The sequence below is a fragment of the Polaromonas sp. P1_F2 genome, from assembly GCF_056405735.1.
The window spans coordinates 1-55,757 of record NZ_JBFUBN010000008.1; the positions used below are offsets into that span (position 1 = coordinate 1).

Here is a 55,757-nt window from a genome sequence, read left to right on the forward strand (position 1 = left end):
ACTGGTCTTAGCGGCTTCTCCAGCGAGTGCCCTGCAGATCGAAACATCGATACCCAGGTTGGAACGCTGCACATCAGCTTCTCCTCAATGTGCGGTGTTGCGCCCAATCTCAAGCCGTTGATCCTTCTCGCAGCCGCGCTGATCGCAATGGCAATCGTCGTTAGCTCTTTGAAGTCATAACTATGGATTTAACAAGTTGGCTTTACAACATGGTGTCGCCGCTGGTGGCCCGTGTCCTCGCAAGCATGGGCTTGAGCATGATCTCCATCAAGGGCGTGGATGTTGCCTTTGATCAGGTCAAGGGCTACATGCAAACGGCGGTGAACAGCTTTCCCGCCGACCTCTTGAAGCTCGGCGGGCTATTCGGCTTTGACCTGGGCTTTCAATGGATCCTCGGCGCGATGGCATTCAGCCTCACGATGTGGGCACTCAAATCCTCGTTCTCGTTCTTCGGGTCGTCGTCATGATTCTCATCATCACGGGCGCACCCGGTAGCTGCAAGTCCCTCTACACCGTCACGGAGTTGATGCACAAACGCTTCGCTGGGCGTGAGTTCCTCGTCAACGGCATTCCGGGCTTGTTGGTCCCGCATCAGCTGATCAGCGATGCGGACGTGGAACTCTGGCACAAAGGCGGGTGCCCGGTCGAACAGCCGACCACGTTTGATGAGGCCGGTAATGTTGTTCAGCCGCCTCCGCTGCCGTCTTTCGATGTCAAAAATAAAGTCATCTTCATTGATGAGATTCAGCGCCTGGCTCGGCCTCGTCCGGCCTCGCAAAAACCGCCAGACTGGATAGCAGCGCTCGAAGTCCACCGGCACCACGGCGTCGATATCGTCGTGATTACCCAGCATCCCCAGCTGATCGATGTGAACATTCGGCGGCTCTGCGGTCAGCACATTCATATGCGCCGCATGTGGGGCCGCGCGCGGGCCATTACCTACACCTGGGATCATTGCGGTTCACCGGAGAGCCCTAAGACTGCCCAGATCGGCACTTGGGGATACAAGAAGTGGGGATACAAGCTCTACAAAAGCGCTGAGGCGCACACCAAGTCCGGCATCAAAATGCCGCCCCTGGTCTACATGCTCGGCGCATGCCTTATCGCCTTGCCTATCTCGCTGTACTTCACCAGCAACAGGCTGTTAACGCGGTTCACCGGCTCTGATGCTACCGCCGCCTCTGCTGCGGCACCTGCAGGTAAGCCTGGCGCTACCGTGCTGGCCGGCGCTCAAGCACCAGGCGCAACAGTCGCCACGGCCGCGCCGCGTGTGCGCGACATGCACGACCCGGGCGACCGGCCTATGTACGACGAAAAGCGCGAGATAGTCGCCGTCCCTCGCGTGGCCGGGTGCCTTCGCACCGCAAAGCTCGGGTGCACTTGCTACACCCAGAACGCAACCCCGGTGCCCATGCCCAAGGACATGTGCGAGGACCGTCTAGCGGTGCCCAAATTCGACCCGTACGCGGCCATGTGGCCCACGGGCAGGGGTACGCCGTCTTTCCCGCTCTCCGCCGTTCCTGAGGCGCCCGCAGAACAGGCCCAGGTGTCCGGCACCGGCTACGGCCTGCGCGACGGCGCCGTGATCGCGGCTATGAACAACCCCAAGGGCAAAGCGAATGCGCCGGCTGCCCGCTAATTCACTTACTGATAGACCGGAAGTCCGGGGGAGCGAAGCGGATGGGGGATTTCCCCCATGGTGACTACGGCGTGTGCTATCGGGCGCTGTTTGATGCCGCCCGCATGGCCGCAGGCGCGGGCGGCGCGAAGCGCCGCTAGATTTATCCAATAAACACTTTGGTACATAGACCGGTTTCTCGGTCTCGGAAATAAAAAATCCCCGCGAAGGCTGGCAGGCCTCCCGGGGACATGACAAGTTAAAAAGGGGTTAACTCGTGCTGAGAATCATAGACGGCATCGCGTACCGGGGTCAACCCGGCAAGCAATTGAGGGTTACGGCTCACGACCTGGGCAATGGGCATCTTGAGGTCTCTGCGGTCAGGGTCACAGACTGGAAGGAGCTTGAGCTCGACGCCTTCGCCCTGCAGGACTATCTCGACATGCTGGCCGAAAAGGAGCTTGACCCCGAGGTGCAAGCAGAACGTGCGGCCCGCCGCCTCTCGATAGCGGCCAATCGGGCCAAAACCAAGGTCAGGAGGCTCTGCAAGGCTTTGGGGGTCACTACCCTACTTACCTTGACGTACCGCGCCAATGAGCGCGATTTAGCTCAGGTCAAAAAAGACTTGAAAGAGTTCAATCGTCGCATGCTGCGCGTGATGCCGAATTTCCGATTTGTCGCCGGCTTTGAGCGCCAAGATAGGGGCGCGTACCACGTTCACATGGGGACTGCCGGTATACCCGCTGTCTTCCTGCGGAAGAACGCTGCCGGCGTCCCCACGCGGGTTAAGTCGTTTGACGTCATAAGGGCCGTGTGGCGCTCTGTGACCAAGGAACGCGGGGGCAACATCGATGTGTCCCGGAAAAAGCGGCATAGCCTGTCTACGCCTGCCGCAATTGCCAAATATCTGTCTAAGTACATCACCAAGGAATTCACCGAGGGCGAGAAGCACTCAAACCGGTACACCTCCTATGGTGCGCCGCGCCTGGACAAGCCGCTGGACTTCGGTAAGTTCGATGGTGCGCGGGAGGCTGTCGAGTTCTGCTATTCGCTGCTGAGTGGCCATCTCGTGTTTGACCAGCATTTCAGCCGGTGGGGCGATTGGTTTTATTTACATGCTGAGCGGGGTAGGGGGTTGATAGATTTTTCTCCCACTACATAGGGAAGATTGATGCTGATTGGATATGCGCGTGTCTCGACAAGGGACCAAGAAACAGACCTGCAACTCGATGCGCTTGCGCGTGCCGGTGTCACGAAGATTTTTGAGGAGAAGGCCAGCTCCGTGGGGACACGGCCTCAATTGCGCCGTTGCCTTGCAGCTCTGTGCCCAGGGGACGTTTTCGTAATCTATAAGCTCGATAGAGTTGCACGGTCGTTGCCCGATCTGCTGTCTATCTTGGCGGATATAAAAGCGGCTGGTGCGCTGGTTAAAAGCCTTACCGAGCCGCTTGATACGACCACGGCCATGGGCTCATTTGTCATTCAGATTTTGGGCGCTGTTGCAGAGCTTGAGCGGGGCATTATTCGCGAACGTTCTATTGCGGGTCAGCGTGCCGCGCGGGACCGTGGTGTTTTGCCGGGGCGCCCTCGGTCTCTACCGCCCGATGGTGAAGCTGAGGCGGTGCGACTTTATCTTACGGGGCGATACACCATCGCTGGATTAGCTCAGCGATACGGTGTGTCTGATTCGGCTATTAAGCGTGCTTTGTATCGAGTTAAGAAACCCGGGCACTCGAGCTTGAAATAGACGCCAAGATGCCGTTACCGTTATATTCGGGTCGGAGGCGCGGGGCGCTGCAGAGCCGATTGTGGTTTTGGAGCGCGTTGCATAAACATGCTCTGGAAAATCGAGGACTCGCAGACATACTTATTGGGGTCTTTGCACCTTACCAATATGCGTCACTTCAAGTTGCGCGAACTTGCGGAGGCGGCGTTTAATCAGGCCGAAACTATTTTTTTTGAAGCTGATTTTGGAGTCCCGCCGGACCCTTTACTTAGGCATCTGCCGGAGGGGCAACACCTAAGCTCGTTAATTTCCCCGCCGCTATTTAAGCGGGCATCGTCTGTATGGGCGCGGCTTGGAAAGCCTGCGGGGGATCTTGAGAGGTTGATGCCATTCTTTGCCGGCATGGACCTAGGCCTTGGTTTGGCGTCGCAAGCTGGTTACCTGTCGAAATTTGGTGTTGAGACGCATGTATTGACTCGCGCTAAGGCTAACGGGAAGAGAATCGAGGTGCTTGAGAAAGTGAATGCTGGATTCGAAGCTATCGCCTCCGGTCCTTTGAGTGAGCACATTCAAGCTTTCGAACGGATCTTGGCGGCGCATGACTTTGAACTTCATCGTTTTGCCAAGATGGTCAAGGCTTGGGCTAGGGATGAAGATTGGTGGTTTGAGAAATATCTTAGGGAACTGCTGCAGACCGAGCCGGTGATTTGGAGTGGGTTAATAGATCAAAGAAATCTCGACTGGCTTCCGAAAATTCTTGCGGTTGCTCAAGCACCCAGGCCCTGTTTAATTGTTGTTGGGGCATTGCATATGTTCGGTCCTAGCGGAATTCCCGAGTTGCTCAAGCGCCAGGGTTTAGTAAGTGTTCGCATGCCCAAAGGTTTTAAGCCGTAACCTAGTGGGCGAAAAGTCCGTGCAGCCAAGTGGTCTTGCACCAGTGAATTGCACGGGCAATGCGGTTTGCGCCTTGCCATTCTTTGAAGTCCATATACAGAGCGAATCGTTCGCGAAGACTGTCAAGATCATCTCGGAACTGATTTTCTAGTCTCGTCGTATCGGCGACGGCTGTTGTCCATGAGTCGGAGTATTGTGCAGCGGTTGCTAGCGTACGATGTGCGTAGGCCATTGCGCCTGAGTCATATTTTATTTTCGTCATCCAGTCGCCTACTTCTTCTCCAAAGAGGAAGTACGCCTTGGGTATCGAGTTGGAGAAGGCTTGATAAGAATCCGTTCTCTGGTCGGCTGGTCTATCTGTGCAGTCAGAAATATATTTCCAAACTATCTCGTAGATTGCATAGCGCTGTTCGAATAAGTCGAGGTTTAGCTTCCCTCTCGCGACCTTGTATTGACGCCACGCTACTCCCGCCGCAATAACGCCGATTACTAGCGCTACAAATGCTGCGGGAATACCCTTAATTAGCTCCGGAATAATTGCGCTCCACGGTAGTTCTGATGCTGTGTGCAGGCTTTCCATAGTTCCCTCCGTGATGCAGGAGTATGGGGGAAGCCGCGCGATGATGGCATTTCAGGGTTAGTCGCGCAAAAAAACCGGCTTTTGCCGGTTTCGTTTATTTGTTTTGCCTGGTAGGGCCGGCGGTAACGAGTGCATCGAGGGTTCGAATGCCTCCGTTTCCGCCAGTATAAAAAGCCGCCTTCGGGCGGCTTTTTTGCGTTTGCCGCAAGCCACCCAAAACGGCTGGCCGTTTCAAATCACTCAAGACCCTGAGACCAAAGATGCCGCAAGCTGGCCCACCTTGGCCAGCGTGGCATCGCGCTGTGCGGCCGCTTGCTTCGTCTCTGCAAGGTAGGCCGTCACCAGCAAAGGCGCACGTCCACCTGGCGGCCATAGCAGGCCCACATCGTTGGTGGATCCTCGCGCGCCGGACCCGGTCTTGTCGCCGACGCGCCAGCCGGGCGGCAGCAGGGCGCGCAGGCGGCGATCACCGGTGGTGTTGCCTTGCAGCCATTGGATGATCAGCTGGCGCGACGTGTCCGACAGCGCCGAGCCCAGGGTGATGTTGCGCACGGTCTCCAGCATGGCCTCGGGCGTCGTTGTGTCGCGTGGGTCGCCGGGTATGGCTTCGTTGAGTTCGGGCTCCGTGCGGTCCAGCCGCGTCACGCTGTCGCCCAAGCTGCGCAGATAGGCCGTGAGCCCGGCCGGGCCGCCGAAGCTGGCCAGCATCAGGTTGGCGGCGGCGTTGTCGCTGACGATGATGGACGCCTCGCACAGCGCCGCCATCGGCAAGCCTTGCGGGCCTATGTGCAGCTGTGTGGTGGGCGAGTGGGGCAGGATGTCGCCGGCCGCGATGGGAATCCTGCGCGCCAGCTGCTCCTGGCCCGCATCCACGCGGTGCAGCACCAGGGCGGCCGCCAGCAGCTTGAAAGTGCTGCACAGGGGAAAGCGCTCGCCGGCGCGGTAGCCGTATCCGACGCCGCTGCCGGTGTCGAGGATGGAAACGCCCAGCCGGCCGCCGCTGGCCTGCTCGATGGCGGCCAGCCGCCGGGTCATGGCCGCCGGGGAGGCGTTGGCGGGGTGTGCATCTGCGCCCAATAATTTCTGGGTGTAACCAGACAGGCTTGCCGCGACCATAAACCCACCTAATGCGCCTGAAAATTGCCGTCTTTGCATGAATTTTCCTCTGAAAGTGATAAACAAGGCGGTGACGATAACAAGAGCCTGATGAGAGGGCAATCGGCAATAATCGAGGTCATCCATAAGTAAATCTGGGGCTAAAACGGCTATGCACCTTCCTCTCAATGCCTTGCGCGCCTTCGAGGTGTCGGCCCGGCACCTGAGCTTTACCCGCGCCGCCGACGAGCTGAACGTGACGCAGACCGCCATCAGCCAGCATGTGAAGAATCTCGAGGAGCGCATGGGCGTGCCGCTGTTTCGCCGCCTGCCGCGCGGGTTGGCTCTGACCGACGAGGGCCTGGCGCTGCTACCGGTGCTGGCGGAGTCCTTCGGCCGCATGGGCTCGGTGCTGGAGCAGTTCAAGGATGGGCAATTTCGCGAAGTGCTGACGGTGGGCGCCGTGGGCACCTTTGCCGTGGGCTGGCTGATTCCGCGCCTGCGCGACTTCCAGCGGGCCCACCCCTTCATCGACTTCCGCCTCTTTACCAACAACAACCGGGTTGACCTGGCCGGCGAGGGCCTGGACTACGCGATCCGCTTCGGCGACGGCGCCTGGCACGGCACCGAGGCCGAGCCCTTGCTGGCCTCGCCCTTGTCGGCCGTGTGCTCGCCCGCGATAGCCCAGGGCTTGCGCGATCCCGCCGACCTGGCCCGGGAACTGCTGCTGCGCTCCTACCGGGCCGATGAATGGGCGCGCTGGTTTACCGCGGCCGGTGCCGCCTGCCCGCTGGTCAGGGGTGTGGTGTTTGATTCGTCTCTCACCATGGCCGAGGCGGCGGCGCAGGGCGCCGGCGTGGCGCTGCTGCCGGTGAACATGTTCGCGCGCGAACTGCGCAGTGGGCGCCTGGTGCGGCCGTTCGCGGTGGAGATAGAAACCGGCGGCTACTGGCTGACCCGGCTCAAATCGCGGCGGGCCACGGCCGGCATGCGCATCTTCAGGGACTGGCTGCTGGCCGCGGCGGCCGAGGTGTGATCCGCCGGCGCGCCGGCCTCACCACCGTGTGGAGCCCGCGACCCGCTCGACTTCCTCGAGTGCGTAGCGGGTGAACTCCTCAATCTCGTTGGACTTGTCGAACACCGCATCGGCGCCTATGGCCAGGCAGCGTTCACGCACGGCGGGCGTGGCGTAGTTGGTAAGCACAATCACCTTTTGCCGCAGGTCCCTCTCGCGGCAATTCATCACCACGCCCAGGCCGCTGCCCTCGAGCAGGAACAGGTCCACGATGGCGAGGTCCCAGGAGGCCTTGTTGCCCTTGAGCCACTGAATGGCTTCGGTTTCGCTGCTGGCCCAGCCGACGATGCGCGCGCGCGCCAATTCCTCCAGCGATTCCGAGAGGCTGTCGCGGATGACGGGACTGTCTTCAACCAGGTAGATTCTGAGGCGCATGCAGCTGAGGTACGGGGATTTGAGGTCCGGGAGGATACGCTGCAGTGTACTGAGCGTGTGCCCATTCCCGACTTGGGAAAAACGTGGGCCCGTGATTTTGAAACAAAGCGTGAATAATGCCCACGCCGCGCCGCATGAGTGCTTTTACGGGCCGAAGCCGGTCGCAAAAGTCGCGTTCGCCATAATCCGCGGTGTTCCCCGCCGAAACAGACTACGGAATCCACCATGCGCCTGCGCCACATCGAAGTCTTCAACGCCGTCATGCTGACCGGCAGCGTGAGCGGGGCCGCGCGCCTGATCAACGTCACACAGCCGGCCGTGAGCCGCATCCTGCAGCACGCGGAACTGCAGCTGGGCTTCGCGCTGTTCCAGCGCAGCAAGGGCCGGCTGACGCCGACGTCCGAAGCGTTGACGCTATACCCGCACATCGAGCGCCTGTTCGCGCAGCTCGACGAAGTGCAGCGCCTGGCCGCCAACCTCAAGACCGGCGACAGCGCCAAAGAGTTGCGTATCCTGACGGTGCTGGCGCTGAGCTATGAAATCCTCCCGCACGCCATCAAGCTGTTTCGCGTCAAGCATGCGGACGTGGCCATCACGCTGCAGGCCCTGCATTCGCCGCAAATCGTCTCGGCACTCGCTTTGCAGGAGGCCGACGTCGGCTTTCTTTTCAGCCCGGTCGCGCATTCGGCGCTCGCGCAGGAACACCTGGCCGACGGCCGTATGGTGTGCGTGGCGCCCAAGGGCATGCTGGCTTCGCGCCTGGTCAAGCGCGGCAGCGTCACATTGGCCGATCTCAGCAAGTCGCCGGTGGTCGGGCTGGATGCGCTGGACCCGGTGGGCCGCAGCCTCAACCAGGCCTGCCGCGAGGCCGGCGTGGGCCTGCAGTTCCCCATCACGGTGCAGACCTACCACTCGGCGCTGGCGCTGGCCCACCACGGCTTGGGCATCGCCGTGATCGACACCTGCACCGCGGCCTCGGCCGATCCGTCGCGCGTGGATGTGCTCGAGCTGGAGCCCTTGATTCCCGTGCCCATCAAGGCATTGCTGCCGGCCGGCAAACCGGGCTCTGTGGCCGTCAGGGCGTTTGTGCGCTGCTTCCAGCAAGCCTTGACGCAGCGCGCCTGAGCGCCCTGGGTGATCAGTGCCCGATCATGCGGGCGATGCGCTGCGCGGAGCCGAAGGCTAGTGTGAAACCCAGCGCGCCGTGCCCAGTATTGAACAGCAGGTTGTCCGGCCCCTTGGCATGCCGGCCTATTACCGGCAGGCCGGTGGGCGTGGCCGGGCGCATGCCGGCCCACGGATTCAGTTCGTCGAAACGGCTGCAGGCCGGGAACACCGTCCGGGCCGAGGCTTGCAGCGAAGCGATCTGCGCCGGGTCTATGGCCGTATCGTAGCCCGAGAGTTCGGCCATGCCGGCCACGCGCAGGCGCGAACCTATGCGGGCGAACACCACCTTGCGCGCGCTGTCGGTCACGCTGACCGAGGGCGCAACATGTTCTTCGGGAGCAACGTCCACGGTGATGCTGTAGCCCTTGAGCGGGTAGACCGGCAGGCGCAGGCCCAGGTCGCGGGCCATCAGGGCCGAGTCGGCGCCCAGCGCCATGACGAAGCGCTCGGCTTCGATGTGGCCCTGCGGCGTGGCCACGGCCGCGATGGACTTGCCGCGCTGCACCAGTTGCTCGACCGGTGTGTCCAGCAAAAAACGCACACCCATCCGGCGCAGCGCCAGGAGCAGGGCGTCGCAGGTCTTCTGGCAGTCGGCGGCGCATTCGCCGGGCGTGTAAATGGCGCCGGCGATCTGCGCGTGGCGGCTTTTCAGTGCGGGCTCGATCTCCACGCAGCGGTCGGCGTTGACGGCTTCCTGTGTGCTGCCCAGTTCGCGCTGCAGCAGCATTTGGCGGCGGGCGGCCGCGAAGGCGTCCTCGCTGGAATACAGCACCAGCTTGCCGGTGGCGGAGAAATCGCAATCGAGTTTTTCCTCGGCCATCATGGCGTCGAAAGACTGGCGGCTCAGCGCCGCCAGCGACAGCAACTGGCCGGTGGTGTCGCGCGAGGTCTTGCTGTTGCACGCGGCCAGGAACTGCAGCCCCCAGAGCCACTGGCGCATGTCCAGGCGCGGGCGCAGCTTGAACGGCGAAGAGGGCGACAGCAGCAGCTTGGGCAACTGCCGCCAGATGGCCGGGTCGGCCAGCGGCTGGACATAGGAGTAGCTCAGCTGGGCGCCGTTGCCGCCACTGGCGCCGCTGCCGGGGCTGGCGCGGTCCACCACCGTGACCTCATGGCCGGCGCGGCGCAAGCTGTAGGCGGTCGCGAGTCCCACGATTCCCGCACCGAGCACGCACACATGCATAAAAACCTTTTTTGTTCCTTGGATGGGCGCCACTGTACGCAGCGCGCGCGGGTTTGAACAATGCTGAATTCGCCACCGGCCATGACCTGCGGTTATGCCCTGGGGGCTACGGCGGTGCGATTGGGTAAACCATGAGTTTTTGTCATGGGTTTGACGCGAAAATGAATGACACGTCTGGCGCGGCTGTTCCTACACTAGCGATGCCAGTTTCCCGAAACGACCCACTTACCGCCCCCGAAAGGACAAGCATGAAATTGACCCACCTCATGACCGCCGTGCTGCTGACAGCCGGCCTGGCCGCCACCGCAGGCGCGCAGACCGCCCCGACGCTGAAAAAGGTCGCCGACAGCAACAAGATCACGGTGTCCTACCGCGAGGCATCGGTGCCTTTCAGCTACCTGATCGGCTCCAAGACCTCCGTGGGCTTTTCCGCGGAACTGACCGAAGCCATCATTGACGACGTCCGCAAGAAGCTCAAGAAGCCCAACCTGGAAGTCGCCTATATGCCCGTGACGTCGCAGAACCGCATCCCGCTGCTGGTCAACGGCACCTACGACCTGGAGTGCGGCTCAACCACCAACAACACCGCGCGCGGCAAGGACGTGGCTTTTGCCATCAACCATTTCTACACCGGCACACGCCTGCTGGTCAAAAAATCGTCCGGCATCAAGAACTACGCCGACCTGGCCAAAAAGACGGTGGCCAGCACCACCGGCACCACCAACGCACAGGTGATCCGCAAGTACAGCGCCGACAAAAAGCTGGACATGCAGCTGATCCTGGGCAAGGACCATGACGACTCGCTGCTGCTTGTTGAAAGCGACCGCGCCGTGGCTTTTGCCATGGACGACATCCTGCTGTTCGGCCTGATGGCCAACTCCAAGAACCCGGCGTCGCTGGAAGTCGTTGGCGACTCGCTGCAGGTCGAGCCCTATGCCTGCATGCTGCGCAAGGACGATCCCGAGTTCAAGAAGCTGGTCGACGGCACCATCACCCGCCTGATGAAGTCCGGTGAATTCGCCAAGATGTACGCCAAGTGGTTCACCTCGCCGATCCCACCCAAGGGTGTGAACCTGAACCTGCCCATGAGCGAAGACCTCAAGGCCAACCTGAAAGCGTTGAGCGACAAGCCGGCGATGTAAGCCTGATGGCGGGGGCGCCGCGCGCCGCTTCCCGCCACTTTGCTTTCACAGCTGCCGCGCCCGGTCGGGCTGGCAGCCTCTCTTCCCCAATATGAATCCCGGGCCGGAGCCATGCGCTCCTGCGGATGGGTGCGTGCGTGAACAGGTGGGGATATTTGTGTTTTGGAGTTCAAGCCATGAGCAGCATTGAAAGGCGGGGCATGCATAAAACCCGCGTGGTCGGCATCCTGGGCGGCATGGGCCCGGCCGCGGGCGCGGATTTCGCGCGCCTGTTTGTCCAGGCCTGCGCGAACCACATGCGCGCGTTGGACATCCCGGTGTCGGACCAGGGCTTTCCCGAACACTGGCTGGCCCAGGTGCCGGTGCCCGATCGCAGCACGGCGCTGGAGTTACCCGGGCCGGGCGGCCACCAGCCGCTGGACCCGATGCTGCAGGCCATGGGCAAACTCGCGGCGCTGGGCGCCACCACGGTGGCCGTGGCCTGCAACACGGCCCATGCCTGGCACGGCCAGTTGCAGGAGCGCTTTCCGCAGCTTGAAGTGCTGCACGTGGCCCGCGAGGTCGCGCATACCCTGGCCGCGCGCGGTGTGCGGGAAGTGGGCCTGCTGGCTACCGAAGGCACTTACCGCGCGGGGCTCTACGACCAGGCGCTGCGCCAGGCGGGGCTTCAATGCCACATCCCTTCGGCGGACGAGCGCGAACAGCTGATGCGTGGCATCTACGACGGCGTGAAGGTGGGCAATATGGCCCTGGCGCGTGAATGCTTCACGGGCGTTGCCGGGGCGCTGGCCACGCGGCATGGGCTTTCCACGCTGATATTGGGCTGCACCGAAATACCGCTGGCGCTCAGCGTGGTGCCCGGCATGGAGGCGCTGGACCTGGTGGACCCGGCCGCGCTGCTGGCCCAGGCTCTGGCGCAACGCGCGTACGCTACGGCTTAATCAGCCGAGGCGCTCCAGCGGTTATTCCAGGCCTTGTCCAAGGTGCGGCGGTCGCGCTTGGTGGGGCGGCCGTGCTCCTGGGCGCCGGCCGGGTCGCCGGACAGACGGCGCAGCTCGGCCGCCTCGGCCTTCAGGCGCAGGCTTTCCTCGGTTTCTTCATAGAGCTGCTGGGCAACCGGGGCGGCGCCGCGCTGGTTGCTGATGCCACGCACCACCACTGTGCGGTTGATCGGCCCCTGCCGCAGCGACACGGTATCGCCGGACTTGACCTCGCGCGCGGGCTTGGCCTCGATACCGTTGACCTTGACCCGGCCCTTGTCGATTTCCTCGACTGCGAGCGCGCGGGTTTTGTAAAAGCGGGCCGCCCACAGCCATTTGTCGATGCGCAATTTATCCATTGGCGGCTATTTTGAACCAATACCCAACACCCCTGTCGGGCGCGTGGGCGCTTCAAGCCGTGGGCAGACGGACCACCGCGTCCAGCCCGGTCACCTGGCCATGCACGATCCGGTTTTCCAGGGTGATGCTGCCGTGCATGGTCTCGACGATCTCGCGGCAGATGGCCAGGCCCAGGCCGGAGCCGTGGCGCACGTCGCCCGCCGAAAACGGCTCGTAAAGCCGCGCCGACAATTCGGCCGACACGCCGGGCCCGCTGTCGCTGAGGGTCATCGCGACAAAGCTGGCATCGCGCACGATGCGCACGGCCAGCGTGCCGCCGGCCGGCGTGTGCTTGATGGCGTTGTGCAGCAGGTTGCGCGTGAGTTCGCCCAGCATCCATTCGTGCGAGCGGACCTGCGCGGGCACGGTTTCAATCTCGAAGTCGATGTCTTTTTCGGCGATCAGCGGCGACAGGTCCAGCGCCACCGAGCGCACCACCTGCGCCAGGTCTATGGCCTGCAGGTCGGCCTGCTGGCGCAACTGCTCCACCTTGGCCAGGGCCAGCATCTGGTTGGCCAGCAGGGTGGCGCGGTCCACGGTCTGGTTGATCTCGCCCAGCGCGTCGCGCGCCTCCATGTCGCCGCGCAGCGCCGACTGCACTTGAACCTTGAGCACCGCCAGCGGCGTGCGCAGCTGGTGGGCCGCATCGCGCACAAAGCGCTTCTGGTTGTCCAGCAGGTGCTGCAAGCGGCCCATGACCTGGTTGGTCGCCTCGATCAGGGGTAGCAGTTCGCGCGGCGCGTCGGGTGCGGCGATGGCCGTCAGGTCGCCCTCGGGGCGTGCCTTGAGTTCGGCGCTGAGCCGGCGCACCGGCCGGGTGGCGCGCTGCACCACCACCACCGCGACCAGGGCGATCACCGCCAGCAGGATGGCCTGGCGCCACAAGGTATCGAACAGGATCTTGCGCGCCAGCGTCTTGCGCAGCTCCAGTGTCTCGGCCACCTGCACCACCGCCATGGCGCGGCCCTTGCCGCTGGCCACCGGCTGCAGCAGCACGGCCACCCGGACCGGTTCCTCCCGGAACACGTCGTCGTAAAAATCCACCAGCGCCGAATACGGCGGGCGGATCGGGATCTCCCCGTGCCAGAAAGGCAGCTGCGCAAAACCGGAAACCATGTCTCCCTTGAGGCTGGACACCCGGTAGAACAAGCGGCTCTGGTTGTCGGCCTCGAAGGCTTCCAATGCGGCATAAGGCACGGTCACGCGCAGCTCGGATTGTTCGTCGTAGCCCGTCACGTCGAGCTGTTCGCCGATGGACTTGGCCGAGGCCAGCAGGGTGCGGTCGTAGGCGGTGTTGACCGCGGCCAGCGCCTGGCGGTACAGGCTGGCGGTGTTCACGATGATCAGCACGCCGACGGGAAGGAGGATGCCGGTCAGCAGGTAGCGTCTGAGGGAAATCGCTCGCTGGACCGTGGCTGTACGCGACGCAGGGGTTTCAGGGGCCGAATGATCCAGCGGCTCGGGCTCCCGGCCGCTCATGCATCCACTTTCAGCAGGTAGCCCAGGCCGCGCAGCGTCACCAGCGTGACGCCGGTGTGGGCGAGCTTTTTGCGCAGCCGGTAGACCACCACTTCGACGGCCTCGTACTGCACGTCGGTTTCGCCGGGAAACACCAGCTCGAAGAGCCGCTCCTTGGACACGGCATGGCCAGGCTTGGCGATCAGGGTCTGCAGCAGGGCCAGCTCGCGCGGCGTGAGTTCCAGCACCTGGTCGCGGTGGTAGATGGCGCCGCTTTCCCTGTCATAACGCAGGTGGCCCACGAACTGCGGCGCGGCACCGGGCTCAGCCCCGGCCGCGGGGCGGCGCCGGCTCAGGGCGCGCAGCCGCGCCTCGAGTTCGTCCAGGTCAAAGGGTTTGGGCAGGTAGTCGTCGGCGCCGGTGTTCAGGCCCACGATGCGGTCGCCGACGGTGCCGCGGGCCGTGAGGATCAGCACCGGGGTCGTCAACCCCTGGCCGCGCGCCTGCGCCAGCACCTGCAGGCCGTCCAGGCCGGGCAGGGTCAGGTCCAGCACCACCACGTCGGGCTGCGTGGCCGTCCACTGCGCCAGCGCTTGCCGCCCATCGGTGCAGCCGGAAACCTCCATGCCGCGCCGGCCCAGGGCGCGCTGCAGCGCCGCCTGCATGGAGGCGTCGTCCTCCACCAGCAGCAGTTTGACCGTGGGAATCAGGGTGGACATCATGGGTTAGGGCCTGTTGACAGGCCCTAGACATTAGCACTTTCCCCAGTCCCGGCGGACAGCCGTTTGACAGCCAGGGGGTGCATGATAGGCGGGTTATCAGCCATCCGGGCGCCCCGGGCGCCCATTCCACAGGAGACATCTACATGCGTCGCGATACCTTTCTCAAATCCCTGGCGGCCCTGGCCGCGACCGGTGCCTTGCCCATGTCGGCCCTTGCAGCCTCCAACATCAAGATGTTGATTCCCGCCAATCCCGGCGGCGGTTGGGACACCACGGGCCGTGCGCTCGGCAAGGCCATGACTGACGCCAAGGTGGCCGACACCGTCACCTATGACAACAAGGGCGGCGCCGCCGGTGCGCTGGGCCTGGCCCAGTTCGTGAACGGCTCCAAGGGCGACCCCAACGCGCTGATGGTGATGGGCGCCGTGATGCTGGGCGGCCTGATCACCGGCAAGCCGCCGGTCAGCCTGTCGCAGGCCACGCCGATTGCGCGCCTGTCGAGCGAATACAACGTCTTCGTGCTGCCCGCCAATTCGCCCTTCAAGACCATGAAGGACGTGGTCGACCAGCTCAAGAAAGACCCCGGCAGCGTGAAGTGGGGCGGCGGTTCGCGCGGCTCCACCGAGCACATCGCCGCGGCCATGATCGCGCAGAAGGTCGGCGCCGATCCTTCCAAGATCAACTACGTCGCTTTCCGCGGCGGCGGTGAGGCCACGGCGGCCATCCTGGGCGGCAACGTCACGGTGGGCGGCAGCGGCTATAGCGAGTTCGCCGAGTACATCAAGGCCGGCAAGATGCGCGCCATCGCCGTGACGTCCGGCAAGCGCCTGCCCGGCGTGGACGTGCCCACGCTCAAGGAGCAGGGCATCGACGTGGAAATCGGCAACTGGCGCGGCGTCTACGGTGCGCCCGGCATCACCGCCGAGCAGCGCAAGGCCCTGACCGACCTGGTGCTGGCCGCGCTGAAATCGCCGGCCTGGGCTGAAGCCGTCAAGAAAAACGACTGGACGCCGGCCGTCCTGTCGGGCGACGCCTTCGCCAAGTTCGTCGACGACGACTTCGCCGCCCTGCGCGCCACCATGGTCAAGTCCGGCATGGTCTGACCCTTCACGCTTTCGCCTTCGCGTGTAGCGGCGGAACGCCGCCCCGGGCTCAAATTCGATGAAATTTGACGAAAGGGCGGCGTACCGCCAGACTGCTTGTGTCCGCCCCACGTCTTTCGGGAACTATAACGATGACAAACTCAGATCCCTCGGCCGCCTGGCCGCAAACCCTGGTCGGAGCCGGCGTGCTGCTGACCGGCCTGGCGCTGGCCTTCGGCGCGATCGGCATCTCGTCCGAAGCCGGCTACGGCGGCGTCGGCCCCAACTTCCTTCCCTGGCTGGTCTCCATCGGGCTCACGGTCTGCGGCGCCTGGATCATCTGGGAAGCGCGCAACGGCGGCTTTCGCGAACTCGATGCGCCCCCCGGCGCCGACCGGGCCTACTGGCCGGGTTTTGTCTGGGTCTCGGCGGGGCTGTTGCTCAATGCGGCGCTGATCACCACCATAGGCTTCATCCTGAGCTGCACGCTGTGCTACCTGCTGGCGGTGCAAGGCTTGCGCCGCGCGGGCGGCCAGACGGGCGTCAATGCGCCGCGCACCTGGATCACAGACTTCCTGGTGGGGCTCGCGATTTCCGCCCCAGTGTTCTGGATGTTCACGAAATTCCTGGCCATCAACTTGCCAGGCCTGACCAGCACGGGGTGGATCTGATATGGAAATCTTCAATGCCCTGATGGCGGGTTTCGCGACAGCGATCACGCCGGTCAATTTGCTCTGGTGCCTGGTCGGCTGTGCCCTGGGTACTGCCGTGGGCGTGCTGCCCGGCATAGGCCCGGCGGTGGCGGTGGCCATGCTGCTGCCCATCACCGCCAAGGTCGACATCACCGCCTCGATGATCTTCTTCTCGGGCATCTATTACGGCGCCATGTACGGCGGCTCCACCACCTCCATTCTGCTGAACACGCCCGGCGAAACCGCCAGCATGGTCACGGCCATGGAGGGCAACAAGATGGCCAAGAGCGGGCGCGCTGGCGCCGCGCTCGCCACGGCGGCGATCGGCTCGTTTTTTGCCGGCACCATCGCCACCGTCATCGTCACGCTGTTCGCGCCCTTTGTGGCGGAGTTCGCGGTCAAGCTCGGTCCGCCCGAGTATTTCCTGCTGATGCTGCTGGCCTTCACCACGGTGAGCGCCGTGCTGGGCAAAAGCACCTTGCGCGGCATGACGGCGTTGCTGGTCGGCCTGGCTGCCGGCTGCGTCGGCCTGGACCAGATCTCGGGCCAGGGGCGTTACACCGGGGGCATCCCGGAGCTGCTCGACGGCATTGAAATCGTGCTGGTGGCCGTCGGCCTGTTCGCGGTGGCGGAAGTGCTCTATGCCGTGCTCTATGAGGGCAAAACGGTGGAAGACCAGAACAAGCTCAGCCGCGTGCACATGACCAAGGCCGACTGGAAACGTTCGATTCCGGCCTGGCTGCGCGGTACCGCGATCGGCACGCCTTTCGGCTGCATCCCGGCCGGCGGCACCGAGATACCGACCTTCCTGAGCTACGCCACGGAAAAGAAGCTCGCAAGCCCTGAGATCAGGGCCGAGTTCGGCACCAAGGGCGCCATCGAGGGTGTGGCCGGCCCCGAGGCGGCCAACAACGCCACGGTGACGGCGGCGCTGATTCCGCTGCTCACGCTGGGCATCCCGACATCGAACACCACGGCCATCCTGCTGGGCGCGTTCCAGAACTATGGCATCCAGCCCGGGCCGCAGCTTTTCACCACCTCCGCCGCGCTGGTGTGGGCGCTGATCGCCTCGCTCTATATCGGCAACGTCATGCTGCTGGTGCTCAACCTGCCCATGGTGGGCCTGTGGGTCAAGCTGCTGAAAATCCCCAAGCCGCAGCTTTATGCGGGCATCCTGATTTTCGCGACGGTGGGCGCCTACGGCATGCGGCAGAGCGCGTTCGATTTGTTCCTGCTCTATGCCATCGGCCTGCTGGGCGTGCTGATGCGCCGGTTCGACTTCCCCACCGCGCCCGTGGTGGTCGGCATGATCCTGGGTCCCCTGGCCGAAGCGCAGCTGCGCAACGCCATGTCGATAGGCGAGGGCAGCGCCATGGTGTTCTTCCAGCGCCCCATGTCGATCACGCTGGTCGTGATCGTGGTGGCGGTGCTGGTGCTCCCGCGCCTGGCTAAATACTGGACGACGAGGAAGACCGCAAGCTGAAAGTTCCAACCACAGAAGGAGACGACATGCTGAACCTCAAACGACGCGCGGCCCTGGGAGGGATAGGGCTGGGGCTGGCGACACTGGGCGGGGCCATCCCCGCGTGGGCGCAGACGGCGGCCAAGCCGCCGGCGGCGGGCGCACAGCCCAAAGCCAGGGCGGCCAAACTGGCACCCAAACTGCGCATCGTGATCCCGGCCAATGCCGGCGGCGGCTGGGACCAGACCGGCCGCGCCCTGGGCACGGCCCTCGTGGGCGCCGGCGCGACGGATGAGATCGAGTATGAAAACAAGGGCGGCAAGGGCGGCACCATAGGCCTGTCCTACTACGCCGAAAAATACAGCGCGGACCCCAACACCTTGCTGATGGGCGGCATGGTCATGGTGGGCGCGGTCGCCTTGCAGAAGCCGGCCGTCGACATGAGCCGCATCCGGCCGATCGCGCGCCTGACCAGCGACTACCTCGTGGTGGTGGTGGCCGCCAACTCGCCGGTGCGCACCATCGCCGACCTGGCCGGGCGCATGCGCGCCAATCCCAAGGACGTGCCCATCGCGGGCGGTTCCGCCGGCGGCGTGGACCACGTGTTCGCCGGGGTGTTCACCCGTGCGGCCGGCAGCAAGCCGGAAGAGCTGGTCTACCTGCCCTTTGCCGGCGGTGCCGAGGTGGTGCAGGCCGTGCTCAGCGGCAAGGCGGCGGCCGGTATCTCCGGTTACAGCGAATTCGCCGACGAACTGGCCAGCGGCAAGCTGCGCGCCATCGGTGTGTCGTCCAAGCGCACGGTGTTCGGCATCCCCTCCATCCGCGAGCAAGGGGTGGACGTGGACATGGCCAACTGGCGCGGTGTCTTCACCGGCCAGAACGTGACGGAAGCCCGCCAGGCGGAAATGCTGGAAGCCGTGAAGGCCGCCACAGGCCATGAGTCCTGGCAGAAAACGCTGAAGCAGAACCACTGGGAGTCTTCGCTGCTGTCGGGCCCCAGCCTCGCGAGCTTTATCGACTTTGACCTGACCACTTCGCGGGTCATGGTGCACCTGCTCAAGCTCAAGGCCTGAGCCACGCAGGCCCGGCTGCGCGCCGGGCCCGGCGCCGCGCTGGTGCACGCCGCGTGTGGCATGGAAAGTGCTCAGATGCAATTGACCGGGTACTGGATGAAACACCTAGCCATTGCCTGAAAACTGCATCTACCATGGCCTTGGAGGGAAAACATGCTGACTATCCAACGACGCGCGGTTCTCGGCGGACTCGCCGGGCTTGGAGTGGCCGCACCGCTTTGGGCCCAGTCCGCGCCCAAGGGCAAACTGGCGCCCAAGCTGCGCATCGTCATTCCCGCCATGTCCCGCACCTCACTCGATGAAGCCGGCCGCGCCCTGGGCGATGCGCTGGTGGGCCAGGGCCTGAGCGATGAGATTGAATACGAGAACAAGGAAGGCGGCAACGGCACCGCCGGGCTGGCCTGGTATGTGCAGAAGTACAACGCCGATCCCAACACGCTTTTTATGGGCGACAGCAACCTCGTCGGTGCGATCGCGCTGCAAAAGCCGGTCGTGGACCTTACGAAGGTCAAGCCCGTGGCTCGCCTGACCAGCGACTACCCGGTAGTGGTGGTGGCGGCCGCCTCGCCGATCAAGACCATCAACGAACTGGTGGAGCGGCTGCGCACCAATGCCAAACAGACGACCATGGCCATAGGCGCGGTGGGCGGCGCCGACCATGTGTTCGCGGGGCTGCTGGCAAAAGCCGCCGGCGCCAGGCCAGAGGACGCGGTCTACCTGCCGTTCGCGCGCAACTTCGAGCTGGTGGACGCGGTGATGGGCGGCAAGGCGGCGGCCGGTGTTTCCAGCTTCGGCACTTTCAGGGCGGAGCTGGCCGGCGGCAAGCTGCGCGCCCTCGGCGTCTCTTCCAAAAAGGCCGCTTACGGCGTCAAGTCGGTGCGCGAGCAGGGCCTGGACGTCGACCTCACCAACTGGCGCGCCGTGTTCACCGGCGCCGGCGTGCCGGCCGCGCGCCAGGCCGAGATGGTGGAGGGCGTGAAGGCCTCGCTGGCCTATGAGCTCTGGAAGAAGACGCTCAAGGAAAGTTATTGGGAGCAGTCCTGGATGTCGGGGCCGGACCTCGGCAATTTCATCGACTTCGACGTGAAGACGACGCAGCTGATGGTGCAGCTGCTCAAGCTCAAAGCCTAAAGACCTGAGGGCTTACTTGGCCGCGCCCAGGGCCAGGGCCCGCTCGCGCGAAGCCGCTTTTGCCCTGGCGGTGTCTGCGGCATCGGCCTGCTGCACCGGCCAGCCCGCCAGGTGCTGTTGCGCGATTTCGGCCAGCCCGGCGATCCATTCATGGCTGTCGTTGAGGCAGGGGATGTAGCCGAACTCCTTGCCGCCCGCGTGCAGAAAGGCTTCGCGCGCTTCCATGTTGATCTCTTCCAGCGTCTCCAGGCAGTCGCCGGTGAAACCCGGGCAGACCAGGTCGACCCGCTTGACGCCGGCTTGCGCCATGGCCACCAGCGTGGGTTCGGTATAGGGCTGCAGCCATTTGGCCTTGCCGAAGCGCGACTGGAAGGTGACCTTGTACTGCGCGGGCTCCAGGCCCAGCTGGGCGGCCAGCAGGCGCGCGGTCTTGTGGCATTCGCAGTGGTAGGGGTCGCCCAGCGCCAGCGTGCGTTCGGGCACGCCGTGAAAGCTCATGACCAGCTGTTCGGCGCGGCCCTGGGTGCGCCAGTGCTCGCGCACCCGGGCGGCCAGCGCCTTGATGTAGCCCTCGTGGTCGTGGTAATGGTTGACGAAGCGGAACTCGGGGATGCGGCGTATGCGTGCTGCCCAGCGGTAGACCGCGTCGAACACGCTGGCGGTGGTGGTGCCGCTGTACTGCGGATAGGCCGGCAGGATGAGCACGCGCTCCACGCCATCGGCCTTGAGCTGGTCCAGCTGCGAGGCGATGGACGGGCTGCCGTAGCGCATGGCGTAGCGCACTTCAACGGGATGGCCGCGCACCGCCAGGTAGCCGCGCAGCATGACAGCCTGTTTCTGCGTCCAGACCCGCAGCGGCGAACCTTCCTTCATCCAGATGCTGGCGTATTTGGCGGCCGACTTTTTGGGCCGCACGCGCAGGATGATGCCGTGCAGGATCAGCCACCACAGCGGCTTGGGGATTTCGACCACACGCGGGTCGCTCAGGAATTCGGCGAGGTAGCGGCGCAGCGCCGGCGCCGTGGCTTCGTCAGGGGTTCCCAGGTTGCACAGCAGGACGGCGGTGGTGGAAGAAGCGGCCGGGCCGACGGGCGGTGCGCCGTGGGAGAAGGGCGGCTCTGCAGCGAAGCGGGGGCGAAAAAACATGGGTTATTCTCGCCTATCCATCCTGCTTTCACCAATGCTAGACCTGACCACCATCAAAGCCATCACGCTAGACCTCGATGACACCTTGTGGCCTATCTGGCCGGCCATCGAAAGAGCCGAGAAAGCGCTGGATGACTGGCTGAGCCAGCATGCGCCCATGACCGCGGCGCTGTTTTCCAACCCGGCCGCGCGACATGAGATCCGCGAGCACGTCACGCGCTCGCGTCCCGAGCTCAAGTACAACCTCAGCGCCATACGCCGCGAGGCGATACGGCTGGCGCTGTACCGCTCCCGCGAGGATCCCTTGCTGGCCGAGCCTGCATTCGATGTTTTTTACGACGAGCGCAACAAGGTCACCCTGTTTGAGGATGCGGTGCTGGCGCTCGAATTCCTGTCCGGCCGCTACCCGCTGGTGGCGGTGTCCAACGGGAATGCCGACGTCAAGCGCATTGGCATCGACAGCTATTTCAAGGCCAGCATCAGCGCCCAGCAGTTCGGCGTGGGCAAACCCGACCCGCGCATCTTCCATGCCGCCGCGGGCGCGGTGGAGGTGTTGCCGGCCGAGGTGCTGCATGTGGGCGACGATGCGACGCTGGACGTGCTGGGCGCGCTCAATTGCGGCATGCAGACGGTCTGGGTCAACCGCTCCGACCAGCTGTGGGCCCACCCGGCCGTGCCGCACGAGACGGTGACCACGCTGACGGAGTTGTGCGACCTGTTCCCGCGCTGACCCTGGCCGGCGCTCCAGAGCTTTTCTCGAAGGGGCTTTCATGACGCTCAAGATCTATGGCACGGCAGCCTCGCGCGCGGCGCGTCCGCTGTGGCTGGTCCACGAAATGGGACTGGCCCACGAACACATCGCGCTGCCCTACGCGGGCGGCGCCACGCGCACACCGGAATTTCTTGCCATCAACCCGAACGGCCGTATCCCCGTGGTGGACGACGATGGCGTGCTGGTCTGGGAGTCCATGGCGTGCGTGCTCTACCTGGCCGAGCGCTTCAAGGCGCCCGATGCGCCGCTGCTGGCCGCGCAAAACCATGCAGAGCAGGCCGAGATCCTGCGCTGGAGCTTCTGGGTGGTGACCGAGTGCGAGAAAGACGCGCTGGCGTTTTTGATGCACCGCATCATGATGCCGGCGGACCGCCGTAAACCGCAACTGGCCGATGACGCCGAGCGCCACCTGCTGACGCCGCTGCGGGTGCTCGACCAGCATTTGTTGGGCCGGCCTTACCTGGCTGGTGAGCGGTTCACCGCGGCCGACATCTGCGTGGCGTCGGTCCTTGCCTGGGTGCAGGGCGGTGCCAGCCTGATGGCGCAGTGCCCGCGCGTGGATGAGTGGCTGCAGCGTTGCCTGTCGCGGCCGGCCTATCGCACGGTGCGTTTGATGGCCAAGAGCGCCTGAGTCCGGCGCGCCGCGGCAAACTTGCCTTAGTGGAGGCGCCGGGCCGCTTCCAGGCCCGACCGCACGGCGCCTTCCAGCGTGGCGGGGTAGGGGCCGTCGACATAGTCGCCGCAGGCCCAGAGGCCAGGCGCGACATCGGCGCCCGGGCGCCGCAGGCCGGGCGTGCAGGCAAAGGTGGCGCGCTTTTCGACAATGGTCTGCACCGCCTGCATGGCGCCCAGCCCCAGATGCCACAGTTGCGATTTCGCCTGCGCCAGCACCTGCGCGGTCAGCGTGGCGCTGTCGCCGGTGCTGGCGCTGATCACAAAGGCTAGCAGGCCGGCCGGGCCACCCAGCTGCCCGCGGTCAAAGACGAATTGGGCGGGCTCGCCGGGGCCGGCCGGCAGTGCCAGCATGGGCAGCTCCAGCCGCGCGTCCTGCGCCCAGGCGTAGACGGTCGTCAAGGCTTCGTGCTGCAGGCCGTGCGCTTGCGCCAGCCAGTCCGGGGCGGCGACGCCACTGCCTTCAACCAGCCGTGCTGCTTCCTGTGGCGGGCAGGCCAGCACCACGCAGTCGAAAGCCTCACTGGTATCGGTGCTTACGGCCCAACCTGAACCAAGGGGCGCGATGGCCTGTACGCGCGCGCCAAGCTGCGGCGCGCTGCCTTGCGCGGCTAGCCAGGCCAGCGCCGCGTCGGGCAGCAGGGCGCTGAGGTCGGTGCGCGGCAGCAGCAGGTTGGAGCCGCCGCTTTCCGAAAACAGTGCATCGCGCATCACGCGCAGGAAGACCTGGCCGCTGGCGCGTTCGGCGGGTGTGTTGAGCGCCGAGACGCACAGCGGTTCGATCAGCGCGGCCATGGCGCCGGGCGCCAGGCCGCGGCACAGGTCGGCGACTGACTGCCCGGGTTCGCACTGGAATTTTTTGAGCTGCCAGCCCACCGCGACCTTGAGCATGGAGAGCTTGTCGGCCAGGGACCAGCCGCGCGCCATGACAATGCCGGCCAGCGCATCGAGCGGGGCCGGGAGCTGCGGCAGCTTCAGGCCGCCGCCGTCGGGGAATTGCAAGGTCAGGGGCATCCGCAACAGCGCGGCGTCGGCGTCCACACCCAGGTCCTTCATCAGGCGCAGGGTCTCGGCATACGCGCCGATCAGGATGTGCTGGCCGTTGTCGAGCACCACCGGCTCACCCGACAGGGTGCCGCCCACGCGGCGCGCCCGCCCGCCCGCGATGCGGGTGGTTTCAAACAGCGTGGCCTGGTAGCCCAGGCGTGTGGCTTCCACGGCGGCGGCGCAGCCGGCCCAGCCTGCGCCTATGACGGCGACTCTCATATCTATACCACTCGTCCGAAGGCCTGTGTCTTCCAGGCCAACCAGAATTTGCGCAGCGGCGTCAGGCTGACGCGCTGGTGCAGCACCTGGTAGCCGTCGGCGGCGATTTCACGCAGCAGCGTGCGGTAGATGCTGGCCATCATGAGACCGGGCTTCTGCGTGCGGCGGTCGGCTTCGGGCAGCATGGCCAGCGCTTCGTCGTAGAGCGCGAGGGCGCGCTCGGTCTGGAATTTCATGAGTGCGCTGAAGCGGTCGGAGTACTGGCGCTTGAGGAGTTCGTGCGCTTTCACGTCGAACTGCTGCAGTTCATTGACGGGCAGGTAGATGCGCCCGCGCATTGCGTCTTCGCCCACGTCGCGGATGATGTTGGTGAGCTGGAAAGCCAGGCCCAGCTTGTGGGCGTAGGCGGTGGTGGCTTCGTCGGTCTGGCCGAAAATCCGTGCGGCCACTTCACCCACGATGCCGGCCACCAGGTGGCAATACTGCTTGAGGCCGGGGAAATCGAGATAACGGTTTTGCTCCAGGTCCATCTGGCAGCCGTCGATCACGGCCTGCAGGTGGCGCGCCTCGATGCGGTAGGTGGCGGCCAGCGGCATCAGCGCCTTCATCACCGGGTGCGTCGGTTCGCCGGCATAGGACTTGAGGACTTCGGTTTGCCACCAGGCCAGCTTGGTGCGGGCCACGCCGGGATCGGTGACCTCGTCGACCACGTCGTCGATCTCGCGGCAAAAAGCGTAGAAGGCCGTGATGGCGGCGCGGCGCTCTTTGGGTAGAAACAGGAAGGCGTAATAGAAACTGCTGCCGGATGCGGCGGCTTTTTGCTGGACATACTGCTCAGGCGTCATGCGGTAATTGTCACATGGGTTCGCGCGCGGCCAAGGAGGCTCGAGCGGACCTGCACTGGCTACATGAACAGCGCGCGCCAGCCCATCACCACGAGGTCCCAGGGATTGAGCCTGGGACGCCGCTGCAGGGTGGTGAAGCCCTGTGCTTCTATCTTGTCCAGGATGCGCAGGCCGCCTTGCACCACCAGGCGCAGTTCCCAGCCGCCGCGTCCGGGTATCTTTTTGGCCAGGGGCGCGCCCCTGAGCATCATCGCGCGGGCGGCGTACACATGCTCGGCGATCAGCGCTGTGGTGGACGGGCTGGCCTGCAGCGCCAGCAGTTGCGCTTCGTCGACGCTGTGGCGGGCCCACGCGTCGGCGGGCAGGTAGATGCGGCCGCGCGGGATGTCCACGCCGAGGTCTTGCCAGAAATTGATCAGTTGCAGGGCGGTGCAGATCTCGTCGCTCATCTGCAAGGACGCGGCGTCCTGCAGGCCGTAGAGGTGCAGCAGCAGCCGGCCCACGGGGTTGGCCGAGCGCTTGCAGTAATCCAGCAGTTCCGCCTCATCGGCATAGCGCTGCTTGACCGCATCCTGCTCGAAGGCGCTGAGCAGGTCGGCCAGCAGGTTGACGGGAAGTTCAAACCAGGCCAGCTGGGGTTTCAGTTGCCCGAAGACCGCGGCCCAGCGCGGCGAGGCAGGAAAACCCGTCGCGGTCGCCATCAGGTCGGCGCGGTAGGCGGCGAGATCGGCGAGGCGGGTCTCTGGCGTTGCGTCGCCCTCATCGGCGATGTCGTCGGCCGTGCGGGCGAACCAGTAAATCGCCGCGATGGGTGGGCGCAGGCGTGGCGGGCACAGCAGCGAGGCGACTGGGAAGTTTTCGTAGTGCGACACCCCCTGAAGAGGTACGGGCGCGCTGGGCTGTTGGAGGCCTGGGGTCATGCGGGCGATTGTCGCTTGACAAGCCCTGGCATTTACCCTAGATTACTAACCGGTCAGTCAGTAGTGAGTTTTGCAAGCTTTTCCTGGCTGCTTGCCGTCCGAGTTTTCACACCCATTCGACCATGAATAAAACCGTTTTCTCCCTGGTGGGCGCCGCCGTGTTGCTGGCAGCCTGTTCCAAGTCCGCCCCACCTGAGGAACCGGTTCGCGCCGTGAAGGTGGTCACCGTGGGGATCAACGCGTTTTCGTCCAGCCACGAATATGCGGGCGAGGTCAAAGCCCAGGTCGAGTCCAGGCTGGGCTTTCGGGTCGGCGGCAAGATCATCAAGCGCCAGGCCGAATTGGGCCAGCGCGTGAAGGCGGGGCAAGTTCTGGCCCAGCTGGATCCTCAGGACTTCAGGCTGGCTGCAGATTCGGCTCGCGCCCAGGTGGCTGCGGCGGCCACCAACCGCGACCTCGCGGCCGCCGACTTCAAGCGCTACAAGGAGCTCAAGGAGCAGAACTTCATCAGCGGCGCCGAACTGGAGCGCCGTGAAACCACGCTCAAGGCGGCGCAAGCCCAGCTCGAGCAGGCTCAGTCGCAGTTCGCAGTGCAGGGCAACCAGGCCAATTACGCGGCGCTGGTCGCTGATGTATCGGGTGTGGTGACTGCCATTGAGGCCGAACCGGGCCAGGTCGTGGCGGCGGGCGCGCCGGTGGTGCGCATCGCGGCGGACGGCGTGCGCGACGTGGTGTTTTCGGTGCCCGAAGATAAGGTAGCCGGCATCAAGACCGGCTCGGCGGTCAAGATACGCGTCTGGTCGCAAAACGCCGATCTGGCCGGCAAGGTCCGCGAGGTGGCCGCCAGCAGCGACCCGGTCACGCGCACCTACACCATCAAGGTTTCTATCGATGCCAAGGAGCCGCCGCCTCTGGGCGCCACGGTGTATGTGGTGCCTGAATCGGGTGGTGCCGTGGGCGCGCCGGTGATCAAGCTCCCGACCACGGCCTTGCGCCAGGAAGGCAAGGCCACGGCTGTGTGGGTGGTCGACAAGGCCACCATGACGGTCAAGCCGCAAATCATCCAGGTCGCGACGGCCGACGGCAACGAGGTGGTCGTGGGGGCCGGGCTGCAGCCAGGCATGCTGGTGGTGAGTGCCGGCGTGCATGTGCTGTCGCCGGGCCAGAAGGTCACGCTCTACCAGCCCAGTGTGGCCCTGGCCGGTGCCACGCCGGTGCAGGCGGCGGGAGTGACTCCGGTCTCCGCTGGCGCCGCTTCGGCGCCCGCATCCGCTGCCTCCGGCGCGAAGTGAGGCGGCCATGACGCAAGCCCACCAAGACGGCAACAACCCTGCCGGCGAACTCGCTTCGCCCTCGACCCGCTTCAATCTTTCCAAATGGGCGCTGGACCATCCGGCGCTCACGCGTTACCTGCTGCTGGTGCTGATGATCCTGGGCTTCGCATCCTACTTCCAGCTCGGGCAGGACGAGGATCCGCCCTTCACCTTCCGCGCCATGGTGGTGCGCACCTACTGGCCGGGCGCCACGGCGCAGCAGGTGGCCGAGCAGGTCACCGACAAGCTGGAGCGCACACTGCAGGAAGCACCGTATTCCGACCGCATCCGCAGCTATTCCAAGCCCGGTGAGTCGCAGATCATTTTCCAGATCAAGGACTCCTCCAAGCCGGCCGAAGTCGCCAACGTCTGGTATTCGGTGCGCAAGAAGATAGGTGACATGCGCGGCACCTTGCCGGGCGGCATCCAGGGGCCGTTCTTCAACGATGAGTTTGGCGACGTCTACGGCGTGATCTACGCGCTCGAATCCGACGGCTTCAATTACGCCGAGGTCAAGACCTTCGCCGACGATGTGCGCCAGCAGCTGCTGCGCGTGCCTGACGTGAGCAAGGTAGAGCTCTTCGGTGTGCAGGACGAAAAAGTTTTCATCGAGATTTCGCAAAAGCGCCTGGCGCAACTGGGGCTGGACCTGAACCAGGTGCTGGCCCAGCTCGGCCAGCAAAACGCCATCGAATCGGCCGGCGCGGTGCAGACGCCGCTGGACGTGGTGCAGGTGCGCGTGGCGGGCCAGTTCGAGGTGATAGAGCAGTTGCGCGCCATGCCGATACGCGGCAGCTCGGGCGGCCAACTGCAGCTGGGCGACATCGCCGAGATCAAGCGCGGTTATGTGGACCCGCCTTCCGTGAAAGTGCACCACCAGGGCAAGGAAGTGATCGCGCTGGGTGTCTCCATGGCCAAGGGCGGAGACATCATCGCGCTGGGCAAGTCGCTCACGGCGCTGTCAGGCCGCATCGAAAAAACCCTGCCGGCCGGCATCAGGCTCGTGAACGTGCAGAACCAGCCCAAGGCGGTGGCCACCTCGGTCAATGAATTCGTGCGCGTGCTGATCGAGGCCGTGGTGATCGTGCTGGCGGTGAGCTTCATCAGCCTGGGTTTTCACAAGCGCCCGACCAATGGCGGAGGCCCCTTGCCGCTGTGGAAGCGTTATTACATCGACATGCGGCCCGGCCTGGTGGTGGGTATCACCATCCCGCTGGTGCTGAGCCTGACTTTTCTGGCCATGTGGTACTACGGCATAGGTCTGCACAAGATCTCGCTGGGCTCGCTGATCATCGCGCTGGGCTTGCTGGTGGACGACGCCATCATTGCCGTCGAGATGATGGTGCGCAAGATGGAAGAAGGCTACGACAAGGTGCGCGCCGCCACCTTCGCCTACGAGATCACCGCCATGCCCATGCTGACGGGCACACTGATCACCGCCGCGGGCTTTCTGCCGATTGGCCTGGCCAAATCCACGACCGGTGAATACACCTTCGCGATTTTCGCGGTGACGGTGATCGCGCTGGTGCTCAGCTGGATCGTCTCGGTGTACTTCGTTCCCTACCTGGGCACGCTGTTGCTCAAGGTGCCGCCGCACGTGCAGGAAGTGGCCGCGGGCCAGGACAGCCCGCACGAAATGTTCGACAGCCCGTTCTACAGCAACTTTCGCAAGACGGTGAGCTGGTGCGTGGAGCATCGCTGGATCACCATCGGATCCACGGTGTTGATCTTCGCGCTGGGCATCGTCGGCATGGGCAAGGTGCAGCAGCAGTTCTTCCCCGACTCCAGCCGGCCCGAGATCATGGTCGACATCTGGTTCCCCGAAGGCACCTCTTTCGCCGCCAACGAGGCCACCGCCAAACGCGTCGAACAGCGCCTGATGAAGGAAGAGGGCGTCACCACGGTCAGCACCTGGATAGGTTCGGGCGTGCCGCGTTTTTACCTGCCGCTGGACCAGGTCTTTCCGCAGACCAACGTCTCGCAGATGATTGTGCTGCCCAAGGACCTGAAGGTGCGCGAATCGCTGCGCATCAAGCTGCCGGCCTTGCTGGCCACCGAATTCCCCGAGGTGCGCGGCCGCGTCAAGCTGCTGCCCAACGGCCCGCCTGTCCCTTACCCGGTGCAGTTCCGCGTGGTGGGCATAGACCCGCTGGTGCTGCGCGAGCGTGCCGACGAGGTCAAGGCGGTGATGCGCGAAAGCGGCAACACGCGCGGCGTGAACGACAACTGGAATGAGTCGGTCAAGGTGCTGCGCCTTGAGGTGGATCAGGCCAAGGCGCGCGCGATGGGCGTAACCAGCCAGTCGATCGCCCAGGCCTCGCGCACCATCCTGGCGGGCACACAGGTGGGCCAGTTCCGCGAAGGCGACAAGCTGATCGACATCGTGCTGCGCCAGCCGCTGGACGAGCGCAACGCGATCACCGACATCGGCAATGCCTACCTGCCCACGGCGTCGGGCAAGTCGATTCCGCTCACGCAGATCGCCAAGCCGGTGTTCACCTGGGAGCCGGGCGTGATGTGGCGCGAGAACCGCGACTACGCCATCACGGTCCAGAGCGACATCGTCGAAGGCCTGCAGGGTGCCACCGTCACGCAGGAACTGATGCCCAAGCTCAAGGCGCTGGAAGCCAAATGGCTGGACAAGGGCATGACGGGCTATCGCATCCAGGTGGCCGGTGCGGTGGAGGAAAGCTCAAAGGGTTCGTCTTCGATTGTTGCCGGCTTGCCAATCGCGGGCTTCCTGATTCTTACCTTGCTGATGCTTCAGTTGCAGAGCTTCAGCCGGACCATGCTGGTCTTTGTGACCGGCCCGCTGGGTATTGCAGGCGTGGCCGCCGCGCTGTTGCTGCTGGGACGGCCTTTCGGCTTCGTCGCCCTGCTGGGCGTTATCGCGTTGATGGGCATGATCCAGCGCAATTCCGTGATTTTGATCGACCAGATCGAGCAGGACCGCGCCCGCGGCGTGCCGGCCTGGGACGCGATCGTCGAATCGGCCGTGCGCCGGTTGCGGCCCATCGTGCTGACGGCGGCGGCTGCCGTGCTGGCCATGATCCCGCTGTCTCGCAGCGTGTTCTGGGGGCCTATGGCGGTCGCCATCATGGGCGGCCTGGTGGTGGCGACGGTGCTGACGCTGCTGGCCTTGCCGGCCATGTATGCAGCCTGGTTCCGCGTCAAACGCGAAGACAAGCAGGAAACGAAGCCACACCCGGCCGAAACAGCACTGCCGGCCTGATTCTCCCTGGCCCGTCCGCCCGGACGCAAAAACCGGGCGCGATACGGCTAAAATAGAGAGTTGACCGATTTCAAGCGGGGATTCGGAGTTTTTTCGGATTCCCGTTTTTATTTCCGGCGCGCGGGTGGCGAAATTGGTAGACGCACCAGGTTTAGGTCCTGACGCCAGCAATGGTGTGGGGGTTCGAGTCCCCCCCCGCGCACCACCCTGAGGCTTGCGGGCGGCAGTTCTTGCGGCCATGCGCTCAGGCGTTGCGGAAAATCCGCGACATGCCAGGTGAAAACCTGTTTTGACTATTTTTTGATCTTAGGAAGACCATCATGGCCGTGACTGTTGAAACCCTTGAAAAGCTCGAGCGCAAAATGACGCTCACGCTGCCCGTCAACACCATCCAGTCGGAAGTTGACACCCGCCTGAAGCGCCTGGCCCGCACGGTCAAGATGGACGGCTTCCGTCCGGGCAAGGTCCCGATGAACGTCGTGGCCCAGCGCTATGGCTATTCGGTGCATTACGAAGTCATGAACGACAAGGTCGGTGAAGCCTTCGCCGTGGCCGCCAACGAGGCCAAGCTGCGCGTCGCCGGCCAGCCCCGCATCAGCGAAAAAGAGGGCGCCCCCGAAGGCGAACTCGCGTTCGACGCGGTGTTCGAGGTCTATCCCGAAGTCAAGATCGCCGACCTGTCGGGCGCCCAGGTGGAAAAAGTCAGCGCCGACGTCAGCGACGCGGCCATCGACAAGACCCTGGACATCCTGCGCAAGCAGCGCCGCACCTTCGCCCAGCGCGCAGCCGACGCGCCGGCACAGGACGGCGACCGCGCCACCATCGACTTTGAAGGCAAGATCGACGGCGAACCCTTTGCCGGCGGCAAGGCCGAGGACTACCAGTTCCTGATCGGCGACGGCCAGATGCTCAAGGAATTCGAAGACGCCGTGCGTGGCATGAAGACCGGCGAAAGCAAGACCTTCCCGCTGAACTTCCCGGCCGACTACCACGGCAAGGACGTGGCCGGCAAACAGGCCGACTTCCTCGTGACGGTCAAGAAGGTCGAAGCCGCCCACCTGCCCGAAGTCAACGAAGCACTGGCGAAGTCGCTGGGCATTGCCGAGGCAACGGTTGAAGGGCTGCGCGCCGACATCAAGAAAAACCTCGAGCGCGAAGTCAAGTTCCGCCTGCTGGCCCGCAACAAGAACGCCGTGATGGACGCGCTGGTCGCCAACGCCGAACTCGACCTGCCAAAGTCCAGCGTTCAGGCTGAACTGGACCGCATGATCGAAGGCGCCCGCGCCGACCTGAAACAGCGCGGCATCAAGGACGCCGACAAGGCGCCGATTCCCGAAGAAATCTTCCGCCCGCAAGCCGAAAAGCGCGTGCGCCTGGGCCTGGTGGTGGCCGAACTGGTGCGCACCAACGACCTGCAGGCCAAGCCTGACCAGCTCAAGGCGCACATCGAAGAGCTGGCCGCTAGCTACGAAAAGCCGCAAGATGTGGTGCGCTGGTACCTGAGCGACAACCGCCGCATGGCCGAAGTCGAGGCCGTTGTGATCGAAAACAACGTCACCGACTTCGTGCTGGGCAAGGCCAAGGTTACCGAAAAGGCTATTTCCTTCGACGACCTGATGGGCCAGAACTGATTCTTCACCGCCTTTCCTGATCTTTCCTGACCTTGGGGCTTGCGCTTTGCGGCGCAGGCCCCAATTTCATTGGGCTACGGTTTGGCGGCCTGCGAACCGGCTGTCAGCCCCCGCCGAAATTCCCTGAGGGAGTTTTTGGGTACAGTACAAACATCTCTGGAGAAAACATGATGGTCCGAAACAGTATTTACGGCGGCGCCTATACCGGCCCGCAAGCCGGCGCCCAGGATGCGCAGGGCCTGGGCATGGTGCCCATGGTCATCGAGCAGTCCGGCCGCGGCGAGCGCTCCTACGACATTTACTCGCGCCTGCTGAAAGAGCGCGTGATCTTCCTGGTGGGCCCGGTCAACGACCAGACCGCCAACCTGGTGGTGGCCCAGCTCTTGTTCCTGGAAAGCGAAAACCCGGACAAGGACATTTCCTTCTACATCAACTCGCCGGGCGGTTCCGTGACGGCCGGCATGGCGATTTACGACACCATGCAGTTCATCAAGCCCGACGTCTCCACCCTTTGCGTGGGCATGGCGGCCAGCATGGGCGCTTTCCTGCTGTCGGCCGGCACCAAGGGCAAGCGCTTCTCGCTGCCGAACTCGCGCGTGATGATTCACCAGCCCTCGGGCGGCGCGCAAGGCCAGGCCACGGACATCGAAATCCACGCCCGCGACATTCTCAAGACGCGTGACCAGCTCAACCGGATCATGGCAGCCAACTGCGGCCAGCCGGTTGAAAAGATCGAACGCGATACAGAACGGGACTATTTCATGTTTGCGGACGAGGCCAAGGAATACGGCCTGGTCGACCAGGTCATCGCCAAGCGGCCCTGAGCGTCCGGGGCGGTAAAGCCGGCCAAAACGGCTTAAACCCCTCAAGTTGCTCAGCAACAACGGCGTTTTCTGTAACAGAAACGCCGTTTTTTTATTGGTTATCATTAGGTAACAGTTCCCTACAGGCACCTTAAAGGCATCCCCACCAATGGCCGAGAAAAAAGGCTCCTCCAGCGAAAAGACTTTGCACTGCTCTTTTTGCGGTAAAAGTCAGCACGAAGTTAAAAAACTGATCGCTGGCCCCTCGGTATTCATCTGCGACGAATGCATCGATCTCTGCAACGAGATCATCCGCGACGAACTTCCCGCCGGCGAAGATGTCCGCGAAACCCGCACCGATTTGCCCACCCCCCTGGAAATCAAGGGGACGCTGGACGGCTATGTGATCGGCCAGGAGCCGGCCAAGCGCACGCTGGCCGTGGCGGTGTACAACCACTACAAGCGGCTGCGCCACAAGGAAAAAGCCAAAAAAGACGACGTGGAGCTGACCAAGAGCAATATCTTGCTGATCGGCCCTACCGGTTCGGGTAAAACCCTGCTGGCCCAGACCCTGGCGCGCACGCTCAACGTGCCGTTCGTGATGGCCGACGCCACCACGCTGACCGAAGCCGGCTATGTGGGCGAGGACGTCGAAAACATCATCCAGAAGCTGCTGCAAAGCTGCAACTACGAAGTCGAGCGCGCCCAGCAGGGCATCGTCTACATCGATGAAATCGACAAGATCTCGCGCAAGTCCGACAACCCCTCCATCACGCGCGACGTGTCGGGCGAGGGCGTGCAGCAGGCGCTGCTCAAGCTGATCGAAGGCACCATGGCCTCGGTGCCGCCGCAGGGCGGCCGCAAGCATCCAAACCAGGATTTCCTGCAGGTGGACACCACCAACATCCTGTTCATTTGCGGCGGCGCCTTCGCCGGCCTGGAAAAAGTCATTGAAAACCGCACCGAAGCCTCGGGCATGGGGTTCGGGGCGACCGTCAAAAGCAAGAAGTCCCGCACCCTGACCGACGCCTTCAAGGAAGTCGAGCCGGAAGACCTGATCAAGTTCGGCCTGATCCCCGAACTGGTCGGCCGCATGCCCGTGGTCGCCACGCTGGCTGAGCTCAGTGAAGATGCGCTGGTGCAGATCCTGACCGAGCCGAAAAATGCCGTGGTCAAGCAGTTCAGCAAGCTGCTGGCCATGGAAGGTGTGGATCTCGAGATTCGCCCGTCCGCGCTCAAGGCCATCGCGCGCAAGGCCCTGGCCCGCAAAACTGGCGCGCGCGGCCTGCGTTCCATCCTGGAGCAGTCGCTGATCGACACCATGTTCGACCTGCCCAATGCCAGCAATGTCGACAAGGTTGTCGTGGATGAGTCCACAATTGAAGAGAGCAAGGCCCCCTTGCTGGTATACCGCGAAGCGGCCAAGAAAGCCTGAAGATCACAAAGGCTGGCCGGAATGCTTGAAAAGCGCCTCCCGCGCCCCATGTCTGGGTTGATTGTGTTTCGCCGGGCCATGCAACTGGCTGCCACGGCCAACGTTTAAGGTTTATATGTCCGGACAAACTTCATTGCCTTCCACCCCCATCGACCTGCCGCTCCTGCCCTTGCGGGACGTGGTGGTGTTTCCGCACATGGTGATCCCGCTGTTCGTGGGCCGCCCCAAGAGCATCAAGGCGCTGGAGTCAGCCATGGAGGCCGAGCGCCGCATCATGCTGGTGGCGCAAAAAGCCGCCGCCAAGGACGAGCCCTCCGTCGAGGACATGTTCGAAGTCGGCTGTATCGCCACCATCCTGCAGCTGCTCAAGCTGCCCGACGGCACGGTGAAGGTGCTGGTCGAAGGCCAGCAGCGCGCCACCGTCAACAAGATTGAAGAAGGCGAGCAGCATTTTTCCGCCAACGTGACGCCCGTCGAAACGGTGGTCGTGATCGCCGGCGACAAGACCAGTGAAATCGAGGCCCTGCGCCGCGCGGTGATGCAGCAGTTCGACCACTACGTCAAGCTGAACAAAAAAATCCCGCCGGAAATCCTCACGTCGATCTCCAGCATCGACGACGCCGGCCGCCTGGCCGACACGATTGCCGCGCACCTGCCCCTCAAGCTCGACGCGAAGCAGGTGATCCTGGACTTGGCCAATGTCAAGGCGCGGCTCGAGAACCTCTACGAGCAGCTCGAGCGCGAGGTCGACATCCTCAACGTCGACAAGAAAATCCGCGGCCGCGTGAAGCGCCAGATGGAAAAGAACCAGCGCGACTTCTACCTCAACGAGCAGGTCAAGGCCATCCAGAAGGAACTGGGCGAAGGCGAAGAGGGCGCTGACATCGAAGAGATCGAAAAGAAGATCAAGTCCGCCAAGATGCCGCAGGAAGCGCGCAAGAAGGCCGAGAGCGAGCTCAAGAAGCTCAAGCTCATGTCGCCCATGTCCGCCGAGGCGACGGTGGTGCGCACCTACATCGACGTGCTGACCGGCCTGCCGTGGAGCAAGAAGACCAAGATCAAGCACGACCTGGGCAATGCCGAGAACGTGCTCAACGAAGACCACTACGGGCTCGAGAAGGTCAAGGACCGCATCGTCGAATACCTCGCGGTGCAGCAGCGCGTCGACAAGCTCAAGGCGCCCATCCTGTGCCTCGTCGGGCCTCCCGGTGTGGGCAAGACCTCGCTGGGCCAGTCCATCGCCAAGGCGACCGGCCGCAAATATGTGCGCATGGCCCTGGGCGGCATGCGCGACGAGGCGGAAATCCGCGGCCATCGCCGCACCTACATCGGCGCCTTGCCGGGCAAGGTCCTGCAAAGCCTGACCAAGGCCGGTACGCGCAACCCGCTGTTCCTGCTCGACGAGATCGACAAGCTGGGTACCGACTTCCGCGGCGACCCTTCCAGTGCGCTGCTGGAGGTGCTGGACCCGGAACAGAACCACACTTTCGGCGACCACTACGTCGAGGTCGACTTCGACCTGAGCGACGTGATGTTCGTCGCCACCTCGAACTCGATGAACATTCCGCCGGCCCTGCTGGACCGTATGGAAGTGATTCGCCTGTCCGGCTACACCGAAGATGAAAAGACCAGCATCGCCATGCGCTACCTGCTGCCCAAGCAGGTCAAGAACAACGGCGTGAAGGAAGACGAGCTGGAAGTGCAGGAGCAGGCCGTGCGCGACATCGTGCGCTACTACACGCGAGAAGCCGGCGTGCGCTCGCTCGAGCGTGAGCTCTCCAAAATCTGCCGCAAGGTCATCAAGGGCATCCAGCTCAAGAAGATGGAGCCCAAGGTCATCGTCACGCCGGACAACCTCAACGATTTCCTGGGCGTGCGTAAATTCAACTATGGCCGCGCCGAGCAGCAAAACCAGGTTGGCCAGGTCGTCGGCCTGGCATGGACCGAAGTCGGCGGTGACCTGCTGACGATTGAAGCCGCCATGATGCCCGGCAAGGGCGTGATCACGCGCACCGGTTCGCTGGGCGACGTCATGAAGGAATCCGTGGAGGCCGCGCGCACGGTGGTGCGCAGCCGCTCCAAGATGCTTGGCATCAAGGACGAGATGTTCGAGAAGCGCGACATCCACATCCACGTGCCCGATGGCGCGACGCCCAAGGACGGCCCAAGCGCCGGCGCCGCGATGACGACGGCTTTTGTTTCCGCCATGACTGGCATCCCGGTGCGCGGCGATGTGGCCATGACGGGCGAGATCACGCTGCGCGGTGAAGTCACGGCGATCGGCGGCCTGAAGGAAAAACTGCTGGCGGCATTGCGCGGCGGCATCAAGACCGTGCTGATCCCCGAGGAAAACGCCAAGGACCTGCAGGAGATTCCCGACAACGTCAAAAGCGGCCTGGAGATCGTGCCCGTGAAATGGATAGACCAGGTACTGCAGGTCGCGCTTGAGCGCCAGCCCGTTCCCTTGACGGATGAAGAAGCCGCCGTTGCCGCGCCGGCCGCCGCGGTTGCGCCGGCGGAAGCCGCAGGCACGGTCAAACATTAAGTCTTTGGCAAAGTTTTTTTGGACAATTTGGAAAAGCCGAAAAACTACGCTATAATTTGAGGCTGTTATCGCGGGAGTAGCTCAGTTGGTAGAGCGCAACCTTGCCAAGGTTGAGGTCGAGAGTTCGAGACTCTTCTCCCGCTCCAATTTAAAGGGCAGCACTTCAAAATGCTGTCCTTTTTCATTGGGGGTTTCATATAAATAGTCGGCAAGCCAGTGGGCTTGTCGATGCAGACAGAATACGGCGCGGTAACAAAGCGGTTATGTACCGGATTGCAAATCCGGCTAGCCCGGTTCGACTCCGGGCCGCGCCTCCACCAAACCCTTGCAATCAGCCCCAGCCATGGGGCTTTTTTGTTTAACAATACGTTGTGAGACGCCGGGCCTGATGTTCTGCACGGAGCCTTGCGTAAAGCGTTTGAGCCTGAGTGGTGAAATAGGTAGACACAGCGGACTTAAAATCCGCCGCTTCGTGAATAGCGGGCGTACCGGTTCGATTCCGGTCTCAGGCACCACAGCGGCTCACCCATGCGCCGGGCGCGCTTTTGAAAACTGGGTAAGATAAATTCCATCATGTCCCGTTACAACACACCTTTTGAGATCCACGTGCACGGCGAAGTGCCTTTGCGTGTGGACGTTACCTTTGAGCAGCTGCAGGAGGCTCTGAAGCCGCTGTGGAAGTACGCGGGTTCCAAATCCCTGGCGGCAGCCGCCGCGAGCGCCTATGAGGAAGAGCCGGGCATCCGTTTCGACGTCCAAAAGCATTTGCTGCAGATGTGCTGGACGGTGCCGGGCGATGAAGACTTCCGCCAGGCGCTCGACGAAATGTGCATGGGCCTCAACGATCTTGCCGAGGCGGGTGCGCCCATCGAAGTGACGTTTTACGATTCCGACTTCGACGAGGACGAAAGCGACGAGGATGAAGAAGCGCGTGACGACTTCGCGATGTACTTCGTCGGCCCGACCCCGGCTGCCATCATGCAGGTCCAGCGCGACCTGCTGGTGCAGGACATGATTGGCCTGATGGAGCGCCACTTCGACGGCTCCGAGCTCGGCGAGGTTGTCGCGGCGGTCGACAAGCTGTTTGAGCAGCGCTTTGACGCCTTGGTCAACTCCATGCAGCTCGGCAAGCCGCCACGCGGGCTGGGCGGGCCGCAGGGCGGCTCAGGTCACGGCGGCGGCCGCAAGCCGAGGCACCTGCACTAGCAGGGCGCTAGGGCGTGGAAACGCCGCAGGGGGCTGTGGCGCTCTGCGCCTCCCCGGGAAAGCCCAGGCCGCGCAGGTAGACGTCAATCGCGCACTGGCCCACTTCCAGCAGGTCAAAGGCCTGCGGGTCCAGTAGCCAGTTCTGGATGATTCCGTCAATGAGGGCATGCAGGCCCTGCGCGCCCACCGATGCTGGCACCGGCAAGGTGAGGCTCATCTGGCCGGCGGCGGTTTCCATGCCCTGCTGGATGCGTTCCAGAAAGCCGTTGCGCACCGCGAGATGGCGAAGGCGCACGGCCTGGAGTTCTTCCACATATTCGACTTTCTGCGTCGCGACCTCAAACACCCGGCGGGTCTGCGCATCGGTCACGATCTGCCTCAGGGCATTGACGGTGGACAGCCGTATCCGCTCTATCGCGTTGAGGCCGGCTTCGCCGGGGGTTTCCTGTTTTTCGTTCTCATGGTTGAAGGACTCTTCCAGGGGCAGCGTGACCCGCTCCATCATCGCGTTGAAGAGGTCCGCCTTGTCCTTGAAGTGCCAGTAAACGGCGCCGCGGGTGGCGCCTGCCCGCCGGGCGATGTCCTGCAGGCTGGTGCGCGACACCCCTTGGGATTGAAACAAGTGCTCGGCCGCATCCAGCAGCTTGTGGCGGGTGGCCAAAGCTTCTTCTTTTGTTCGACGGGCCATTGACTGCCTCCAAGGTAAATTCCGGGTAAATCCCCGGATTGTTGTTATACATTCATAAATGTATGTAAACTATAACACTCGCAAAAACCCTTATTCTTTTCGTTTTCGGTGAATGAGCTTTGCCTCAATTACCGACTGCCTCTCCCGCTTTGCGCTTTTTTCCCAAAATTTCGAGGAATAGCATGCCCAAGTTTCGCGTTGCCCCTTCATTTGTACCCCCTCAACTCCTGAAATACCAGCCTCTTGCTGTCGCAGCGGCACTGGCCTTGCTCCTGGCCGGATGCGGCAAAGGCGGCGGCGCACCCGGCGGTGCGCCGCCGCCAGCTGAAGTCGGTGTGGTCACGGTCACACAGGGCGACGTGGGCCTGATTACCGAACTGCCCGGCCGCCTGGAAGCTTCGCGCGTCGCCGAAGTCAGGGCGCGCGCCGCCGGCATCCTGCAGAAGCGCCTGTTCCGCGAGGGCAGCGACGTCAAGGAAGGCCAGCAACTGTTCAGCATTGATGCCGCGCCCTACGCGGCCGCGGCCGCCAGCGCCAAGGCCAGTCAGGCCCGCGCTGAAGCCAATCTGGCGCAGGCCACTTCGCTGGCCGAGCGCTACAAGCCGCTGGTCGAAGCCAACGCCGTCAGCAAGCAGGAATACGCCACCGCCGTGGCCGCGCAGAAACAGGCCGAAGCCGACGTGGCCGTGGGCAAGGCCAGCGTGCAGACCGCCAGCATCAACCTGGGTTATGCCTCGGTGACGGCGCCAATCTCAGGCCGCATCGGCCGCGCGCTGGTGACCGAAGGCGCGCTGGTCGGGCAGGGCGAGGCCACGCAGCTTGCCGTGATCCAGCAGATCAATCCCATGTACGTCAACTTCACACAGTCGGCGCCCGAGATCATGAAGCTGCGCGCCGCGATGGACAGCGGCCAGTTCAAGCGCGCCAGCGGCGCCGAAGCCGCCAGCGTGCGCGTCGTGCTTGAAGACGGCAGCGAATACGCGCGTCCCGGCCGCCTGCTGTTTTCCGATCTCACGGTCGACGCCACGACCGGGCAGATCACCCTGCGCGCCGAAGTCCCCAACCCCGGCGGCCAGCTACTGCCGGGCCTCTACGTGCGCGTGCGCCTGGAGCAGGCGCAAGCCAGCAATGCCGTCACCTTGCCGCAGCAGGCCGTCACACGCACGGCGCAGGGCGACACCGTCATGGTCGTGGGCGCCGACGGCAAAGTCAGCCCGCGCACCATCAAGATCGGTTCGGCTCAGGGCAACCAGTGGGTGGTGCTGGACGGCCTGAAGACCGGCGAGCAGGTCATGGTCGACGGCTTCCAGAAACTGCAGCCCGGCGCCACCGTCAAGCCCGTGCCGTGGCAGGCGCCCGGCGCCAAGCCAGCGGCTGGCGCGGCATCCGCCCCGGCGGCACCGGCATCAGGCGCATCCGCCGCGAAACCCGCCGCTTCCGCAGCATCCGCGGCAGCGAAGTAAGGAGCCCCGCACATGGCCAAGTTTTTCATTGATCGGCCGATCTTTGCCTGGGTGATCGCACTGTTCATCCTGGTAATGGGCGGCGTGGCGATCACGCAGCTGCCGATCTCCCAGTACCCGCCCGTGGCGCCGCCCGCCATCGTCGTCAATACCGCCTACCCGGGCGCTTCGGCCCAGACGCTGGAGGACAGCGTGCTGTCGGTGATCGAGCGCGAAATGAACGGTTCGCCCGGCCTCATTTACATGGAGTCGGTTGCGCAGGCCGACGGCACCGGCAGCATCACGCTGAGCTTTGAGCCCGGCACCAACCCCGACCTGGCGCAGGTGGACGTGCAGAACCGGCTCTCGCGCGCCTCGCCGCGCCTGCCCGCCGCGGTGACGCAGCAAGGCGTGCGCGTCGACAAGTCGCGCTCCAACTTCCTGCTGTTCACCATGCTCTCGTCCGACAACCCGGCGCATGACCCCGTTGCGCTGGGCGACTATGCCTCGCGCAACATCGTGCCTGAACTGCAGCGCGTCAAAGGCATCGGCCAGGCCCAGCTGTTCGGCAGCGAGCGCGCCATGCGCATCTGGCTGGACCCGGCCAAGCTGCGCGGCGTCAGCCTCTCGGCGAACGACGTCAACACTGCGATCCGCGCCCAGAATGCCCAGGTATCCGCCGGCAGCATCGGCGACCGGCCCAATGTGGCGGGGCAGGGCATCGCGGCCACCGTGGTGGTCAACGGCCAGCTCGCCAACGTCGAGCAGTTCGGCAACATCGTGCTGCGCGCCAACACCGACGGCTCGGCGGTGCGCCTCAAGGACGTGGCGCGCATCGAACTCGGCGGCCAGTCCTACGCGACCTCGGCGCGCCTGAACGGCAAGCAGGCCATCGGTATCGGCGTGCAGCTCGCGCCCAGCGGCAATGCCCTGGCCTCGGCTAAAGCCGTGCGCGAGAAGATGACCGAACTCGAGCGCTACTTCCCGCAAGGCATGAAGTGGAGCATCCCTTACGACAGTTCGCGCTTCGTCAAGATCTCGATCTCGCAAGTGGCCGAGACGCTGTTCGAGGCGGTGGCGTTGGTGTTCCTGGTGATGTTCCTGTTCCTGCAAAACTGGCGCTACACCATCATCCCGACCATCGTCGTGCCTATCGCGCTGCTGGGCACCTTTGCCACGCTGCTGGCGCTCGGGTTCTCAATCAACGTGCTGACCATGTTCGGCATGGTGCTGGTCATCGGTATCGTGGTGGACGATGCGATCGTGGTGGTCGAGAACGTCGAACGCATCATGACCGAGGAGGGCTTGCCACCGCTGGAGGCGACCCGCAAAGCCATGGGCCAGATTTCGGGCGCCATCATCGGCGTGACCGTGGTGCTGATTTCGGTGTTCGTTCCGCTGGCCTTCTTCGCGGGCTCGACCGGCAACATCTACCGCCAGTTCTCGGCGGTGATGGTCTCGTCCATCGCCTTCTCGGCCTTCATGGCCCTGTCGCTCACGCCGGCGCTGTGCGCCACGCTTCTCAAGCCGGTCGAAGCCGGGCACCACCATGCCAAGACCGGTTTCTTCGGCTGGTTCAACCGCGGTTTTTCGCGCACGGCCAAGAGCTATGAAAGCATGGTCGCGCGCATCCTCAAGCGCGCGGCGCGCTACCTCATCATCTACGTGGCCATCATCGGCGCGGTCGCGGTGGTCTACCTGCGCCTGCCCACCTCCTTCCTGCCCAACGAAGACCAGGGCAACCTGCTGGTGAACGTGCAGCTGCCGCCGGGCGCGACCTACGAGCGCACGCTCTCGGTGATGCAGACCGTCGAGGGCTTCATGCTCAAGCAGCCCGAAGTCGAAAGCATGGTCGGCGTGCTTGGCTTCAGCTTCTCCGGCCAGGGCCAGAATGCCGCGCTCGCCTTCGTGACGCTCAAGGACTGGAAGGAGCGCGACGGCGAACAGCATTCGGCCAGCGCCGTGGCGGGCCGCGCCTTCGGTGCGCTTATGGGTGTGCGTGACGCCTTCATCTACCCGCTGAGCCCGCCGCCGATTCCTGAATTGGGTACAGCTTCGGGCTTCAGCTTCCGCCTGCAGGACCGCGGCGGCGCGGGCCACCAGGCGCTCGTCAATGCGCGCAACCAGTTGCTGGGCCTGGCGTCCAAGAGCTCGGTGCTCGCGCAGGTGCGCCCCGACGGCCTGGAAGACGCGCCCCAGTTGCAGATCGACATCGACCGCGACAAGGCCAACGCACTGGGCGTCACCTTCGACTCGATCAATTCGGTGCTGTCGACCTCACTGGGCTCGAGCTATATCAACGACTTCCCGAACCAGGGCCGCTTGCAGCGCGTGGTGGTGCAGGCCGACGCGCCGGCGCGCATGCAGCCCGACGACCTGCTCAGGCTCAACGCCAGCAACAGCAAGGGCCAGCCCGTGCCGCTGTCGGCTTTTGCCAGCACGCGCTGGATCACCGGCGCCATGCAGACCGTGCGCTACAACGGCTACCCCGCGATGCGCATAGGCGGCAGCGCCGCGCCGGGCTACAGCACCGGCGCCGCGATGGCCGAGATGGAAAAGCTCGCGGCCCAGCTGCCCCAGGGCTTCGGCTTTGAATGGACCGGCCAGTCGCGCGAGGAAAAACTCGCCGGCTCCCAGGCCACACTGCTCTACGGCTTCGCCATCCTGGCGGTGTTCCTGTGCCTGGCCGCGCTGTACGAGAGCTGGAGCATTCCGCTGGCGGTGATCCTGGTCGTGCCACTGGGCGTGATCGGCGTGCTGCTCGCCACCTTGTTCCGCAGCTACGCGAACGACGTGTACTTCCAGGTCGGGCTGATCACCATCATCGGCCTGTCGGCGAAGAACGCGATTCTGATCATCGAGTTCGCCAAGGACCTGCAGGCGCAGGGCAAGGGCGTGATCGAGTCCGCGCTGGCGGCGGCCCACCTGCGTTTCCGTCCCATCGTCATGACCTCGCTGGCGTTCGGCCTGGGTGTGGTGCCGCTGGTGATCGCCTCGGGTGCAGGCTCCGCGAGCCAGCGCGCCATCGGCACCGGCGTGATAGGCGGCATGATCACCGGTACGGCCCTGGCGGTGATTTTTGTCCCCGTGTTCTTTGTGGTGGTGCGCGGCCTCTTCAAGGGCAGCGAACGGCAGAACAGGATGTATTCCGAGCATGCCAAAGCGGCAGGCATCAGCGGAGATGAAGGAAATGAAGGTAAGGCCCATGACTAAGACAAGGCTCCCACAACTTTTGGCGCTGGCCGCGGCGGCGATGCTCGCCGGCTGTTCCATGATTCCGAAGTACGAACGGCCGGCCGCCCCGGTGGCCGACCAATACCCCACCGCCTCGGGCTGGATTGCCGAGTCGGCGCAGACACAGCCCACCGCCAACACGCCGGCCGCGGCCGACATCGAGTGGCAGGCGTTTTTCAGCGACTCGCAGCTGCGCAAGCTGATCGACGCCGCGCTGCGCAACAACCGCGACCTGCGCATCGCCGTGCTCAACATCGAGCAGGCGCGCGCGCAATACCGGATCCAGCGCGCCGACCAGTTCCCGACCATCAACGCCGGCATCACCGGTTCGCGCCAGCCCAATCCCAACGGCAACGGCAGCATCACCAGCGCCTACACCGGTGGGTTGATCATGACGTCCTACGAGCTGGATTTTTTCGGCCGCGTCGCCAGCCTCAAAGAGGCGGCGTTGGCGCAATACCTGGCGACGGAAGAAGGACGCAAGACCACCCAGATCAGCCTGATCGCCGCGGTGGCCAATACCTACCTGAGCCTGCTGGCCGATGAAGAACTGCTGGCGATCACGCAGCAGACGCTGGTGACACGCGAGGAATCCTTCAAGCTCAGCAAGCTACGTTTTGACAACGGCGTCACTTCCGAACTGGACTTCCGCCAGGCCGAGTCGCTGACCGAGGCGGCGCGTGTCTCGCTGGCCCAGCAGGTGCGCCAGCGCGCGCTGGACCAGAATGCACTGACCTTGCTGATCGGGCAACCCCTCACCGGCGAGCTGGCCGTGGCCCTGCCGGCCGGCAAGGGCCTGGCCGATGCGCCCTTGATGGTCGACGTGCCCGCGGGCCTGCCTTCCGACCTGCTGACCCGGCGCCCCGACGTGCGCCAGGCCGAGCAGTTGCTGTTGTCCGCCAATGCCGACATAGGCGCGGCGCGTGCGGCATTTTTCCCGCGCATTTCGCTCACGGCCAGCGCCGGCAGCGCCAGTTCGCACCTGAACGGCCTCTTCAAGAGCGGCTCTTACGGCTGGACCATGGCGCCGCAGCTGATCCTGCCGCTGTTTGACGCGGGCCGCAACCGCGCGGGCCTGGATTCGGCCAACGCCGGGCGCGACATCGCTATCGCCCAGTACGAGAAGTCCATCCAGACGGCTTTCCGCGAGGTGGCCGATGCCCTGGCCGGCCGCGCCACCCTGGGTGAGCAGCTGCGCGCCCAGCAGGCCCAGGCGAATGCCGAGGCCACGCGCTTCAAGCTGGCGGACCTGCGCTACCAGAACGGCGTGGCCAGCTACCTGGACCAGCTCGACGCGCAGCGCGCATTGTTCACCGCGCGCCAGGCCGTGGTGCAAACCCGCCTGGCCCAGCTGCAAAGCCAGGTCACGCTGTACAAGACACTGGGCGGTGGCTGGAAGGAGCCGCCTCCCGAACCGGCCCTGAGCCTGAAGTCCGACACCCAGCTCAGCCGCTGAAGCCGGTCGTCGTTAAATCAGCCCGCTCCCTGTCACAGGGGGCGGGCTTTTTTATTCCCGGCTACGGCTGAGGTCGCTGTGCGCGTCCCGAAATTGGATTTCATTTGTTAGCAGGTGTGCCGAATGTATCCATGCCCAGGCCTGCCATGCGGGGTCTCTCAAGTGACAAGGCACGCTAATTGCTGAAGGGTTACTCCCTACGGAGCGGCCTCCGGGGCGGCGGTATATTCGCGCCGACCGACAGGCCAAACGTCTGGCCACCCCCACGGGAGGCGAGACGCTCCATCCACCACGGCGGGCCACAAGCCCGCCAGTTTTATTCAAGGAGTGCAACCAGCATGAACCCAAACTGGACGATGAAAACCCTGGCCGGCGCTGTGCTGCTGGCCTTTGCCGGCCTGGCCGCCGCGGCCACGGTGCCCGCCGGCGTGAAACTGCATGAGACCCAGGAGCTGGTCCGCAACAACGGCTCCGAGCCCGAAACCCTGGACGCCGCGCTGGCGACCGGCGTTCCGGCCAACAACGTGATCCGCGAGATGTTCGAAGGGCTGTGCGCCGCGGACAACAACGGCAAGATCGTGCCCGGCGTGGCCGAGAGCTGGAAGCAGGTCGACCCGCAAACCTGGGTCTTCAAGCTGCGCAAAACCGCCAAGTGGTCCAACGGCGACGCCGTGACCGCCGACGACTTCATCTACAGCATGCGCCGCTTCGTCGACCCGGCGACAGCCTCGAAGTACGCTTCCACCTACGGCGTCTTCCTGCTCAATGCGAAAGAGATCATCGAAGGCAAGAAACCCGTCACCGAACTGGGCGTCAAGGCCGTCGATCCCTACACCCTGGAAATCAAGACGCCTTTCCCGGTCAGCTTCCTGCCAGAAGTCGTGTCCAACCCCCAGCTGGCGCCCCTGCACAAGGCCACCATCGAAAAATTCGGCAAGGACTGGACCCGGCCCGCCAACATGGTGAACAACGGCGCCTTCTCGCTGAAGGACTGGCAGGTCAACAGCAAGATCATCCTGGCCAAGAATCCCACGTACTGGGATGCGAAGAACGTCCAGCTCACCAAGATCACCTACCTCTCGGTCGAGGACGGCAATGCCGACGTCAAGCTTTATGAGTCGGGTGAGAACGACTGGGTCTACCAGCTCCCGCCCGGGACTTACGACAAGTACAAGGCGCAGTACCCCAAGGAAATTCGCAACACCGACATGCTGGGCCTGCGCTACTACTCGCTGAACAACGCGGATCCGGCCCTCAAGGACATCCGTGTGCGCAAGGCGCTGTCGATGGCGCTGGATCGCGACATCCTGGCGCAGCGCGTCACGGCCGACGGGCAGACCCCGGCATACGGCGTGATCGTCAAGGGCACCTCGGGCGCCGACGTCACTGTCTACGACTGGGCCAAGTGGCCCGCCGACAAACGCATTGCCGAAGCCAAAAAATTGCTCAAGGAGGCCGCGCTTCCGGCCGGCACCAAACTCAAGTTCTCCTACAACACCAGCGATTACCACAAGAAGATGGCCATCTTCGCGGCTTCCGAGTGGAAGACCAAGCTGGGCCTGGACGTGGAACTCGACGCCATGGAGTTCAAGGTCCTGATCAAGAAGCGCACCGACAAGGACTACCAGATCGCCCGCAATGGCTGGATCGCCGACTACAACGACGCCACCACCTGGCTCACGCTGGTGCAATGCGACTCCGACCAGAACTACCACAACAGCTGCAACCGCAAGGCTTCCGCGCTGATCGACGAAGGCAATCAGCAACTGGACCCGGCCAAGCGCAAGGTGCTGCTGACCCAGGCGGCGAAGATGATCATGGAAGACTACCCGATCATCCCGCTGCTGCAGTACACCGTACCGCGCCTGGTCAAGCCCTATGTGGGCGGTTATTCGACCACCAACGCGCTGGACCGCTACCGCGGCAAGGACCTGTACATCGTCAAGCACTGACGACGGCCATGGGCAGGCGCCGCCGCGCCTGCCCGTCCCTGATCCGCTTCTTCCATTTCCCGAAATATTCTGATGCCTTGCGGGCGGTTCAGGGCTAAGCTGTACCCGGCCCACACCTTCATGCGCTCACACTGACTAGCCCGGAGATTCCTCATGTGGTCTTACACCTTCAGGCGCATCCTGGCGACGATCCCGACCTTGCTGGCCGTCGTCACCGTCTGCTACCTTCTGCTGCACGGCACGCCGGGCGGGCCTTTTGACGACGAGCGCAAGGTCTCCGCGGCGGTGCTGGCCAATCTGCAGGCCAAATACCACCTCGACCTGCCGCTGTGGCAGCAGTACCTGTACTACCTCAACAGCCTGTTGCACGGCGACCTCGGCGCGTCTTTCCGTTATGCCGACTGGTCGGTCAATGAGCTGGTGGCCAAGGCGCTGCCGGTGTCCGCGGCGATAGGCGGCGGCGCCATCCTGATCTCGCTGTTTGTCGGGGTCTTCCTCGGCACCATGGCCGCCCTGCGGCAGAACAGCGCTATCGACTACGGAGTGATGCTGCTCGGCAACGCGGGCCATGTGTTTCCCTCCTTCGTGATCGGCCCGGTGCTGATCCTGGTGTTCGCCGTCTGGCTCAAGGTCGCGCCGGCCGGCGGCTGGGACGACTTTTCGCCGCGCTTCATGGTGCTGCCCATGCTGCTGCTGATCTTCATCAACGTGGCGACCATAGGGCGCGTCATGCGCGGCAGCCTGATCGAGGTGCTGCACAGCAATTTCATACGCACAGCGCGCGCCAAGGGCCTGCCCACGCGCACCATCATCCTGCGCCACGCCCTCAAGCCCGCGCTGCTGCCGGTGGTGTCCGTCATGGGCCCGCTGGCGATTTCATCCATCACCGCGGCCATCGTGACCGAATCGGTGTTCTCGCTGCCCGGCATCGGCAAGCTCATCGTCAACGGCGCGGCCAACCGCGACTACACCCTGGTGCTGGGCCTGGTGGTGCTGGTGACCGTGATCGCCGTGACGCTGAACCTGCTGGTCGACCTGGCCTACGCCTTGCTTGACCCGAAGATCCGCTACTGAAGCCACTCTTGAAGCGAATTCCCATGCTGTTCAGGAACAAAGACAAACAAGACCGGCTGGCCGCGGCGCTGGGCAATACGCTGCGAACGGCACCGGCCGACATCGCGGGGCGCAGCCCCTGGGACGATGCGCGGACGCGCTTTTTGCGCAACAAGGCGGCGGTGTTCAGCCTGTGCCTTCTCACGTTTATCACCCTGGCCTGCATCGCCGGGCCGTGGCTGCTGCCGCATGCCTTTGACGCCGCCGACTGGGACGCCATGAGTCTGCCGCCCACGCTCAAGAACGCGCATTTTTTCGGCACCGACGAGTCGGGCCGCGACCTGCTGGTGCGCAGCCTGGTCGGCGGCCGCGTGTCGCTGATGGTGGGCTTCCTGGCCACGCTGTCGGCCGTCACGCTGGGCATTGTCTGGGGCGCCACGGCGGGCTTTCTGGGCGGCAGGGTGGATGCCTTCATGATGCGCGTGGTCGACATGATGTATGCCGTGCCCTACCTGCTGATCGCCCTCCTGATGGTGACCATTTTGGGGCGCGCCTTTTACCTGGTGGTGATCACCATCACGGTGTTCTCCTGGATGGACATGGCGCGCGTGGTGCGCGGCCAGACCCTTTCGCTGCGTTCGCGTGAGTTCATTGAAGCCGCGCGCGCGCTGGGCGTGCCGACGCGGCGCATCATCTTCCAGCACATCGTGCCCAACCTGCTGGGTATCGTGGTGATCTACACCACGGTCACCGTGCCGGCCGTGATCCTGGTGGAGTCGGTGCTGTCCTTTCTGGGGCTGGGCATCCAGGAGCCCATGACGAGCTGGGGCGTGCTGATTCACGATGGCGCGTCCGTCATGGAGGTCTCGTCCTGGATGCTGCTGTTCCCGGCCGGCCTGCTGTCGCTGACCCTTTATTGCTTCAACTACATCGGGGACGGCCTGCGCGATGCGCTGGACCCCAAGGAACGCTGAGCACGCCATGAGCCTGATCGAAGTCAAGAATCTCGGCGTCCAGTTCCAGACCCAGGACGGGCTGGTCTACGCCGTCAACGGCATCAATTTTTCGCTGGACCGCGGCCAGACCCTGGGCATCGTCGGCGAAAGCGGATCCGGTAAAAGCCAGAGCGTGCTGGCCATGATGGGCCTGCTCGCCAGCAACGGCAAGGCGACCGGCCAGGCCCTCTACCAGGGCCGGGACCTGCTGGCCATGAAGCCGGCCGAACTCAACAAGATACGCGGCAACCGTGTGGCCATGATCTTCCAGGACCCCATGACCTCGCTCAATCCCTACCTGACGGTGGAGCGGCAGATGACCGAGGTGCTGCAGTTCCACAAAGGCCTGGACCGCAAGGCGGCGCGCGCCCGCTCGGTGCAGTTGCTTGACGCCGTGAAGATTCCCGATGCGGCGGGCCGCATCGGCCTGTACCCGCACGAGTTTTCGGGCGGCATGCGCCAGCGCGTGATGATCGCCATGGCCTTGCTGTGCGAGCCCGAGGTGCTGATCGCCGACGAACCCACGACCGCGCTGGACGTGACGGTGCAAGCGCAGATCATCGCCTTGCTGCGGGACTTGCAGCGCGACTTCGGCACCGCCATTGTCATGATCACGCACGACCTGGGCGTGGTGGCGGGCCTGTGCGACGAGGTGATGGTGCTTTACGGCGGGCGCGTGATGGAGCAGGGCAGCGCCGACAGTATTTTTTACCGCGCCTCGCATCCCTATACCGTCGGCCTGCTGGGCGCGATCCCGCGGCTGGACGCGGAAGAGGAGGTGCTGGTCGCCATTCCGGGCGCGCCGCCCAATATGGCGAAGCTGCCCAGCGGCTGCCCGTTCAGCGAGCGCTGCACCCTGGCCAGCGCGCAATGCGTGGACCTGCTGCCCGCGCTGTTGCCGGCCGAACACGATCCGGCCGTGCTGCGGGCCTGCCACCGGTCCGTGCAGGCTGTCTCTGAGCTTGCGGTGAAGGAGGCCAGTCATGCGTGAGGCCGCTCCACCCATTCTCTCGGTACGCGATCTCAAGGTGTACTTCAGGATCAAGGCGGGCCGTGCCTGGCCCTGGTCGCCGGCCCGCACCCTCAAAGCCGTGGACGGCATTTCTTTCGACATACACGCGGGTGAAACCCTGGGTGTGGTGGGCGAGTCGGGCTGTGGCAAGTCGACACTGGCGCGCGCTGTGCTGAACCTGATTCCGGCCACCGCCGGCAGCATTGTCTGGATGGGCCGGGAGATGGCGGGGGCCTCCAGCGAAACCTGGCAGGCAGCCAGGGCGGACATCCAGATGATCTTCCAGGACCCGCTGGCGTCGCTGGACCCGCGCATGACCATTGCGCAAATCATCGCCGAGCCTTTGCGCACGCACCGCCCCGCGATGCCCGAGGCCGAGGTGATGCAGCGCGTCAAGGCCATGATGGGCCGCGTCGGCCTGATGCCGCAGCAGATCAACCGCTACCCGCACGAGTTCTCCGGCGGCCAGTGCCAGCGCATAGGCATTGCGCGCGCGCTGATCCTGGAGCCCAAGCTCATCATCTGCGACGAGCCGGTGTCGGCGCTCGACGTTTCCATCCAGGCGCAGATCATCAACCTGCTCAAGGAACTGCAAAAAACCATGGGCCTGGCCTTGATCTTCATCGCCCACGACCTGGCCGTCGTCAAACACATCAGCGACCGCATCCTGGTGATGTACCTCGGCCATGAGATGGAAGTGGCCCACAAAAAAGCGCTGTACGCGGCGCCGCGCCATCCCTACACCCGGGCCCTGCTGTCGGCCATCCCGATTCCCGACCCGGCACTGGAACGCAAAAAAGTCATCCAGCTGCTGCAGGGCGATTTGCCTTCGCCCATGGCGCCGCCTTCGGGATGCGTGTTCCGCACGCGCTGCCCGCTGGCGATTGCGCGCTGTGCCGAGGAGGTGCCGGCGCTGCGCCGCCTGAGCGAGCAGACGGAAGCGGCCTGCCTGCTGGCCTGAAGCGCTTAGCGGCGGGTCACCGAAGGAAGCACAGGTAGACCGCAAAAATGGCGACCAGCCACAGGGTCTCCGCCACCATCAGCGCCATGGGCCGCCAGCCGAGCTTGACCAGTTCCTCGAACGAGGTCTTGATGCCCAGCGCCGCGATGGCGACCACCAGGCAGATGCGCGAGACCTGGCCCATCGTCTCGTTGAGCCGCGGCGTGACCACGCCCAGGCTGTTGGCCATCACCAGCGCCATGAAGCCGACCAGGAAAAAAGGCAGCAGCGGCGTGCGCGGGCCGGCATCGCCGGTGCCGCTGCTGCGCCGCCGCCAGTACCAGGCCAGCACCGCGACCACGGGCACCAGCAAGGTGACGCGAAACAGCTTGACGATCACCGCGACGTCGCCGGTCTCGTGCGACATCATCAGGCCCGCGCCCACGACCTGCGCCACGTCGTGGATGGTGCCGCCCAGGAAAATGCCGGCGCCGGCGTCGTCCAGCCGCAGGAGTCTGGCCAGCAGCGGGTAGCTGACCATCGCCAGCGTCGACAGGCCGGTGACGCCGACCACGGTCAGCAGCGTGTGGCGCTCGTTGTCCTGCGTTTTGGGCATCACCGCCGCCACGGCCAGGGCCGCCGAAGCGCCGCAGATCGACACGGCCGCGCCGCACAGCAGGCCGAAGTCGGTGCTCAGGCCCAGGCGCCGCGCCAGCCAGGCGCCCAGCGCGATGGCGCTGGCAATGGCGAGCACCGCGGTGGCCAGCGGCCCTATGCCCAGCTGCCCGATTTGCGCCAGCGTGATGCGCGCGCCCAGCAAGGCCACGCCTATGCGCAGCAGCGTCCTGGCGCAGAACTCGATGCCGGGCTTGCAGCGTACGTCCTGGTACAGGAAGTGAAAGGCCAGGCCGAACAGCAGGGCGTAGAGCAGTTGCGGGCCGCCGTAGTGCTCGGAAAGAAAAGTCGCCGCCAGCATGATGAGCAGCGGCAAAGCGAGGCCGGGCCAGAGGCTGCGGGCATGAAGGAGCCAGGGGCGCGCAGGGCTGAGCATGGTCGTGCAAACCTCGTGGAAAAAGCGAAGAAGGAAAGGCGCCACAGGAGGCGCGGGGATAGGGGGGGTAGGGGCCTGAAGGCCCCGGTGCTCAGGCTTGCAGTGCGGCGAAGCCTTGCTGCAGATCGGCCAGCAGGTCGGCCGGGTCCTCGAGCCCGATGTGCAGCCGGATGATCTGGCCGCGGCCCGACCAGTCGGTCACGCTGCGGGCATTGCCGAGGTTGGCCAGCGTGACCAGGCTTTCATAGCCGCCCCACGAGGCGCCCAGGCCGAACAGCCGCAGGCCGTCGATCAGCCGCTCGGCGGCGGCCTGATCGAATCCCTGCTGAAGCTCGAAAGACAGCAGGCCGTTGGTGCCCTTGCAGTCGCGCTGCCAGAGGGCATGGCCCGGGTCGCCGGGCAGGGCCGGACAGAACACGGTGGCCACCTCGCTGCGCCCCTGCAGCCAGGCCGCCACTTTCAGCGCGTGGCTTTCATGCAGGGCCAGGCGCGCGGCCATGCTGCGCGCGCCGCGCAGCACCAGGTAAGCGTCGTCGGGGCTCACCGTCATGCCGAAGGCGTCGCTGCGCTCGTTCAGCGCCTGCCACGCGGCCTGCGTGGTGGCGACAGTGCCCATCATCACGTCGGAATGGCCCGACAGGTATTTGGTGGCGGCCATGACGGACACGTCGGCGCCCAGCGCCAGCGGCCGGTACTGGTGGCCGGATCCCCAGGTGTTGTCGGCCACCAGCAGCGCTCCCCGCGCATGCGCGATGGCGGCCAGGCGCGGCAGGTCGCACATTTCATACACCAGCGAACCCGGGCATTCCGTGTAAACCATGCGCGTGCCGGCTTCCATTTTTTCTTCCACGTCGCTGCCGTCGGCCGCAAAAAAAGTGCAGCGGATGTTGTAGGGCGTGAGGAAGGAGTCAACCAGCTTGCGTGCCGGTTCGTAGACGCTGTCCGACATCAGCACATGGTCGCCGGGCTTGAGGTAGGCCAGCAGCGTCATCGCGATGGCGGCCAGGCCCGTAGGGAACAGCCGCGTGCGGTACGCGCCCTCGAGTTCGCTCACCAGGTCTTCCAGCGCGTAGTTGGTCGGGTTGCCGCGGGCCCCGTAGGTGAAGACGCGCTCTTCGCCGCGCCGCTGGCGCATCTCGCGCTGGTGCGCCGTGCTGTCGAACAGCACGGTGCTGGCGCGCACCACCGGCGGGTTGACCGGCCGCCCGCCCTCAAAGGCCGGCTGCTTGCCGGCGTGAACCAGGCGGGTCAGAGGGGAAGCTGCCGGCGGCGATTTTTTGTTCATGTCGGGAAAGCCTTGGTGAATGAGCGATCAGTCTAGCTTGGCGCCCGACAGTTTGACGACGCGCGACCAGCGGGCGATGTCCGCCTTGAGCTGCGCGGCGAAGGCCGCCGACGTGTTGCCGACCACTTCGCTGCCGCCGTCGGTGATCAGCTTGCTGACTTCCGGCGTCTTCAGAGAGCGCACGATGCTGTCGTGCAGGTAGGCCACGCGTTCGGGAGGCGTGCCTGCCGGCGCGAAGAAACCGTACCAGTCTTCAAAGGTGGTGTTCTTGTAGCCCAGCTCTTCGAGCGTCGGCACCTTGGTGAACACGCCGATGCGGCGCGGGCTGGTGACGGCCAGTGCGCGCATCTTGCCGTTCTGGATGAAGCTGGATACGGAGGCGGTGGAGGTGATGAGCACGTCCACCTGGCCGCCCAGCAGGTCGGTGATGGCCGGGGCCGCGCCCTTGTAGGGCACGTGGGTCATGCCGATGCCGCTGTCCTTTTCGAGAACCACGCCGACCAGGTGCGAGAGCGTTCCGTTGCCGGGCGTGGCATAGGTGACGCGTCCGCCGGGGGCTTTGGTTTGTGCGGCCAGGTCGGCAAAGCTTTTGAGCGGCGAATTGCTGGGCACCACGAGCACCAGCGGCGCGGCGTTGATCTGGGTGATGGGCAGGAAGTTTTTCAGCGGGTCGAAGCCGGGCGATGCGTAGAGCGTGGGGTTGACGGCCATCAGCGATACCTGGCCGGTGAGCACGGTGTAGCCGTCGGGTTTGGCATCGGCCACGGCCTTGGCGCCAATGTTGCCGCCGGCGCCGCCGCGGTTGTCGACGATCGCGGTCTGGCCGGTGATGTCGGACAGGCGGGTGGTCACAAAACGCGTGGTGGCGTCATTGCCGCCGCCGGCCGGGAAGGGCGACACAAACTTGATGGCCTGGTTCGGGAAACCGCCGACCTGGGGCATGGGCTGCGCGGAGGCGGCGCCGTGTACGGCGAGCAGGGCGCAGCAGAGCGAGGCGGCGGTGAATTTCAGCTTGGCAAACATGGGGGCTCCTGAATGGATGGAAGCAAAAAGGGGAAAAGAAAAATGGGGTCGCCGGGCCGGCGGAGCTCAGGCGTGCGCGTGCGCGGCCGTGGCGTCGGGAAAGTGAAACGCCTTCAGTTCAAGCGCGTCCAGCTGCCCGATCAGGTTGACTTCCCAGGCGAGGTACTGGCGCGCCGCTTCCTTGTTGCCGTCGTGCCGGTCGTGCACGAAGAACAGGTAGTCGATGCAGTCGCTGTCGGCCGGAATGTTTTCGGAAGCTTGCAGCGGCAGGCCGGCGGCGCGCCAGGCGTCCAGGCCGCCTGCCAGCAGGCTGGCCTTCAAGCCCAGCGCCTGCAGGTCGACGGCCGCGCAGGCGGCCACGGCGGGCTCCTCGGCAATCAGCACCACCGGGCGGCGTTCGCCGGCCAGGGTTGCCGCCAGGCGCGGCCGTATAGACCAGCGTGTGCCCGCGATGTGCTTCTGGCGGAACTGCATGCTGGGGCGCAGGTCTATGGCGGCGAAGCTGCCGTCGGCCAGGCCGTCCATCAGCGCCTGCGCGCTGGTGGCGGGCAGCGCGGGCAGGGCCACGGGCGCCGCGGCGGGCAAGGCCAGGCCGCTGGCCAGGCCCTGGTCCAGCACGCTGGCGTCGTGGCCCAGCTGGCGCAGCCAGCTCGCCACCGTGAGCGCACGCATGCCGTCGTTGTCGAACAGCACCAGCCGGGCCTTGCGCACACCCACGTACTGGTCGGTGGCCTGGATCAGCTGGCCGCCGGGCGTGTGTTGCGCGCCGGGCAGGCTGCCTTGCGCAAATTCCTCGGGACTGCGAACGTCGCACAGAAAAAGCGTGCGCTGCGCGTCGCCCGCCCAGCCGCGAACCGTCTGCGCGTCGACGATGGGCACGCCAAAGCGCTGGCCCAGCGCCTGGGCCGCGGCGCGCATGCCGGCGGTCCCGAGAGGCTGCGTTGCTTCCGGGTAGCGGCGTGTGCCGCCGTGCTCCAGTTTCAGGTCGGCCAGGTACCAGCCCTGGGTGCCGTTTTCGAGCGCCGACACGGGGTTGCGCACACCCAGGTTGATCAAGGTCTGCGCGCCTATGATGCTGCGCGTGCGGCCCGCGCAGTTGATGACGATGTGGGTGCTTTCGCTGGGCACCAGGTCGCGGATGCGCAGGGCCAGCTCGCCGTTGGGGCAGCTGATCGCCGTCGGGATGTTCATCTTGCGGAACTCTGAAAACGGCCGCCCGTCCAGCACCACGACGTCGTCCTTGCGTTCCAGCATGGCGGCCAGTTCGATCGCGCTGACGCGGGGCGTGTGGTAGACCTGTTCGGCGAGTTCGCCGAAGGTCTTGGACGGCACGTTGACGCCGGCAAACAGCGCGAAGCCGGCGGCCTGCCAGCCGGCCGTGCCGCCTTGCAGCACCTGCACGTTGCCGTAGCCGAGCGCGCTGAAGCGGCCCGCGGCCAGGGGTGCCGCGCTGTTGCCGTCGCCGTCATAGACCACGACCCGCACACCTTTGCGCGGCGCCAGGCGCGGAGCGTCCAGTTCGAGCCGGCTGTAGGGCAGGGGGATGCCGTAAAACAGATGCGACTGGCCGTACTGGCCGTGCTCGCGCACATCGAACAAGGCGATTTCCTCGCCGTCGTGCAACCAGGCTTTGAGCGTGGCCGCGTCTACAAAACGTGTCATGGAATAAGGGCGTGTGAGTTCAGAAAATTCGAAGAAGGAAAGAAGGCGCGGGTGATCAGCGGCGGGTCTGCACGCCGATGCCCATGGTTTCGTAGGTGGCTTTTTCCATGTCGTAGCTGGTGCGCGAGGTCAGGGTTTCGAGCGCGCGGCCGTACATGTGCAGGTGGCGTATCACCTGGCCTGCGGGAATTTCCACCGAGTGGATGTCTTCGGGCAGCAGCGCGATGCCCGTGCCGGGCTCGACCACGACCGAGCTGACCTCTTTGAGTTGTGCCTTGCCGGGCACGGAGCCGTCGTCCTGGCGCTCGTACACGCGGTTGAGTT

General features: G+C 64.5%; 49 protein-coding genes and 4 tRNA genes (1 of these 53 running past the window's edge). 36 read left to right on the plus strand and 17 right to left on the minus strand.

Annotation, left to right across the window (positions count from 1 at the left end):
• The 6 genes from AC1D0O_RS16195 to AC1D0O_RS16220 all read left to right on the plus strand — a co-directional run.
• The coding region (locus AC1D0O_RS16195; protein ID WP_477654534.1) for a virulence factor TspB C-terminal domain-related protein at nucleotides 1-180 on the plus strand (180 nt) is incomplete at its 5' end.
• Between the two features lie 2 nt (nucleotides 181-182).
• Nucleotides 183-467, plus strand: a complete 285-nt coding sequence (locus tag AC1D0O_RS16200; RefSeq protein WP_477651829.1) for a DUF2523 family protein — start codon at nucleotides 183-185, stop codon at nucleotides 465-467.
• Nucleotides 464-1,639, plus strand: a complete 1,176-nt coding sequence (locus AC1D0O_RS16205; RefSeq protein ID WP_477654535.1) for a zonular occludens toxin domain-containing protein — start codon at nucleotides 464-466, stop codon at nucleotides 1,637-1,639. The genes AC1D0O_RS16200 and AC1D0O_RS16205 overlap by 4 nt, the downstream gene beginning before the upstream one ends.
• 256 nt (nucleotides 1,640-1,895) lie before the next feature.
• A complete protein-coding gene (locus tag AC1D0O_RS16210) occupies nucleotides 1,896-2,780 on the plus strand; it encodes a rolling circle replication-associated protein (RefSeq protein ID WP_477654536.1) in 885 nt (294 codons plus the stop codon).
• A 9-nt stretch (nucleotides 2,781-2,789) separates the two neighbouring features.
• A complete protein-coding gene (locus AC1D0O_RS16215; RefSeq protein ID WP_477654537.1) occupies nucleotides 2,790-3,365 on the plus strand; it encodes a recombinase family protein in 576 nt (191 codons plus the stop codon).
• A gap of 87 nt (nucleotides 3,366-3,452) precedes the next feature.
• On the plus strand, nucleotides 3,453-4,238 hold the full coding sequence (locus AC1D0O_RS16220; RefSeq protein WP_477654538.1) for a TraB/GumN family protein: 786 nt from the start codon (nucleotides 3,453-3,455) through the stop codon (nucleotides 4,236-4,238).
• A gap of 1 nt (nucleotide 4,239) precedes the next feature.
• Here the strand turns inward: AC1D0O_RS16220 and AC1D0O_RS16225 are convergent, their stop codons facing one another.
• Nucleotides 4,240-4,818: a hypothetical protein gene (locus AC1D0O_RS16225; protein ID WP_477654539.1), complete on the minus strand. Its 579-nt coding sequence runs from the start codon at nucleotides 4,816-4,818 to the stop codon at nucleotides 4,240-4,242.
• 240 nt (nucleotides 4,819-5,058) lie between these two features.
• A complete protein-coding gene (bla, locus tag AC1D0O_RS16230; RefSeq protein ID WP_477654540.1) occupies nucleotides 5,059-5,973 on the minus strand; it encodes a class A beta-lactamase in 915 nt (304 codons plus the stop codon).
• A gap of 112 nt (nucleotides 5,974-6,085) precedes the next feature.
• Here bla and AC1D0O_RS16235 point away from each other — a divergent pair, with 112 nt between their 5' ends.
• Nucleotides 6,086-6,949: a LysR substrate-binding domain-containing protein gene (locus AC1D0O_RS16235; protein ID WP_477654541.1), complete on the plus strand. Its 864-nt coding sequence runs from the start codon at nucleotides 6,086-6,088 to the stop codon at nucleotides 6,947-6,949.
• Between the two features lie 18 nt (nucleotides 6,950-6,967).
• Here the strand turns inward: AC1D0O_RS16235 and AC1D0O_RS16240 are convergent, their stop codons facing one another.
• Nucleotides 6,968-7,363 (minus strand): response regulator, encoded by a 396-nt coding sequence (locus AC1D0O_RS16240; protein WP_477654542.1) that lies wholly within the window; start codon nucleotides 7,361-7,363, stop codon nucleotides 6,968-6,970.
• Nucleotides 7,364-7,588: 225 nt separating this feature from the next.
• Here AC1D0O_RS16240 and AC1D0O_RS16245 point away from each other — a divergent pair, with 225 nt between their 5' ends.
• Nucleotides 7,589-8,488 (plus strand): LysR family transcriptional regulator, encoded by a 900-nt coding sequence (locus AC1D0O_RS16245; RefSeq protein ID WP_477654543.1) that lies wholly within the window; start codon nucleotides 7,589-7,591, stop codon nucleotides 8,486-8,488.
• Nucleotides 8,489-8,501: 13 nt separating this feature from the next.
• Here AC1D0O_RS16245 and AC1D0O_RS16250 read toward each other — a convergent pair whose 3' ends face one another.
• Entirely contained in the window at nucleotides 8,502-9,713 is a 1,212-nt protein-coding gene (locus tag AC1D0O_RS16250; protein WP_477654544.1) for a D-amino acid dehydrogenase, read from the minus strand.
• 248 nt (nucleotides 9,714-9,961) lie between these two features.
• Between AC1D0O_RS16250 and AC1D0O_RS16255 the strand changes: the two genes are divergently transcribed.
• Nucleotides 9,962-10,855, plus strand: coding sequence for a transporter substrate-binding domain-containing protein (locus AC1D0O_RS16255; protein WP_477654545.1), 894 nt, complete (start codon nucleotides 9,962-9,964; stop codon nucleotides 10,853-10,855).
• A 200-nt stretch (nucleotides 10,856-11,055) separates the two neighbouring features.
• Nucleotides 11,056-11,796, plus strand: coding sequence for an aspartate/glutamate racemase family protein (locus AC1D0O_RS16260; protein ID WP_477654748.1), 741 nt, complete (start codon nucleotides 11,056-11,058; stop codon nucleotides 11,794-11,796).
• Here AC1D0O_RS16260 and AC1D0O_RS16265 read toward each other — a convergent pair.
• The 3 genes from AC1D0O_RS16265 to AC1D0O_RS16275 are packed head-to-tail and all read right to left on the minus strand — an operon-like array spanning nucleotide 11,793 to nucleotide 14,414.
• Complete coding sequence (locus tag AC1D0O_RS16265; RefSeq protein WP_477654546.1) at nucleotides 11,793-12,194, minus strand: RNA-binding S4 domain-containing protein; 402 nt, start codon at nucleotides 12,192-12,194, stop codon at nucleotides 11,793-11,795. The two genes, AC1D0O_RS16260 and AC1D0O_RS16265, sit on opposite strands and share 4 nt — an antisense overlap.
• A gap of 52 nt (nucleotides 12,195-12,246) precedes the next feature.
• On the minus strand, nucleotides 12,247-13,713 hold the full coding sequence (locus AC1D0O_RS16270; RefSeq protein ID WP_477654547.1) for a sensor histidine kinase: 1,467 nt from the start codon (nucleotides 13,711-13,713) through the stop codon (nucleotides 12,247-12,249).
• Nucleotides 13,710-14,414 carry a response regulator transcription factor gene (locus AC1D0O_RS16275; protein ID WP_477654548.1) on the minus strand — a complete coding sequence of 235 codons (705 nt, stop codon included), beginning with the start codon at nucleotides 14,412-14,414 and terminating at the stop codon, nucleotides 13,710-13,712. Before AC1D0O_RS16275 ends, AC1D0O_RS16270 begins: the two co-directional genes overlap by 4 nt.
• Nucleotides 14,415-14,557: 143 nt before the next feature.
• Here AC1D0O_RS16275 and AC1D0O_RS16280 point away from each other — a divergent pair, with 143 nt between their 5' ends.
• The 5 genes from AC1D0O_RS16280 to AC1D0O_RS16300 all read left to right on the plus strand — a co-directional run bounded on the left by AC1D0O_RS16280 (nucleotide 14,558) and on the right by AC1D0O_RS16300 (nucleotide 19,854).
• Complete coding sequence (locus tag AC1D0O_RS16280; protein WP_477654549.1) at nucleotides 14,558-15,517, plus strand: tripartite tricarboxylate transporter substrate binding protein; 960 nt, start codon at nucleotides 14,558-14,560, stop codon at nucleotides 15,515-15,517.
• A gap of 131 nt (nucleotides 15,518-15,648) precedes the next feature.
• Entirely contained in the window at nucleotides 15,649-16,167 is a 519-nt protein-coding gene (locus tag AC1D0O_RS16285) for a tripartite tricarboxylate transporter TctB family protein (protein WP_477654550.1), read from the plus strand.
• A 1-nt stretch (nucleotide 16,168) separates the two neighbouring features.
• Nucleotides 16,169-17,671: a tripartite tricarboxylate transporter permease gene (locus tag AC1D0O_RS16290; RefSeq protein WP_477654551.1), complete on the plus strand. Its 1,503-nt coding sequence runs from the start codon at nucleotides 16,169-16,171 to the stop codon at nucleotides 17,669-17,671.
• A gap of 26 nt (nucleotides 17,672-17,697) precedes the next feature.
• Nucleotides 17,698-18,723, plus strand: a complete 1,026-nt coding sequence (locus AC1D0O_RS16295; RefSeq protein WP_477654552.1) for a Bug family tripartite tricarboxylate transporter substrate binding protein — start codon at nucleotides 17,698-17,700, stop codon at nucleotides 18,721-18,723.
• Nucleotides 18,724-18,876: 153 nt separating this feature from the next.
• A complete protein-coding gene (locus AC1D0O_RS16300; protein WP_477654553.1) occupies nucleotides 18,877-19,854 on the plus strand; it encodes a Bug family tripartite tricarboxylate transporter substrate binding protein in 978 nt (325 codons plus the stop codon).
• A 12-nt stretch (nucleotides 19,855-19,866) separates the two neighbouring features.
• Here AC1D0O_RS16300 and hemH read toward each other — a convergent pair whose 3' ends face one another.
• Nucleotides 19,867-21,000 (minus strand): ferrochelatase, encoded by a 1,134-nt coding sequence (gene hemH, locus AC1D0O_RS16305; protein WP_477654554.1) that lies wholly within the window; start codon nucleotides 20,998-21,000, stop codon nucleotides 19,867-19,869.
• Between the two features lie 34 nt (nucleotides 21,001-21,034).
• Here hemH and AC1D0O_RS16310 point away from each other — a divergent pair, with 34 nt between their 5' ends.
• Together AC1D0O_RS16310 and AC1D0O_RS16315 are read left to right on the plus strand one after the other, a co-directional pair.
• A complete protein-coding gene (locus AC1D0O_RS16310; RefSeq protein ID WP_477654555.1) occupies nucleotides 21,035-21,730 on the plus strand; it encodes an HAD family hydrolase in 696 nt (231 codons plus the stop codon).
• Between the two features lie 40 nt (nucleotides 21,731-21,770).
• Nucleotides 21,771-22,403, plus strand: coding sequence for a glutathione S-transferase family protein (locus AC1D0O_RS16315; protein WP_477654556.1), 633 nt, complete (start codon nucleotides 21,771-21,773; stop codon nucleotides 22,401-22,403).
• A 26-nt stretch (nucleotides 22,404-22,429) separates the two neighbouring features.
• On the opposite strand, the gene hpnE is transcribed toward AC1D0O_RS16315, so the two are convergent.
• Genes hpnE through hpnC form a run of 3 tightly spaced genes read right to left on the minus strand, consistent with a single transcriptional unit; the run spans nucleotide 22,430 to nucleotide 25,475 of the window.
• Nucleotides 22,430-23,710: a hydroxysqualene dehydroxylase HpnE gene (gene hpnE / locus AC1D0O_RS16320; RefSeq protein WP_477654557.1), complete on the minus strand. Its 1,281-nt coding sequence runs from the start codon at nucleotides 23,708-23,710 to the stop codon at nucleotides 22,430-22,432.
• Nucleotides 23,711-23,712: 2 nt separating this feature from the next.
• Nucleotides 23,713-24,555 (minus strand): presqualene diphosphate synthase HpnD, encoded by an 843-nt coding sequence (gene hpnD, locus AC1D0O_RS16325; RefSeq protein WP_477654558.1) that lies wholly within the window; start codon nucleotides 24,553-24,555, stop codon nucleotides 23,713-23,715.
• A 59-nt stretch (nucleotides 24,556-24,614) separates the two neighbouring features.
• Nucleotides 24,615-25,475 (minus strand): squalene synthase HpnC, encoded by an 861-nt coding sequence (gene hpnC, locus AC1D0O_RS16330; protein ID WP_477654559.1) that lies wholly within the window; start codon nucleotides 25,473-25,475, stop codon nucleotides 24,615-24,617.
• Between the two features lie 122 nt (nucleotides 25,476-25,597).
• Here hpnC and AC1D0O_RS16335 point away from each other — a divergent pair, with 122 nt between their 5' ends.
• From AC1D0O_RS16335 to AC1D0O_RS16385, 11 genes are all read left to right on the plus strand, one after another.
• Complete coding sequence (locus tag AC1D0O_RS16335; RefSeq protein ID WP_477654560.1) at nucleotides 25,598-26,767, plus strand: efflux RND transporter periplasmic adaptor subunit; 1,170 nt, start codon at nucleotides 25,598-25,600, stop codon at nucleotides 26,765-26,767.
• 7 nt (nucleotides 26,768-26,774) lie between these two features.
• Entirely contained in the window at nucleotides 26,775-30,020 is a 3,246-nt protein-coding gene (locus AC1D0O_RS16340; protein ID WP_477654561.1) for an efflux RND transporter permease subunit, read from the plus strand.
• A 118-nt stretch (nucleotides 30,021-30,138) separates the two neighbouring features.
• Nucleotides 30,139-30,225: transfer RNA gene (locus tag AC1D0O_RS16345), tRNA-Leu, on the plus strand.
• 115 nt (nucleotides 30,226-30,340) lie between these two features.
• Entirely contained in the window at nucleotides 30,341-31,651 is a 1,311-nt protein-coding gene (tig, locus tag AC1D0O_RS16350) for a trigger factor (protein WP_477654562.1), read from the plus strand.
• A 167-nt stretch (nucleotides 31,652-31,818) separates the two neighbouring features.
• On the plus strand, nucleotides 31,819-32,475 hold the full coding sequence (gene clpP, locus AC1D0O_RS16355) for an ATP-dependent Clp endopeptidase proteolytic subunit ClpP (RefSeq protein ID WP_305790672.1): 657 nt from the start codon (nucleotides 31,819-31,821) through the stop codon (nucleotides 32,473-32,475).
• A gap of 148 nt (nucleotides 32,476-32,623) precedes the next feature.
• Nucleotides 32,624-33,889, plus strand: a complete 1,266-nt coding sequence (gene clpX, locus AC1D0O_RS16360) for an ATP-dependent Clp protease ATP-binding subunit ClpX (protein ID WP_436154012.1) — start codon at nucleotides 32,624-32,626, stop codon at nucleotides 33,887-33,889.
• Between the two features lie 115 nt (nucleotides 33,890-34,004).
• Nucleotides 34,005-36,434, plus strand: a complete 2,430-nt coding sequence (lon, locus tag AC1D0O_RS16365; RefSeq protein WP_477654563.1) for an endopeptidase La — start codon at nucleotides 34,005-34,007, stop codon at nucleotides 36,432-36,434.
• A gap of 70 nt (nucleotides 36,435-36,504) precedes the next feature.
• Nucleotides 36,505-36,580, plus strand: a tRNA-Gly gene (locus AC1D0O_RS16370).
• Nucleotides 36,581-36,677: 97 nt separating this feature from the next.
• A tRNA-Cys gene (locus AC1D0O_RS16375) sits at nucleotides 36,678-36,751 on the plus strand.
• Between the two features lie 105 nt (nucleotides 36,752-36,856).
• Nucleotides 36,857-36,949, plus strand: a tRNA-Leu gene (locus tag AC1D0O_RS16380).
• 58 nt (nucleotides 36,950-37,007) lie between these two features.
• Nucleotides 37,008-37,640, plus strand: a complete 633-nt coding sequence (locus AC1D0O_RS16385; RefSeq protein ID WP_477654564.1) for a DUF6806 family protein — start codon at nucleotides 37,008-37,010, stop codon at nucleotides 37,638-37,640.
• A 7-nt stretch (nucleotides 37,641-37,647) separates the two neighbouring features.
• On the opposite strand, the gene AC1D0O_RS16390 is transcribed toward AC1D0O_RS16385, so the two are convergent.
• Entirely contained in the window at nucleotides 37,648-38,328 is a 681-nt protein-coding gene (locus tag AC1D0O_RS16390; RefSeq protein WP_477654565.1) for a TetR family transcriptional regulator, read from the minus strand.
• Between the two features lie 182 nt (nucleotides 38,329-38,510).
• Between AC1D0O_RS16390 and AC1D0O_RS16395 the strand changes: the two genes are divergently transcribed.
• The 8 genes from AC1D0O_RS16395 to oppF all read left to right on the plus strand — a co-directional run bounded on the left by AC1D0O_RS16395 (nucleotide 38,511) and on the right by oppF (nucleotide 50,433).
• Nucleotides 38,511-39,791, plus strand: a complete 1,281-nt coding sequence (locus tag AC1D0O_RS16395) for an efflux RND transporter periplasmic adaptor subunit (RefSeq protein WP_477654566.1) — start codon at nucleotides 38,511-38,513, stop codon at nucleotides 39,789-39,791.
• Nucleotides 39,792-39,803: 12 nt separating this feature from the next.
• Nucleotides 39,804-42,983 carry an efflux RND transporter permease subunit gene (locus AC1D0O_RS16400; RefSeq protein WP_477654567.1) on the plus strand — a complete coding sequence of 1,060 codons (3,180 nt, stop codon included), beginning with the start codon at nucleotides 39,804-39,806 and terminating at the stop codon, nucleotides 42,981-42,983.
• The gene (locus AC1D0O_RS16405) at nucleotides 42,976-44,460 is read left to right on the plus strand and encodes an efflux transporter outer membrane subunit (protein ID WP_477654568.1); all 1,485 of its coding nucleotides are present in this window, start codon (nucleotides 42,976-42,978) and stop codon (nucleotides 44,458-44,460) included. Before AC1D0O_RS16400 ends, AC1D0O_RS16405 begins: the two co-directional genes overlap by 8 nt.
• 338 nt (nucleotides 44,461-44,798) lie before the next feature.
• Nucleotides 44,799-46,412 (plus strand): peptide ABC transporter substrate-binding protein, encoded by a 1,614-nt coding sequence (locus AC1D0O_RS16410; protein ID WP_477654569.1) that lies wholly within the window; start codon nucleotides 44,799-44,801, stop codon nucleotides 46,410-46,412.
• A gap of 153 nt (nucleotides 46,413-46,565) precedes the next feature.
• Entirely contained in the window at nucleotides 46,566-47,486 is a 921-nt protein-coding gene (oppB, locus tag AC1D0O_RS16415) for an oligopeptide ABC transporter permease OppB (RefSeq protein ID WP_477654570.1), read from the plus strand.
• A 23-nt stretch (nucleotides 47,487-47,509) separates the two neighbouring features.
• Nucleotides 47,510-48,439 carry an ABC transporter permease subunit gene (locus AC1D0O_RS16420; RefSeq protein ID WP_477654571.1) on the plus strand — a complete coding sequence of 310 codons (930 nt, stop codon included), beginning with the start codon at nucleotides 47,510-47,512 and terminating at the stop codon, nucleotides 48,437-48,439.
• Between the two features lie 7 nt (nucleotides 48,440-48,446).
• Nucleotides 48,447-49,451 carry an oligopeptide/dipeptide ABC transporter ATP-binding protein gene (locus AC1D0O_RS16425; RefSeq protein WP_477654572.1) on the plus strand — a complete coding sequence of 335 codons (1,005 nt, stop codon included), beginning with the start codon at nucleotides 48,447-48,449 and terminating at the stop codon, nucleotides 49,449-49,451.
• Nucleotides 49,444-50,433, plus strand: a complete 990-nt coding sequence (gene oppF, locus AC1D0O_RS16430; protein WP_477654573.1) for a murein tripeptide/oligopeptide ABC transporter ATP binding protein OppF — start codon at nucleotides 49,444-49,446, stop codon at nucleotides 50,431-50,433. Before AC1D0O_RS16425 ends, oppF begins: the two co-directional genes overlap by 8 nt.
• 16 nt (nucleotides 50,434-50,449) lie before the next feature.
• Here oppF and AC1D0O_RS16435 read toward each other — a convergent pair whose 3' ends face one another.
• From AC1D0O_RS16435 to AC1D0O_RS16455, 5 genes are all read right to left on the minus strand, one after another.
• Complete coding sequence (locus AC1D0O_RS16435) at nucleotides 50,450-51,463, minus strand: YeiH family protein (protein ID WP_477654574.1); 1,014 nt, start codon at nucleotides 51,461-51,463, stop codon at nucleotides 50,450-50,452.
• A 91-nt stretch (nucleotides 51,464-51,554) separates the two neighbouring features.
• Nucleotides 51,555-52,748, minus strand: a complete 1,194-nt coding sequence (metC, locus tag AC1D0O_RS16440) for a cystathionine beta-lyase (RefSeq protein WP_477654575.1) — start codon at nucleotides 52,746-52,748, stop codon at nucleotides 51,555-51,557.
• Between the two features lie 27 nt (nucleotides 52,749-52,775).
• Nucleotides 52,776-53,771, minus strand: coding sequence for a Bug family tripartite tricarboxylate transporter substrate binding protein (locus AC1D0O_RS16445; protein ID WP_477654576.1), 996 nt, complete (start codon nucleotides 53,769-53,771; stop codon nucleotides 52,776-52,778).
• A gap of 66 nt (nucleotides 53,772-53,837) precedes the next feature.
• Nucleotides 53,838-55,433 carry a rhodanese-like domain-containing protein gene (locus AC1D0O_RS16450; protein WP_477654577.1) on the minus strand — a complete coding sequence of 532 codons (1,596 nt, stop codon included), beginning with the start codon at nucleotides 55,431-55,433 and terminating at the stop codon, nucleotides 53,838-53,840.
• Nucleotides 55,434-55,488: 55 nt separating this feature from the next.
• Nucleotides 55,489-55,757: the final stretch of a cysteine dioxygenase family protein gene (locus AC1D0O_RS16455; RefSeq protein WP_477654578.1), read on the minus strand. The gene runs 319 nt beyond the window's last position; the window shows 269 of its 588 coding nt (coding positions 320-588); the start codon falls outside the window, past its right edge — the gene reads right to left on this strand; it ends in the stop codon at nucleotides 55,489-55,491.

What these genes read in the sequence shown, in the direction of transcription:
- AC1D0O_RS16200 (WP_477651829.1), top strand. Translation starts at nt 183, where the DNA reads ATGGATTTAACAAGTTGGCTTTACAACATGGTGTCGCCGCTGGTGGCC.
- AC1D0O_RS16205 (WP_477654535.1), top strand. Translation starts at nt 464, where the DNA reads ATGATTCTCATCATCACGGGCGCACCCGGTAGCTGCAAGTCCCTCTAC.
- AC1D0O_RS16215 (WP_477654537.1), top strand. Translation starts at nt 2,790, where the DNA reads ATGCTGATTGGATATGCGCGTGTCTCGACAAGGGACCAAGAAACAGAC.
- AC1D0O_RS16220 (WP_477654538.1), top strand. Translation starts at nt 3,453, where the DNA reads ATGCTCTGGAAAATCGAGGACTCGCAGACATACTTATTGGGGTCTTTG.
- AC1D0O_RS16225 (WP_477654539.1), bottom strand. Translation starts at nt 4,818, where the DNA reads ATGGAAAGCCTGCACACAGCATCAGAACTACCGTGGAGCGCAATTATT.
- bla (WP_477654540.1), bottom strand. Translation starts at nt 5,973, where the DNA reads ATGCAAAGACGGCAATTTTCAGGCGCATTAGGTGGGTTTATGGTCGCG.
- AC1D0O_RS16235 (WP_477654541.1), top strand. Translation starts at nt 6,086, where the DNA reads ATGCACCTTCCTCTCAATGCCTTGCGCGCCTTCGAGGTGTCGGCCCGG.
- AC1D0O_RS16240 (WP_477654542.1), bottom strand. Translation starts at nt 7,363, where the DNA reads ATGCGCCTCAGAATCTACCTGGTTGAAGACAGTCCCGTCATCCGCGAC.
- AC1D0O_RS16245 (WP_477654543.1), top strand. Translation starts at nt 7,589, where the DNA reads ATGCGCCTGCGCCACATCGAAGTCTTCAACGCCGTCATGCTGACCGGC.
- AC1D0O_RS16250 (WP_477654544.1), bottom strand. Translation starts at nt 9,713, where the DNA reads ATGCATGTGTGCGTGCTCGGTGCGGGAATCGTGGGACTCGCGACCGCC.
- AC1D0O_RS16255 (WP_477654545.1), top strand. Translation starts at nt 9,962, where the DNA reads ATGAAATTGACCCACCTCATGACCGCCGTGCTGCTGACAGCCGGCCTG.
- AC1D0O_RS16260 (WP_477654748.1), top strand. Translation starts at nt 11,056, where the DNA reads ATGCATAAAACCCGCGTGGTCGGCATCCTGGGCGGCATGGGCCCGGCC.
- AC1D0O_RS16265 (WP_477654546.1), bottom strand. Translation starts at nt 12,194, where the DNA reads ATGGATAAATTGCGCATCGACAAATGGCTGTGGGCGGCCCGCTTTTAC.
- AC1D0O_RS16270 (WP_477654547.1), bottom strand. Translation starts at nt 13,713, where the DNA reads ATGAGCGGCCGGGAGCCCGAGCCGCTGGATCATTCGGCCCCTGAAACC.
- AC1D0O_RS16275 (WP_477654548.1), bottom strand. Translation starts at nt 14,414, where the DNA reads ATGATGTCCACCCTGATTCCCACGGTCAAACTGCTGCTGGTGGAGGAC.
- AC1D0O_RS16280 (WP_477654549.1), top strand. Translation starts at nt 14,558, where the DNA reads ATGCGTCGCGATACCTTTCTCAAATCCCTGGCGGCCCTGGCCGCGACC.
- AC1D0O_RS16285 (WP_477654550.1), top strand. Translation starts at nt 15,649, where the DNA reads ATGACAAACTCAGATCCCTCGGCCGCCTGGCCGCAAACCCTGGTCGGA.
- AC1D0O_RS16290 (WP_477654551.1), top strand. Translation starts at nt 16,169, where the DNA reads ATGGAAATCTTCAATGCCCTGATGGCGGGTTTCGCGACAGCGATCACG.
- AC1D0O_RS16295 (WP_477654552.1), top strand. Translation starts at nt 17,698, where the DNA reads ATGCTGAACCTCAAACGACGCGCGGCCCTGGGAGGGATAGGGCTGGGG.
- AC1D0O_RS16300 (WP_477654553.1), top strand. Translation starts at nt 18,877, where the DNA reads ATGCTGACTATCCAACGACGCGCGGTTCTCGGCGGACTCGCCGGGCTT.
- hemH (WP_477654554.1), bottom strand. Translation starts at nt 21,000, where the DNA reads ATGTTTTTTCGCCCCCGCTTCGCTGCAGAGCCGCCCTTCTCCCACGGC.
- AC1D0O_RS16310 (WP_477654555.1), top strand. Translation starts at nt 21,035, where the DNA reads ATGCTAGACCTGACCACCATCAAAGCCATCACGCTAGACCTCGATGAC.
- AC1D0O_RS16315 (WP_477654556.1), top strand. Translation starts at nt 21,771, where the DNA reads ATGACGCTCAAGATCTATGGCACGGCAGCCTCGCGCGCGGCGCGTCCG.
- hpnE (WP_477654557.1), bottom strand. Translation starts at nt 23,710, where the DNA reads ATGAGAGTCGCCGTCATAGGCGCAGGCTGGGCCGGCTGCGCCGCCGCC.
- hpnD (WP_477654558.1), bottom strand. Translation starts at nt 24,555, where the DNA reads ATGACGCCTGAGCAGTATGTCCAGCAAAAAGCCGCCGCATCCGGCAGC.
- hpnC (WP_477654559.1), bottom strand. Translation starts at nt 25,475, where the DNA reads ATGACCCCAGGCCTCCAACAGCCCAGCGCGCCCGTACCTCTTCAGGGG.
- AC1D0O_RS16335 (WP_477654560.1), top strand. Translation starts at nt 25,598, where the DNA reads ATGAATAAAACCGTTTTCTCCCTGGTGGGCGCCGCCGTGTTGCTGGCA.
- AC1D0O_RS16340 (WP_477654561.1), top strand. Translation starts at nt 26,775, where the DNA reads ATGACGCAAGCCCACCAAGACGGCAACAACCCTGCCGGCGAACTCGCT.
- tig (WP_477654562.1), top strand. Translation starts at nt 30,341, where the DNA reads ATGGCCGTGACTGTTGAAACCCTTGAAAAGCTCGAGCGCAAAATGACG.
- clpP (WP_305790672.1), top strand. Translation starts at nt 31,819, where the DNA reads ATGATGGTCCGAAACAGTATTTACGGCGGCGCCTATACCGGCCCGCAA.
- clpX (WP_436154012.1), top strand. Translation starts at nt 32,624, where the DNA reads ATGGCCGAGAAAAAAGGCTCCTCCAGCGAAAAGACTTTGCACTGCTCT.
- lon (WP_477654563.1), top strand. Translation starts at nt 34,005, where the DNA reads ATGTCCGGACAAACTTCATTGCCTTCCACCCCCATCGACCTGCCGCTC.
- AC1D0O_RS16385 (WP_477654564.1), top strand. Translation starts at nt 37,008, where the DNA reads ATGTCCCGTTACAACACACCTTTTGAGATCCACGTGCACGGCGAAGTG.
- AC1D0O_RS16390 (WP_477654565.1), bottom strand. Translation starts at nt 38,328, where the DNA reads ATGGCCCGTCGAACAAAAGAAGAAGCTTTGGCCACCCGCCACAAGCTG.
- AC1D0O_RS16395 (WP_477654566.1), top strand. Translation starts at nt 38,511, where the DNA reads ATGCCCAAGTTTCGCGTTGCCCCTTCATTTGTACCCCCTCAACTCCTG.
- AC1D0O_RS16400 (WP_477654567.1), top strand. Translation starts at nt 39,804, where the DNA reads ATGGCCAAGTTTTTCATTGATCGGCCGATCTTTGCCTGGGTGATCGCA.
- AC1D0O_RS16405 (WP_477654568.1), top strand. Translation starts at nt 42,976, where the DNA reads ATGACTAAGACAAGGCTCCCACAACTTTTGGCGCTGGCCGCGGCGGCG.
- AC1D0O_RS16410 (WP_477654569.1), top strand. Translation starts at nt 44,799, where the DNA reads ATGAACCCAAACTGGACGATGAAAACCCTGGCCGGCGCTGTGCTGCTG.
- oppB (WP_477654570.1), top strand. Translation starts at nt 46,566, where the DNA reads ATGTGGTCTTACACCTTCAGGCGCATCCTGGCGACGATCCCGACCTTG.
- AC1D0O_RS16420 (WP_477654571.1), top strand. Translation starts at nt 47,510, where the DNA reads ATGCTGTTCAGGAACAAAGACAAACAAGACCGGCTGGCCGCGGCGCTG.
- AC1D0O_RS16425 (WP_477654572.1), top strand. Translation starts at nt 48,447, where the DNA reads ATGAGCCTGATCGAAGTCAAGAATCTCGGCGTCCAGTTCCAGACCCAG.
- oppF (WP_477654573.1), top strand. Translation starts at nt 49,444, where the DNA reads ATGCGTGAGGCCGCTCCACCCATTCTCTCGGTACGCGATCTCAAGGTG.
- AC1D0O_RS16435 (WP_477654574.1), bottom strand. Translation starts at nt 51,463, where the DNA reads ATGCTCAGCCCTGCGCGCCCCTGGCTCCTTCATGCCCGCAGCCTCTGG.
- metC (WP_477654575.1), bottom strand. Translation starts at nt 52,748, where the DNA reads ATGAACAAAAAATCGCCGCCGGCAGCTTCCCCTCTGACCCGCCTGGTT.
- AC1D0O_RS16445 (WP_477654576.1), bottom strand. Translation starts at nt 53,771, where the DNA reads ATGTTTGCCAAGCTGAAATTCACCGCCGCCTCGCTCTGCTGCGCCCTG.
- AC1D0O_RS16450 (WP_477654577.1), bottom strand. Translation starts at nt 55,433, where the DNA reads ATGACACGTTTTGTAGACGCGGCCACGCTCAAAGCCTGGTTGCACGAC.